Annotated in this window: 51 protein-coding genes and 2 pseudogenes (1 of these 53 running past the window's edge); 30 read left to right on the top strand and 23 right to left on the bottom strand. The window is 66.5% G+C overall.

All coding sequences use genetic code 11. From position 1 onward, the window contains the following. Positions 1–109 precede the first annotated feature (109 nt). Positions 110–1,567 (top strand): HNH endonuclease signature motif containing protein, encoded by a 1,458-nt coding sequence (locus BST47_RS16160; protein WP_083126792.1) that lies wholly within the window; start codon positions 110–112, stop codon positions 1,565–1,567. Between the two features lie 6 nt (positions 1,568–1,573). On the opposite strand, the gene BST47_RS16165 is transcribed toward BST47_RS16160, so the two are convergent. Beyond that, the gene (locus BST47_RS16165; protein WP_083126558.1) at positions 1,574–1,807 is read right to left on the bottom strand and encodes a hypothetical protein; all 234 of its coding nucleotides are present in this window, start codon (positions 1,805–1,807) and stop codon (positions 1,574–1,576) included. 31 nt (positions 1,808–1,838) lie between these two features. On the opposite strand from BST47_RS16165, the gene BST47_RS16170 reads away from it, so the two are divergent. After that, positions 1,839–4,133 (top strand): ATP-dependent DNA ligase, encoded by a 2,295-nt coding sequence (locus BST47_RS16170; RefSeq protein WP_083126559.1) that lies wholly within the window; start codon positions 1,839–1,841, stop codon positions 4,131–4,133. 89 nt (positions 4,134–4,222) lie between these two features. Next, positions 4,223–7,251, top strand: a pseudogene (locus BST47_RS16175) (Kelch repeat-containing protein). Here the strand turns inward: BST47_RS16175 and BST47_RS16180 are convergent. Then, the gene (locus tag BST47_RS16180) at positions 7,248–7,862 is read right to left on the bottom strand and encodes an FHA domain-containing protein (RefSeq protein ID WP_083126560.1); all 615 of its coding nucleotides are present in this window, start codon (positions 7,860–7,862) and stop codon (positions 7,248–7,250) included. The pseudogene BST47_RS16175 and the gene BST47_RS16180 overlap by 4 nt on opposite strands. Positions 7,863–7,979: 117 nt before the next feature. Next, complete coding sequence (locus tag BST47_RS16185) at positions 7,980–8,993, bottom strand: hypothetical protein (RefSeq protein ID WP_083126561.1); 1,014 nt, start codon at positions 8,991–8,993, stop codon at positions 7,980–7,982. Between the two features lie 223 nt (positions 8,994–9,216). On the opposite strand from BST47_RS16185, the gene BST47_RS16190 reads away from it, so the two are divergent. Both BST47_RS16190 and BST47_RS16195 read left to right on the top strand, forming a co-directional pair. Then, the gene (locus tag BST47_RS16190) at positions 9,217–10,182 is read left to right on the top strand and encodes a bile salt hydrolase (RefSeq protein ID WP_083126562.1); all 966 of its coding nucleotides are present in this window, start codon (positions 9,217–9,219) and stop codon (positions 10,180–10,182) included. 85 nt (positions 10,183–10,267) lie between these two features. Continuing rightward, a complete protein-coding gene (locus BST47_RS16195; protein WP_083126563.1) occupies positions 10,268–11,374 on the top strand; it encodes a glycosyltransferase in 1,107 nt (368 codons plus the stop codon). Positions 11,375–11,408: 34 nt separating this feature from the next. Here the strand turns inward: BST47_RS16195 and BST47_RS16200 are convergent, their stop codons facing one another. Further along, a complete protein-coding gene (locus BST47_RS16200) occupies positions 11,409–12,284 on the bottom strand; it encodes a TIGR03619 family F420-dependent LLM class oxidoreductase (RefSeq protein WP_083126564.1) in 876 nt (291 codons plus the stop codon). 66 nt (positions 12,285–12,350) lie between these two features. On the opposite strand from BST47_RS16200, the gene BST47_RS16205 reads away from it, so the two are divergent. Beyond that, entirely contained in the window at positions 12,351–12,617 is a 267-nt protein-coding gene (locus tag BST47_RS16205; protein ID WP_083126565.1) for a DUF4235 domain-containing protein, read from the top strand. A 27-nt stretch (positions 12,618–12,644) separates the two neighbouring features. Next, positions 12,645–13,859, top strand: a complete 1,215-nt coding sequence (locus tag BST47_RS16210; protein ID WP_083126566.1) for an MFS transporter — start codon at positions 12,645–12,647, stop codon at positions 13,857–13,859. Here BST47_RS16210 and BST47_RS16215 read toward each other — a convergent pair. Together BST47_RS16215 and BST47_RS16220 are read right to left on the bottom strand one after the other, a co-directional pair. After that, positions 13,799–14,086 (bottom strand): DUF4873 domain-containing protein, encoded by a 288-nt coding sequence (locus BST47_RS16215; protein ID WP_083126567.1) that lies wholly within the window; start codon positions 14,084–14,086, stop codon positions 13,799–13,801. The genes BST47_RS16210 and BST47_RS16215 overlap by 61 nt on opposite strands. After that, entirely contained in the window at positions 14,083–14,973 is an 891-nt protein-coding gene (locus BST47_RS16220) for an AurF N-oxygenase family protein (RefSeq protein ID WP_083126568.1), read from the bottom strand. The genes BST47_RS16215 and BST47_RS16220 overlap by 4 nt, the downstream gene beginning before the upstream one ends. A 121-nt stretch (positions 14,974–15,094) precedes the next feature. Between BST47_RS16220 and cobF the strand changes: the two genes are divergently transcribed. From cobF to BST47_RS16235, 3 genes are read left to right on the top strand one after another with little or no spacing between them, the layout of a single operon-like run. After that, positions 15,095–15,838 carry a precorrin-6A synthase (deacetylating) gene (cobF, locus tag BST47_RS16225; protein ID WP_083126793.1) on the top strand — a complete coding sequence of 248 codons (744 nt, stop codon included), beginning with the start codon at positions 15,095–15,097 and terminating at the stop codon, positions 15,836–15,838. A gap of 25 nt (positions 15,839–15,863) precedes the next feature. Then, positions 15,864–16,265: a phage holin family protein gene (locus tag BST47_RS16230; RefSeq protein WP_083126569.1), complete on the top strand. Its 402-nt coding sequence runs from the start codon at positions 15,864–15,866 to the stop codon at positions 16,263–16,265. Positions 16,266–16,280: 15 nt separating this feature from the next. Beyond that, positions 16,281–17,144 (top strand): Fpg/Nei family DNA glycosylase, encoded by an 864-nt coding sequence (locus BST47_RS16235; RefSeq protein ID WP_083126570.1) that lies wholly within the window; start codon positions 16,281–16,283, stop codon positions 17,142–17,144. Here BST47_RS16235 and BST47_RS16240 read toward each other — a convergent pair. Next, entirely contained in the window at positions 17,137–17,724 is a 588-nt protein-coding gene (locus BST47_RS16240; RefSeq protein ID WP_083126571.1) for a chorismate mutase, read from the bottom strand. The two genes, BST47_RS16235 and BST47_RS16240, sit on opposite strands and share 8 nt — an antisense overlap. Before the next feature lie 11 nt (positions 17,725–17,735). Here BST47_RS16240 and BST47_RS16245 point away from each other — a divergent pair, with 11 nt between their 5' ends. The 4 genes from BST47_RS16245 (at position 17,736) to BST47_RS16260 (ending at position 19,847) form a co-directional block, all read left to right on the top strand. Continuing rightward, entirely contained in the window at positions 17,736–18,485 is a 750-nt protein-coding gene (locus tag BST47_RS16245) for an SDR family oxidoreductase (RefSeq protein ID WP_083126572.1), read from the top strand. Between the two features lie 47 nt (positions 18,486–18,532). Further along, the gene (locus BST47_RS30295; RefSeq protein ID WP_107528989.1) at positions 18,533–18,910 is read left to right on the top strand and encodes a hypothetical protein; all 378 of its coding nucleotides are present in this window, start codon (positions 18,533–18,535) and stop codon (positions 18,908–18,910) included. Between the two features lie 108 nt (positions 18,911–19,018). Continuing rightward, a complete protein-coding gene (locus BST47_RS16255) occupies positions 19,019–19,327 on the top strand; it encodes a helix-turn-helix transcriptional regulator (RefSeq protein ID WP_083126574.1) in 309 nt (102 codons plus the stop codon). Beyond that, positions 19,302–19,847 (top strand): hypothetical protein, encoded by a 546-nt coding sequence (locus BST47_RS16260; protein WP_083126575.1) that lies wholly within the window; start codon positions 19,302–19,304, stop codon positions 19,845–19,847. The genes BST47_RS16255 and BST47_RS16260 overlap by 26 nt, the downstream gene beginning before the upstream one ends. An 83-nt stretch (positions 19,848–19,930) precedes the next feature. On the opposite strand, the gene pgi is transcribed toward BST47_RS16260, so the two are convergent. Then, complete coding sequence (pgi, locus tag BST47_RS16265) at positions 19,931–21,598, bottom strand: glucose-6-phosphate isomerase (RefSeq protein WP_083126576.1); 1,668 nt, start codon at positions 21,596–21,598, stop codon at positions 19,931–19,933. Between the two features lie 48 nt (positions 21,599–21,646). On the opposite strand from pgi, the gene BST47_RS16270 reads away from it, so the two are divergent. Both BST47_RS16270 and BST47_RS16275 read left to right on the top strand, forming a co-directional pair. Then, complete coding sequence (locus BST47_RS16270; protein WP_083126577.1) at positions 21,647–23,095, top strand: NAD-dependent succinate-semialdehyde dehydrogenase; 1,449 nt, start codon at positions 21,647–21,649, stop codon at positions 23,093–23,095. Positions 23,096–23,183: 88 nt separating this feature from the next. Then, positions 23,184–25,124: an SGNH/GDSL hydrolase family protein gene (locus BST47_RS16275; RefSeq protein WP_083126578.1), complete on the top strand. Its 1,941-nt coding sequence runs from the start codon at positions 23,184–23,186 to the stop codon at positions 25,122–25,124. A 49-nt stretch (positions 25,125–25,173) separates the two neighbouring features. Here BST47_RS16275 and BST47_RS16280 read toward each other — a convergent pair whose 3' ends face one another. After that, the gene (locus tag BST47_RS16280; RefSeq protein ID WP_264001313.1) at positions 25,174–25,509 is read right to left on the bottom strand and encodes a chorismate mutase; all 336 of its coding nucleotides are present in this window, start codon (positions 25,507–25,509) and stop codon (positions 25,174–25,176) included. A 179-nt stretch (positions 25,510–25,688) separates the two neighbouring features. Between BST47_RS16280 and pcrA the strand changes: the two genes are divergently transcribed. Continuing rightward, positions 25,689–28,010 (top strand): DNA helicase PcrA, encoded by a 2,322-nt coding sequence (pcrA, locus tag BST47_RS16285; RefSeq protein ID WP_083126794.1) that lies wholly within the window; start codon positions 25,689–25,691, stop codon positions 28,008–28,010. Here pcrA and BST47_RS16290 read toward each other — a convergent pair. Together BST47_RS16290 and BST47_RS16295 are read right to left on the bottom strand one after the other, a co-directional pair. After that, positions 28,007–28,576 carry a hypothetical protein gene (locus BST47_RS16290; RefSeq protein ID WP_083126580.1) on the bottom strand — a complete coding sequence of 190 codons (570 nt, stop codon included), beginning with the start codon at positions 28,574–28,576 and terminating at the stop codon, positions 28,007–28,009. The genes pcrA and BST47_RS16290 overlap by 4 nt on opposite strands. Further along, positions 28,577–29,650: a M23 family metallopeptidase gene (locus BST47_RS16295; RefSeq protein WP_083126581.1), complete on the bottom strand. Its 1,074-nt coding sequence runs from the start codon at positions 29,648–29,650 to the stop codon at positions 28,577–28,579. It lies immediately after the preceding gene. A 261-nt stretch (positions 29,651–29,911) separates the two neighbouring features. On the opposite strand from BST47_RS16295, the gene sucC reads away from it, so the two are divergent. The 3 genes from sucC to BST47_RS16310 all read left to right on the top strand — a co-directional run bounded on the left by sucC (position 29,912) and on the right by BST47_RS16310 (position 33,640). Beyond that, a complete protein-coding gene (gene sucC, locus BST47_RS16300) occupies positions 29,912–31,093 on the top strand; it encodes an ADP-forming succinate--CoA ligase subunit beta (RefSeq protein WP_083126582.1) in 1,182 nt (393 codons plus the stop codon). Between the two features lie 12 nt (positions 31,094–31,105). Then, a complete protein-coding gene (gene sucD, locus BST47_RS16305; RefSeq protein WP_083126583.1) occupies positions 31,106–32,008 on the top strand; it encodes a succinate--CoA ligase subunit alpha in 903 nt (300 codons plus the stop codon). A gap of 87 nt (positions 32,009–32,095) precedes the next feature. Beyond that, positions 32,096–33,640 carry an acetyl-CoA acetyltransferase gene (locus BST47_RS16310; protein ID WP_083126584.1) on the top strand — a complete coding sequence of 515 codons (1,545 nt, stop codon included), beginning with the start codon at positions 32,096–32,098 and terminating at the stop codon, positions 33,638–33,640. Positions 33,641–33,646: 6 nt separating this feature from the next. Here the strand turns inward: BST47_RS16310 and BST47_RS16315 are convergent, their stop codons facing one another. Next, positions 33,647–34,495, bottom strand: coding sequence for an LLM class F420-dependent oxidoreductase (locus tag BST47_RS16315; RefSeq protein ID WP_083126585.1), 849 nt, complete (start codon positions 34,493–34,495; stop codon positions 33,647–33,649). A gap of 58 nt (positions 34,496–34,553) precedes the next feature. Between BST47_RS16315 and BST47_RS31175 the strand changes: the two are divergent. From BST47_RS31175 to purH, 5 genes and pseudogenes are all read left to right on the top strand, one after another. Beyond that, positions 34,554–34,880, top strand: a pseudogene (locus BST47_RS31175) (dimethylsulfone monooxygenase SfnG); the annotation flags it as partial. 49 nt (positions 34,881–34,929) lie between these two features. Further along, positions 34,930–35,772, top strand: a complete 843-nt coding sequence (locus BST47_RS16325) for a DUF5336 domain-containing protein (RefSeq protein WP_083126586.1) — start codon at positions 34,930–34,932, stop codon at positions 35,770–35,772. A 59-nt stretch (positions 35,773–35,831) separates the two neighbouring features. After that, positions 35,832–37,325, top strand: coding sequence for a cell division protein PerM (locus BST47_RS16330; protein WP_083126587.1), 1,494 nt, complete (start codon positions 35,832–35,834; stop codon positions 37,323–37,325). Between the two features lie 10 nt (positions 37,326–37,335). Next, entirely contained in the window at positions 37,336–37,965 is a 630-nt protein-coding gene (gene purN / locus BST47_RS16335) for a phosphoribosylglycinamide formyltransferase (RefSeq protein ID WP_083126588.1), read from the top strand. Continuing rightward, the gene (gene purH / locus BST47_RS16340; RefSeq protein ID WP_083126589.1) at positions 37,962–39,530 is read left to right on the top strand and encodes a bifunctional phosphoribosylaminoimidazolecarboxamide formyltransferase/IMP cyclohydrolase; all 1,569 of its coding nucleotides are present in this window, start codon (positions 37,962–37,964) and stop codon (positions 39,528–39,530) included. Before purN ends, purH begins: the two co-directional genes overlap by 4 nt. A 74-nt stretch (positions 39,531–39,604) precedes the next feature. On the opposite strand, the gene BST47_RS16345 is transcribed toward purH, so the two are convergent. Next, on the bottom strand, positions 39,605–39,862 hold the full coding sequence (locus tag BST47_RS16345; RefSeq protein ID WP_083126590.1) for a DUF7218 family protein: 258 nt from the start codon (positions 39,860–39,862) through the stop codon (positions 39,605–39,607). A gap of 154 nt (positions 39,863–40,016) precedes the next feature. Here BST47_RS16345 and BST47_RS16350 point away from each other — a divergent pair, with 154 nt between their 5' ends. Both BST47_RS16350 and BST47_RS16355 read left to right on the top strand, forming a co-directional pair. Further along, on the top strand, positions 40,017–41,399 hold the full coding sequence (locus tag BST47_RS16350) for a sigma 54-interacting transcriptional regulator (protein WP_083126591.1): 1,383 nt from the start codon (positions 40,017–40,019) through the stop codon (positions 41,397–41,399). Next, on the top strand, positions 41,392–43,398 hold the full coding sequence (locus tag BST47_RS16355; protein ID WP_083126592.1) for a VWA domain-containing protein: 2,007 nt from the start codon (positions 41,392–41,394) through the stop codon (positions 43,396–43,398). Before BST47_RS16350 ends, BST47_RS16355 begins: the two co-directional genes overlap by 8 nt. 21 nt (positions 43,399–43,419) lie before the next feature. Here the strand turns inward: BST47_RS16355 and BST47_RS16360 are convergent, their stop codons facing one another. The 10 genes from BST47_RS16360 to BST47_RS16405 all read right to left on the bottom strand — a co-directional run bounded on the left by BST47_RS16360 (position 43,420) and on the right by BST47_RS16405 (position 55,517). Next, the gene (locus tag BST47_RS16360; protein ID WP_083126795.1) at positions 43,420–44,001 is read right to left on the bottom strand and encodes a DUF1707 SHOCT-like domain-containing protein; all 582 of its coding nucleotides are present in this window, start codon (positions 43,999–44,001) and stop codon (positions 43,420–43,422) included. Between the two features lie 190 nt (positions 44,002–44,191). Beyond that, the gene (locus tag BST47_RS16365; protein WP_083126593.1) at positions 44,192–44,953 is read right to left on the bottom strand and encodes an SDR family oxidoreductase; all 762 of its coding nucleotides are present in this window, start codon (positions 44,951–44,953) and stop codon (positions 44,192–44,194) included. A 21-nt stretch (positions 44,954–44,974) separates the two neighbouring features. Then, positions 44,975–46,480, bottom strand: coding sequence for an ArnT family glycosyltransferase (locus BST47_RS16370; protein WP_083126594.1), 1,506 nt, complete (start codon positions 46,478–46,480; stop codon positions 44,975–44,977). 77 nt (positions 46,481–46,557) lie between these two features. Then, a complete protein-coding gene (locus tag BST47_RS16375; protein ID WP_133056219.1) occupies positions 46,558–46,950 on the bottom strand; it encodes a hypothetical protein in 393 nt (130 codons plus the stop codon). A gap of 236 nt (positions 46,951–47,186) precedes the next feature. Beyond that, positions 47,187–47,954 (bottom strand): enoyl-CoA hydratase family protein, encoded by a 768-nt coding sequence (locus BST47_RS16380; RefSeq protein WP_083126596.1) that lies wholly within the window; start codon positions 47,952–47,954, stop codon positions 47,187–47,189. Further along, on the bottom strand, positions 47,954–49,114 hold the full coding sequence (locus BST47_RS16385) for an acyl-CoA dehydrogenase family protein (protein ID WP_083126597.1): 1,161 nt from the start codon (positions 49,112–49,114) through the stop codon (positions 47,954–47,956). The genes BST47_RS16380 and BST47_RS16385 overlap by 1 nt, the downstream gene beginning before the upstream one ends. Positions 49,115–49,122: 8 nt before the next feature. Continuing rightward, entirely contained in the window at positions 49,123–51,057 is a 1,935-nt protein-coding gene (locus BST47_RS16390) for an acetyl/propionyl/methylcrotonyl-CoA carboxylase subunit alpha (RefSeq protein ID WP_083126598.1), read from the bottom strand. Positions 51,058–51,067: 10 nt separating this feature from the next. Next, positions 51,068–52,663: an acyl-CoA carboxylase subunit beta gene (locus tag BST47_RS16395; protein WP_083126599.1), complete on the bottom strand. Its 1,596-nt coding sequence runs from the start codon at positions 52,661–52,663 to the stop codon at positions 51,068–51,070. After that, positions 52,660–53,808: an acyl-CoA dehydrogenase family protein gene (locus BST47_RS16400; RefSeq protein ID WP_083126600.1), complete on the bottom strand. Its 1,149-nt coding sequence runs from the start codon at positions 53,806–53,808 to the stop codon at positions 52,660–52,662. The genes BST47_RS16395 and BST47_RS16400 overlap by 4 nt, the downstream gene beginning before the upstream one ends. Beyond that, complete coding sequence (locus BST47_RS16405; RefSeq protein WP_083126601.1) at positions 53,805–55,517, bottom strand: acyclic terpene utilization AtuA family protein; 1,713 nt, start codon at positions 55,515–55,517, stop codon at positions 53,805–53,807. Before BST47_RS16405 ends, BST47_RS16400 begins: the two co-directional genes overlap by 4 nt. Before the next feature lie 187 nt (positions 55,518–55,704). Here BST47_RS16405 and rpmF point away from each other — a divergent pair, with 187 nt between their 5' ends. The 3 genes from rpmF to BST47_RS16420 all read left to right on the top strand — a co-directional run. Further along, positions 55,705–55,878, top strand: a complete 174-nt coding sequence (rpmF, locus tag BST47_RS16410) for a 50S ribosomal protein L32 (RefSeq protein ID WP_066978450.1) — start codon at positions 55,705–55,707, stop codon at positions 55,876–55,878. A 69-nt stretch (positions 55,879–55,947) separates the two neighbouring features. Beyond that, complete coding sequence (locus tag BST47_RS16415) at positions 55,948–56,634, top strand: response regulator transcription factor (RefSeq protein WP_083126796.1); 687 nt, start codon at positions 55,948–55,950, stop codon at positions 56,632–56,634. Beyond that, on the top strand, positions 56,634–57,671 hold the 5' portion of the coding sequence (locus BST47_RS16420; protein WP_083126602.1) for a HAMP domain-containing sensor histidine kinase. It continues 450 nt past the right edge of the window; only the first 1,038 of its 1,488 coding nucleotides appear in the window; it begins with the start codon at positions 56,634–56,636; its stop codon lies off the right edge, out of view. Before BST47_RS16415 ends, BST47_RS16420 begins: the two co-directional genes overlap by 1 nt.

The raw sequence follows: 57,671 nt of genomic DNA on the forward strand, positions 1-57,671 counted from the left end.
TCCAGGACCGCACCCCACAGCAGGCATACCTGAACCCAATTACCCAAGAAAACCTGCCAACTTCTTGACTCAAGACAGTGCGGAGGCGGTGCAGGCAGCGGTGGCGGCGATGCGCGCCGCGCACGACGAATTAGCCGGGCTGCCCATCGATTTGCTCACCAAGTCCGAGTTGCTCAATGCGCTCGATGAGCTGGAGACGCTGTCGTGTCAGTTGCCTGCCCAGAGTCATCGCCTGCTGGCACGTCTGCAGACCGAGACGACGGCCAAGGAAATGGGCACCAAGTCCTGGCGTCAGGTGTTGGCACTCAGGTGGCGAATCTCGACATCTGAGGCCGGTCGTCGCTTGGATGAGGCGGCGGCATTGGGGCCGCGCCGCTCGCTGATCGGGGAACCGCTCGATCCGGTGTTGCCGTGCTCTGCGCTGGCGCAGGCCGGCGGCATGATCAACGGTGAGCACGTCAAGGTGTTGCGCGACACGATGGACCGTATCCCGCCCGCGGTCGACACTCTGACTCGCGCGCAGATCGAACTTGATCTCGTCCGACACGCTATCGGGTTGGGCCCCAAGGAACTCAAGGACAAGGCCGAGCGGACGCTGTTTTTGCTGGATCAGGACGGCCCCGAACCCGACGACGCCGAACGTGAGCGCCGCCGCGGCGTGTCGAAGGGGCCGCAGGGCTCGGACAAGATGATCCCGTTCAAAGGGAATCTCACCCCGGAAGCGTGGGCGATCTATGAGGCGATCTTCGCCAAGTGGGCCGCACCGGGAATGTGCAACCCTGCCGACGAGAACCCCTGTGTCTCGGGAACTCCGACGCAGGCCCAGATCGACAATGATCACCGCAGTCTGGCGCAGCGCCAGCACGACGCAATGCTGGCGGTCGGTCGCAGTGTTTTGGAAAGCGGTGAGCTCGGTCAGCACAAGGGGTTACCGACCTCGATCATCGTCCGCACCACACTGCAGGACTTGGAGAGTCGCGCCGGGGTGGGCGTCAGCGGTGGCGGCTCGCTGATACCGATCAGCGATGTGATCCGAATGGCCGCCCACGCCAACCACTACTTGGCGGTTTTCGACAAGGCCACGGGTTCTGCTCTTGATCTGTTCCGCGCCCGCCGTGTCGCCTCACCGGCGCAGCGGATCATGCTCATCGCCCGCGATGGCGGCTGCACCAAACCCGGTTGCACCGTGCCGGCCTACGGCAGTCAGGTTCATCACGCGGCCCGCGATTGGGCTGATGACGGGTTGACCAATGTCGATGAGCTGGGGTTGGCGTGCGGTCCGGATAACCGGATGGTCGGCCCGGGCGGCTGGACCACTCAGATGAACGAGGACCACGAGGTGGAATGGATTCCCCCATCACACTTGGATACCGGCCAGGCCCGGGTCAACGACTACCACCGCCCCGAACGCCTGCGTCCACCCCACGACGAACCCATCACGCCCACCGACGAAGAACAACCAACCGATATCCCACCGTTCGACGACGAATGGCTCATCGGACCACCCGATTACCAACCAATCCTCAACCCACACGAACCCGGCGGACCAGAACCCAACGCCGCCTGACGTCGGTCAGCCGACGACGGCCGGGTTCCCCGGGTCGAGGCCGGTCGGCAGGTTCGGGCTCAGACCGCTTCCGCTTCCGTGGGTGGCTTCCTGGTGAGCCATCGGCCGGCAGTTGTTGTCCATCGGCGTCTGATCGCCGGAGCAATAGGGCAGCAGATCCTCAGGGTCGGCTCCCGCCTGCGGCGCCGAGAAGACGATGGCTGCGCCCGCGAGCAGGCACGCCGCGAAGATTCTCGTCATAGTCGCACGCTACCCGGGGTAATACCGTGGTGTGGTGGATCAGTTCGGTCGGGTGAAACTGACCAACCCGGACAAAGTGCTGTATCCCGCCACGGGCACTACTAAAGCCGAGGTCTTCGACTACTACGTCAACGTGGCCGAGGCGATGCTCCCGCATATCGCCGGCCGCGCCGTCACCCGTAAGCGCTGGCCCAACGGCGTCGACGAGCCGGCATTCTTCGAAAAGCAGCTCGCCTCCTCGGCGCCGGACTGGCTCGAACGGGGATCGATCACCCACAAGTCGGGCACCACGACGTACCCGATCATCAACAGCGCCGAGGGGCTGGCGTGGATCGCGCAGCAGGCGTCGCTGGAAGTGCACGTGCCGCAATGGCGATTCGTCAGCACCTGGACTCGAGAGGAGGGAGCCGAGCAGACGCCGGGTCTGGCCACCCGGGTGGTTTTCGACCTGGATCCGGGCGAAGGTGTCACGTTCCGGCAGCTGTGCGAGGTGGCGCACGAGGTGCGTGAGCTCATCACCGGCATCGGGCTCACAACGTTCCCGTTGACCAGCGGCAGCAAGGGGTTGCATCTGTACGTGCCGCTGGAAAAGCCGATCAGCTCACACGGCGCTTCGGTGCTGGCCCGTCGCATCGCGGTGCAGCTCGAGAAGACGATGCCCCAGCGCGTGACGGCCACCATGACCAAGAGTCAACGCAGCGGCAAGGTGTTCGTCGACTGGAGCCAGAACAACGGCAACAAGACGACCATCGCGCCGTATTCACTGCGCGGTCGCGACGAGCCGACCGTCGCCGCCCCGCGCACCTGGGATGAGATCGAGGATCCCGATCTGCGGCACCTCCGCTTCGACGAGGTGCTCGAGCGGTTGGAACGTGACGGTGACCTGTTGGCCGAGATGGACGCCGACGCACCGGTGGCCGACGCGCTCAGCACCTATCGCAGCATGCGCGACGCCGGCAAGACACCCGAGCCGGTACCCAACATCGCGCCCACGCCGGGCAACGACGACTTCTTCGTCATCCAGGAACACCACGCCCGCCGACTGCACTACGACTTCCGGCTGGAGCGCAACGGCGTCCTCGTCAGCTGGGCAGTGCCGAAGAACCTGCCGGACAGCCCCGCGGTCAACCACCTCGCCGTGCACACTGAGGATCATCCGTTCGAATACGGCAGCTTCGAGGGTGAAATCCCGAAGGGTGAATACGGCGGCGGCAAGGTGATCATCTGGGACACCGGTACTTACGAGACCGAGAAATTCCGCGACCACTCGCCGGACGGCCCTGAAACGGGCGGCGAAGTCATCATCACGTTGCACGGCAAAAAGATCGACGGCCGCTACGCGCTGATCCAGACAAACGGCAAGAACTGGCTGGCGCATCGCATGAAGGAGCAGGCCAACCCGCAGGCCAGCGATTTGGCCCCAATGCTCGCGACAGAAGGCTCGATCGCGAAGATGACGTCGGCGCAATGGGCTTTCGAGGGCAAATGGGACGGCTACCGCGTCCTGGTTGACGCCAACCACGGCAAGCTCAACGTGCGGTCGCGCCGAGGGCGTGACGTCACCGACGAGTATCCGCAATTCGCCGCGCTCGCAGCCGATCTCGCCGATCACCACGTGATCCTCGATGGTGAAGCCGTGGCTCTCGACGACTCGGGCGTGCCGAGTTTCGGCGAAATGCAGAACCGCGCGCGTTCGACGCGGGTCGAGTACTGGGCGTTCGACATCCTCTACCTCGACGGCCGCTCGCTGCTCAAGGCCAAGTACTCCGACCGCCGCCGCGTGCTGGAAGCGCTCGCCGAGGGCGGCGGTCTGATCGTGCCGGATCTGTTGCCCGGCGACGGCCCCGAGGCGCTGGAGTTCGCGCGCAAGAAGCGTTGGGAGGGTGTGGTCGCCAAGAAGCGCGACGCAACCTATCAACCGGGACGACGGTCGTCGTCGTGGATCAAGGACAAGATCTGGAACACGCAGGAAGTGGTGATCGGCGGCTGGCGCAAGGGCGAGGGCGGACGCTCCAGCGGCATCGGCGCGCTGATGCTGGGCATCCCGGCCGACGGTGGCCTGCAGTTCGTCGGCCGGGTCGGTACAGGGTTCACCGACAAGGCGCTGAAGAACCTCAAGGACCTGCTCACGCCGCTCGAGACCGACGAATCACCCTTCAACGCACGCCTTTCCAAGATCGACGCCCGCGGCGTCACCTTCGTTCGGCCGGAACTGGTCGGCGAGGTGCGCTACAGCGAGCGGACCTCCGACGACAGACTGCGTCAACCGAGCTGGCGGGGGCTGCGTACCGACAAGGAACCGTCTGAAGTCGTCTGGGAGTCGTAGCCGCAACGAAAGCGCGAATGCGGCGCTTGCGGGATCTTCGCTCGGTACCTTTAGCGAAGTATTCGCATTTCACGGAAGTCGAGAACACGATGAGCGGGATAGCGTCTGAACTGGCGGCCGCCGGGTTCGAAGACGCTGTCGAAGTGGGCCGGGGCGGCAGCGGTGTCGTCTTCCGCTGCTCCCAGAAGTCGCTCGGGCGAAGTGTTGCCGTCAAGGTGCTGGCGTCTGATCTCGACGAATCCGATCGCGAGCGTTTCCTGCGCGAGGGTTTCGCGATGGGCAGGCTCTCTGGGCACCCGAACATCGTGAACATCCTTCAGGTCGGCGTCACCGAGAGCGGCCGGCCGTTCATCGTAATGCCTTATCACTCAGTGGGTTCGCTCGCGGAGCGGCTGCGCCGCGAGGGCCGCATCGCCTGGCCCGAGGCACTGCGCATGGCGGTGAAATTGTGCGGCGCCCTCGAGACCGCCCACCGCGCGGGTACCTTGCATCGCGACATCAAACCCGCGAACGTCCTCTTCAACGACTACGGCGAACCGCAACTCAGTGACTTCGGGACCGCGCGAATCGCCGGTGGATACAAGACGGTGACCGGATTCTTCACCGGCACCCTGTCCTACACCGCCCCCGAGGTGCTCGCCGGCAATCCGCCGACGGTCGCGGCCGACGTGTACTCCCTGGGCGCCACGATTTACGCGCTGATCGCCGGTGGGCCGCCGCACGAGCGCAAGGCCGACGAGGATCTGATCGCGCACTACCTGCGCATCACCTCCACTCCCGTGCCGGACCTGCGACCGCACGGAATCCCCACCGATGTCTGTGCGGCGATCGAGAAGGCGATGTCCCGCGAGCCAAGCGATCGGCAGGTATCGGTCGCCGAGTTCGGCCACGAACTGCAATTGGCGCAGCGTCACAACGGCTTGACGGCGGATCCGATGGCGCTCAGTGAGCCCGGCGGTGAGCCCGAGCCGACGGGCGGCACCCAGGCGTTGCCGCTCACGGGAGCGCCTCGCGAGCCCGAGCCGTCTCAATCCAAAACCGAGGTTCCGGAATCCGCACCCAACCTGCCGGTGAGCCCGGAAAGCTCGGCACCGCAGCTGGACCCGAACATGTTCGCGCACACCGCGTCAGTCAGCCAGGGCAGTATGCCCTGGCAGGTTCCGCCGACCCCGCCCGGTCCGCCCGCCCCACCTGCCGAGACGGCGTCGCAGCCCGGTCCCGAGCCGACGCCGGAGAAGAAAGATCCGAAGCGTCTCCTGATCACTGTCGGCGCAGCCGCCGTCGCGCTGCTCCTCGTCATCAGCGGCATCGTGATGTTCACGTCGCGCGACAAGGGCGAGGAACAGCAGGCGGCCCCAACCCGGCCCACCGTCGAAGCGCAACCTGAATGGGCACCGATCGCGGACGCGCGCGTCGCCCGCGATGCGGTGGCCGCCACCGAAGCCGACGGCACGATCTGGGTGTTCGGCGGTCTGGGAGCAGGCAACCAGGTGAGCGGAGCGCACGAGGGCTTCGATCCTGCGCTCGACAGCTGGAAGGGTGGCGAGAATCTACCCGTTCCCGTCCAGCGCGCGATGGCGGTGACGTGGGAGGACACCCCGGTCGTGCTCGGCGGCTGGGTACCGACGGCACCAATCAGGAGGTGGCGACCGACAAGGTGTGGCGGGTCGTCAACAGTCGCTGGGTCGAGTTGCCGCCACTGCTGCAGCCCCGCGCGGCGGCAGCGGCCGGCGTCGTCGGAGACCTACTCGTCGTGACCGGCGGTGTGGACGCCGACGGGAAGCTGCTGAACACCACCGAGATCTACGACGGCACCGGCTGGCGGCTCGGCGCCCCCATTCCGACGCCACGCCAGATGTCCGGTGCGGCGTCGGACGGCAAGCTCGTCTACGTGGCCGGCGGCTCCAACGACACCACAGACCTGACCGCCGTCGAAGCCTATGACCCCGTCGCGGACAAGTGGGCAACCATGCCCGCACTTCCGCAGGGGCGCAGCGACTTTGGCGTGGCGATCGCCGACGCCCGGCTGGTGGCCGTCGGCGGAATGTCGGATGGTGAAGCCCTCAAGAGTGTGGCCGCGCTCGACCTCACCACGGCGACCTGGACCGCGCTGCCGGATCTGGGGACCGCGCGGCACGGGGCTGCGGTTGCCGCCGTGGGCAAGACCGTTTACGCGATCGGCGGGTCGACGGGTGCGGCCGACCAGATGGTCGCGTCGGCCGAGTCGCTGAGACTCGCACCACGCAAACCTCAACCGGCAGCGGAGTGGCGGTTGTTGCCGGATGCGCCGACTGCGCGACTGATGATGGCGTCAACCGTGCTCGACGGAAAGATCTTCGTTGCGGGCGGCATGTTGGGTCACGCCGAAACGCTTGACACGTTCGAGAGCTACGACCCCGAAACCGGCGATTGGGAGACGCTCCCTTCGTTGCCCGTTCCGCTGCACCACGCGACCGCGACCGCGTATCGCGGCGAGGTCGTCGTCATCGGAGGGGCCAGCGAAACCGTCACCGAGGCATCGAACAAGGTGTTCGCCTTCCGCAACGGAAAGTGGGAGGAGCTGGCGAGCCTGCAGCATGCGCGGGCCGCGCCGTCGGCGGCGGTGGTCGACGACACGATCGTGGTGGTCGGCGGACAGGACGACAAGAAGCTCGTCACGCAGACCGAGATCTTCGATGGCAACTCCTGGACGACGGCTGCCGATATGCCGACGCCGCGTGAGCATTTGGCCGCGGTATCGGACGGCGTCTACGTGTACGCCGTCGGTGGCCGGTCGCTGAGCGCCGACGAGAACTCCGCCGCCTTCGAGCGCTTCGATCCAGAATCCGGAAGCTGGGAGAAGCTCACGGACATGCCGACTCCGCGCGGCAGCTACGGCGCCGCGCTCATCGACGGCCGGATCATCTCCGTCGGTGGGGAAGAGCCGACACGGGTGCTCGCCACGGTCGAGATGTACGACATCTCCACCGGGAAGTGGACGACGCAGGCGCCGATCAACACGCCGGTGCACGGTCAGGTGGTGGCCGCCGTCGACACGACGCTGTTCTGCATCGGCGGCGCCGACCGGCCCAGCCACGAAGGTCCGGTGGCGGTCGTCGAGGCACTCGACTTCAACTAGCTCCCGCTGTCGCGCAGCTGCGCGATCGTGACGGCCCCGCGCCGGAGCGCCTCGTTGGCCAGCCGCACGCGGCGGTCGCCCTCGGTGGGGATGGCGAACTTGTCGTAGAGGTTCTGCAGGTGCTGTTTGACGGCGGCCTCGGTGACGTACAGCTCGCCTGCCATCCGCCGGACCGACGCCGGTTCGGGAAACGGGTCCTCGGACACCAGCGGACGGCACAACACCATGAGCACGTCGACCTCCCGCCGGGTCAGCCGTGGCGGGAGCTGTGCGGCGTCGGGCACGATCGTCGCCTCTTCGACCGGCTCGCCGGACTGCCGTGCCTGCAGGTACACCAACCTGGACTTGCCGATGCGCACCTCGTCCCCGGGTCGCAGCACCTGTTCGTAGGCGATCTTCTCGCCGTTGACGAACGTGCCGTTGCGACTGCCCACATCGCGGATCGACCACGCCGACCCGTGGTTCTCCAGGATCGCGTGCAGGCGAGAGACGGTGGGGTCGTGTTCGAGTGCCACCACATTGGTCGAAGCCTTGCCGAGCGTCACCCGGGTGCCGGTCAACGGGACCAGCTCGCGTCCCGTCGGCTTGAAGACTTCCAAGTGGGAAGACATGCAGACCTCCTATAGGGGGCAATTTTCACCCACAACACGGGTCCGTGGTCTGCGAACGGCCGTGCATGGGGCCGCGGGTCGCCGGAGAGCTCCCCCGACGACCCGCGGCGCGCACGCCTAGTGCGGCGAATTGGTGATCTTCTTCCTGAACCGGATGGCCCGCTTCGCCAGCGCCGATTCCGACAGCGGCGGCCACGGCCATCCGCTCTGGTCCCCGCGCGGCGCCTTCAAGAACGCCAGCCCGAGGAACAGCCCGAAGATGACATGCCCCAGGAGCGTGATGATCACCGTGGCCGTGTTCAGCGGGAACATCCGCTCCTCGCCGTTCGGTGACAGCGCGACGGTTGCCATCAGGCCGGCCCAGGTGGGAAACACCCCGAAGGCAATCGCAGCCAGCACCGCGTAGACGTTCTTCCACCTGTCGATGCCGATGGCATACGCGACGACGAAGAAGGCCACCCCCAGCCCGCCGGCATCGCCGAGGTACCGGTACACGTAACCGACCGCCGCACTACCCGCCGTGTCCGGCTCGCCGGTGACGAACGACCCCATCACGGGGATGAAGTCGCCCATCAATCCCAGCACGTGCACGGCGAACAGCCTGGCGGCGTCGTACACGATGCAGGCCACCATGCCCGCGATCAGGCCACGCCCGACGATCATGTCGATCCGGTGCGGCGCGAACGCGATGAGCGTTGCGAGCAACGCAACCAGCGAAATGGTCACCAGGGTGATGCCGCTCTGGGGCAGCAGACCGAACACCTCGACCGAGATCGCGAGGATCGGCATCGACGCCAGCAACAGCACCAGGGCGATGCGCGCGTACTCCCACCTGGTCGGCGGCGTGACCGCCGCCTTGCTCAGGTCGAGGTAGCGCTGCCGGATGGTGTTGGTGACCTTTCCGACGACGGGGATGTCGACGAGTGGACGCAGCCGGACGGTCTCGCTGTCGACTCCGCCGACGGCCTTCGGAAGTGCCTTCAGCCGCACGGTCATCGGCTCGCCGAGGACTGAGGCTCTGCGGGGAGTGGTGGCTTGCGGTGTCGGCCTGGTCGGCAGGTCGCCGGGACGCAGCCGCACAGTTTCTTCAGGAGCTCGTGCGGTCCGGCCGATCGGTGCTGTCGTGGACATCGGATTTTCCTATTTCGTGGTGGTTACGACCTTTGCGATCGTTTTCAGTCGTTCTGGACGACATTCATGATGGTTTTCCGAGGTGACTACGGGTAACCGCCGCGAAGTCAGTTTTTCGGCCGCAGCGGATAGGTTTTCCTATCCGCCAGGCAAGTCTCGCCACGAATCCGCGACCGAACATGGCAGGGTGAGCATCGATCCTCAGGGGGAGGTGACGCGGTAGATGTGCACGCGGGTGCTGTGGAACACCGACGGCAGATACGTCATGTCGGGGCGCACGATGGACTGGCCGGAGTCAACGCAGCCGACGATCGTCGCCTTTCCGCGGGGGCGGCAGCGCGACGGCGGCAAGGTCGGCGACATCGTCGCGGTGCCCGACAACCCCCTGCGGTGGACGAGTCGCCACGCGAACCTGGTCACCACGGTGTACGGGATCGGCACCGTCGACGGGTTCAACGAGGCGGGCCTCGGAATGCACGCCCTGTTCCTCAAGTCCACGAACGTCGGAGCACGTGATCCGGGCCGGCCGGGTCTGCAGATGGGGCTGTTCGGCCAGTACCTGCTCGACCAGGCAGGCAGCGTCGCCGAAGCCCTCGACATGATCGGCACGTTCCAGCCGGTGATGGTGGAGGCGCACGGCCGCCAGGCCACCATCCATTTCGCGCTGGAAGACGTCGGCGGGGACTCGGCGATCATCGAGTTCGCCGAAGGGGAACCCGTCATTCACCACGGTCGTCAGTTCACCATCATGACCAACGACCCCACCTATGACGAGCAGCTGGATTTGCTTGCACAGCAGGATTTTTCGAATCCGAGCAGTGACACCCCATTACCCGGAAACGTGAACCCGAGGGATCGGTTCCAGCGTGCGGCCTATTATTCGGCCCTGTTGACGCCGCCCGTCGATCGGCGGCAGGCGGTGGCGAGCGTGATGGCGATCATGCGCAACGTCTCGGTGCCGTTCGGTGCGCCCTACCACGACTTCGGCGTCTACAACACCGAATACCGGACTGTCATCGACCTGACGGAGAAGCTGTATTTCTTCGAACTGTCGACCAGTCCGAACGTGATCTGGATCGATTTCGACGCGCTGAAGCTCGACGGTCAGCCGTTGGAGATCAACCCGTACGACACCACTCTGGTCGGCGACGTCACATCCAGGTTCGAACCGCAGCCGGTGCCGTTCTAGACCTTTCGAGACGGATGAGAGTTCATTTTTCAAGCGTGCGGGGGCGCCAGGACACGTGACGCTACGGTGAGGGTGGGGACCTGAGATGAAGATTGCGATCGTTCACGAACGGCTGACCGAGATCGCGGGTTCGGAACACGTGGTCACTGAGCTGTCCCGAGAGTGGCCGGATGCGCCGGTCAGTGTTCCCATCGTCGACGCGCGGACTAACGCACCGTTTTCGTCACGCGTAACCACCGGTGGTCTGTCGACCGCCTACCGGTTGTCCGGTTACCGCAGCTACGCACCGTTGCTTCCGCTGGTGCCGAGCTGGCTGAAACGCCGAGATTTTGGTTCGGCAGAAGCCGTGGTGATCAGCCATCACGCGTTCGCGCTGGCCGCTGTCAGCGCCGCGGGCCCGATCCCGACCGTCGGCTACGTGCATTCGCCGGCGAGGTGGGCGTGGGACGAGAAGATGAGGGCCGAAGAGGCGACGTCGTGGCCCGGCCGCATAGCCCTCGACCTGCTGGCCAAGTTGGCGATCAGGACCGAATTGGCGGCGGCCCCGAACATTACGTCCGTCGTGGCCAACAGCACTGCCGTGGCGGCGCGCATCAAACGCCACTGGCGGCGCGAGGCGCAGGTCGTACATCCGCCGGTCAACGTTCACTTCTACACACCGGACGCGAGCGAGGCGCGTGGCGACTTTTTCCTCCTCGCGGGGCGACTGGTGTCCTACAAGCGACCCGATGTCGCTGTCAGGGCCGCAGCGGAGGCCGGGGTGAAGCTGGTCGTCGCCGGAGACGGCCGCGAAGCCGCCAGATGTCGAAAACTCGCCGCGAACAGTGAAATCGAATTCCTCGGCCGGGTCTCTGACGAAGAGTTGCGCAGCTTGTATCGCCGCGCGAAGGCGATGGTCATGCCCGGGGAGGAGGATTTCGGCATCACGCCCGTCGAGGCCATGGCATGTGGAACGCCGGTGATCGCCCTCGGAGTCGGCGGAGCGCTCGACAGCGTGGTCGAAGGGAACACCGGGACGTTGGTCACCGGGGCGAGCGATGCCGCGGTCGTCAGTGGCTTCGCGGAGAGGTTCGCGTCGTTCGACAGTCGCGCGTTCGACCCGGTGGCCATCCGCGCGCACGCAGAACAGTTCTCGCCCGAGGCATTCCGCAGCAAGATGGCCGGGGTGGTGACGCAGGCGATAGGCGGGTGACCACTGGCCGCGGCAGACCAGGACCGGTGTCGGTCTACACCTTCGAGATGACCTTCTCGCCGTATTTCTCGATGGCGCGCAGCTTGTTCTCCAGCGGTTCGGGGTCGGGCCCTACGGCGTAGGGCATCCGGAAGCCGACCATGATGTTCGTGACGCCGCGGTCCTCGAGCCGCTTGATGCCGTCGGGTTTGTAGGCATCGAGCGACTGGGCGTGAATCTCGAACGGTCCCGTGCGGCCCACTTCCTGGCGAAGTTCGTTGAGCCGCTGGATATATCGGTCGAGGGACTCGGGGTCGCCGAGGTCACCCCCGCCGTGCATCCAGCCGTCGTTGCGGGCCGCACGCCGCAGCGCGGCCTCGGCGTGCCCACCGATGAGAATCGGGATCGGCCGGGTGGGCGCCGGTGACATCTTGGTCTTCGGGATGTCGTAGAACTCGCCGTGGTATTCGAAGTAGTCACCGGTCGTCAGGCCCTTGACGATGTCGATGCACTCGTCCATCCGTTTGCCGCGCCGCGCGAACGGCACGCCCATCAATTCGTAGTCCTCGGGCCACGGGCTGGTTCCGACGCCGAGGGCGAGCCGGTTGTCGGACAGCGCGGCGAGCGAGCCGGCCTGCTTGGCCGTCAACGCAGGCGGGCGGATCGGGAGCTTGAGGACGTAGACGTCGAACCGCAGCGTCGTGGTGACGGCGGCGAGTGCGCTGGCGAGGACGAACGTCTCGACGATCTCCTTGCCATCGAGGAATTCGCGGTTCCCGTCGGGGGTGTACGGGTACTTCGAGTCCGACTCGTACGGGTAGGCGACGCTGTCGGCGATCGTCATCGCGTCGAAGCCCGCGGCCTCGGCCGCCTTGGCGAGCGGGATGTAGTACTTCGGATGAGTCAATGATTCCGCATAGGTGAAGCGCACGAACCGATATTAGAACGTGTTCTAGTCTCAGGTTTGAGGAACGGGACGGCGGGAACGTTGTTGGCCATGAGTGCGGCGAAGTCTTTATTCAAACCTCTATCGATCGTCAGCAGCGTGATGGGCGGCATAATCGCGGGCAAGATCTTCACCGAAATCTGGCAGCGCGTAAACCCCGACGACGAGGAACCGGATCCGAAGGACTTGAGTCGCTCGTTGCGGGAGGTCATGATTGCCGCCGCGGTCCAGGGGCTGATCGTCGGCGTGGTTCGCGCGGCGCTGGCCCGTGGGCAAGCCAAAGGATTCGCGGCGATCACCGACGAGGACCTGAGCTAGCCGGCCCGACACGGCATCATGGCGTAGGTGCGCAGCTGGCTGACCCGCAATGTGCGGGTGCTTTCGGCCGTGTCGTTCCTCCAGGACACCGCCAGCGAGCTGCTCTATCCGCTCCTACCGATCTACCTGACGTCGGTCCTCGGTGCGCCCGCCGCGGTGGTCGGCGCCGTTGAAGGGGCCGCCGAGGGTGCGGCGTCGCTGACGAAGCTGGCGGCCGGGCCGCTCGGTGACCGCTTCTCGCGCCGGCCGCTGATCGCCACCGGCTACGGGATGGCGGCCCTGGGCAAGGTGATGGTGGCCGCCGCCTCGGGGTGGACGGGCGTACTCGCGGGCCGGGTGGTGGACCGGCTGGGCAAGGGCATCCGTGGCGCGCCTCGCGACGCGCTTCTGGTCGTCGACATCGACGCGGCCGCGCGCGGCCGGGTGTTCGGATTCCACCGTGCGATGGACACCTTCGGCGCCGTGGTCGGGCCGCTGCTGGGTCTGGTGGGCTATCAGCTGCTGGACCAGCAGATCGCACCACTGTTGTGGGTCGCGGTCGTCCCCGCCGTGCTGAGCGTCGCGCTGGTGTTCCTGGTGCGCGAACGGGCGCCGCTGCCGAGTAAGGCGACTCGCCGCGCGGTGTTCTCCCGGGTGAAGGATCTGCCGCGCAGCTATTGGCGGGTGACCGCGGTCGTGGTCGCGTTCGGCTTGGTGAACTTTCCCGACGCGTTGCTGTTGTTGCGGCTCAACGAGATCGGGTTCTCGGTGCCCGAAGTGATTCTCGCCTACGTGACCTACAACGCGGTGTACGCGGCAGCGAGCTATCCGGCCGGGATGGTCGCCGATCGGGTGGGCAAACCGGTGGTGTTCGGCATCGGACTGGTGTTCTTCGCCGTCGGCTACACAGGGCTCGGCATGACGACCGACGCGCTGACGGCGTGGCTGTTGATCGGCGTCTACGGTCTGTTCACCGGATGCACCGACGGCGTCGGCAAGGCGTGGATCTCGTCGCTTGTCGCCGACGACGTACAGGGCAGCGCGCAGGGAGTCTTCCAGGGCCTCAGCGGTTTTGCGGTGCTGGCGGCCGGGATCTGGGCTGGATTGCTCTGGGGCGCCGACGGTCGTCTGCCGCTGTTGATTTCGGGTGTCGCGGGCGGGGTGGTCGCCGTTGTGGTGCTGGTGATCGCGATCTGCGGACGTCACCGAACCTCGACGGCCTCCAGCGCGAAGGGCGGGGCGCCGACACCGGCCACCGAATAGCCGCCCTGCGGCGGCCGCTCGACGATGCGTGCCTGCGCCTGGTGTCGGCCCACCGACATGGTGACCTGCCGCGGCAACCTGGTGTCGCCGAGCAGGTCGTCGAAAACCGTTCCCTGCCAGTGATATCGGCCGTCTATCGGCTCGACTCGGCCGGCCAGTCGCACGCGCACGGTGCGTTCGTCCTCGCCGATACGCACGGTGGCGGGGCCGTCGTAGATGTCGCTCACCGGGGTAGGAACCCGCTTCTCCGCCACATGCGGCGCGCGATCGGCCCCATCAGCCCGACCTCGTCCAGAAACGCCGCAAGCGGCGCGAACCCGAGGACGTGGGTTTCGTGCCGGTGCGCGCTGCTGCGCGCTGCGCGGCGGGCCTCGCGCGCGTCCAGGCCGACGCGGCGGTACTGCACCTTGTTGGTGAACAGGAAGCGGAAAAAGTACCCACCGACGCCGTTGATGTTGGCCACGAAGAACTTCGGCAGCCGCCGCATGGTCGGGGTGCGCTTACGCAGCCCGTCGCGGGCGAATTGGATGTGGCGGGCTTCCTCGGTGACGTGGATACGCATGAGGCGCTGGATGATCGGCTGCAGGTCGTCGTCGTCCATCATCTGCCGTTGAAGCGAGTCGAAGATCTCCTCGCCCACCAGCGCGGCGACCCACAGCATCGGTCCCTGAAAGGCGAAGGGCAGCAGGTTGATGATGAAACGCTGGTAGTACTTGGGCCGCACCGGGTTTGCGCCGACACGTTCGATCGCTTTGCCGAACATCACCATGTGGCGGGTCTCGTCACCGAGCTCGGTGAGTTCGTAGTGCGTGGCGCTGGCGGTGGGGTCCTGGTGCATCATCTTGCGCAGCAGCGCCTGGTTCAGGATGTTCTCGAACCAGATGCCGGCCGACAGGGTGTTGACGAGCTCCTGCCGTGAAAGTTCGATCTGCTGCTCGCGGGTCATCGCGTCCCACATCGGCGTGCCGTAGAGCGAGACGCATTTCGGCGGAAGGAAGAACTTGTCGGGGTCCAGCGGCGCATCCCAGTCGATATCGACGACCGGCGCGTAGGACTTCTTGACGGAGCCCTTCAGCAGACGTTCGGCGAACTCTTCACGAGTGGGTGCGGTCATCAACGACTCCCTCCGACTGCGCTGTCGATTGTTTGAAAGGTACGGAGCCGGGCGCCAGCATGTCAATACCCCGGGTATCGGGTACCCACGGTATCCCCAGCTCGTGCCGTATTCTCGGCGCGTGACTCGTCGGATCCACGTCATCGGCATCGGCGCGGGCGACCCCGACTATGTGACGGCGCAGGCAGTCACCGCGCTCAACGACACCCGGGTGTTCTTCGCGATGGACAAGGGCGACACCAAGGACGACCTGGTCGCGCTGCGCCGCCTGGTCTGCGAGCGATTCATCCGCGAACCCGGGTACCGGTTCCACGAGATGCCCGATCCGCCACGCGCCGAGGGCGGCGATTACCGACGGGCCGTCTCCGACTGGCACGCCGAACGCGCCCGCCTGTGGGCCGATGCGATCACCTCAGAACTCGGCCCCGGCGACGTGGGTGCGTTTCTCGCATGGGGTGATCCGTCGCTCTACGACAGCACGCTGCGGATCCTGGACCGCGTGGCCGAACACGTCGACATCGACTACGACGTCATCCCCGGGATCACCGCGATCCAGGCGCTGACGGCCCGACACCGCATACCGCTCAACGACGTTGGCGAGCCCGTGCTCATCACCACCGGGCGGCAGTTGCGCGCCACCGGTTTGGTGGGCAGCGCGGTCGTCATGCTCGACGCCGACTGCTCGTTCCAGGGGTGCCCGCCCGACACCCGGATCTGGTGGGGTGCCTACCTCGGCACGGCCGACGAACTGCTGTTCTCCGGAACGGTCGGCGACGTCGGTGCGCACATCGTGACGGCGCGCGCCGCAGCCCGCGCCGAACACGGCTGGATCATGGACACCTATCTGCTGCGCAGCCCGGAATGACCCGCATCGTGGGAAGATCAGCCGCATGGGATCTTTCCTGCTGCGTGCGGCACTGACCGGATTTGCGCTGTGGGTTGTCACACTGATCGTTCCCGGGATCAGCTTCATCGGCGGGGAATCGACGCTGCAGAGAGTCGGCATCGTCTTCGTCGTCGGCGTCATCTTCGGTCTGGTGAACGCGATCATCAAACCGATCGTGCAATTCATCTCGATCCCGCTCTACATTCTGACCCTCGGCCTGATTCACATCGTGATCAATGCGCTGATGCTGTGGATCACATCGTGGATCACCGAGCACACGACGCACTGGGGCCTGTTCATCGACGACTTCTGGTGGACGGCGATCTGGGCGGCGATCGTGCTGTCGATCGTGACCTGGTTGTTGTCGCTCGTTGTCGGCTCGAGTGAACGCGCAGCGGACCGCTAGCGGCACACTGGAGACATGCCCGAACTGCCCGAGGTCGAAGCGCTCGCCGATCATCTGCGCCGCAACGCCGTCGGGTTGACCATCGGACGCATCGACGTGTCGGCGTTCTCGGTGCTCAAGACGTTCGACCCCGCGATCGCGGTACTGCACGGCCAGGCCGTCAGCGGCGCCAATCGTTGGGGCAAGTACCTCGGACTTCAGTCCGGCGATCTGCACCTGATCACGCACCTGTCGCGGGCCGGCTGGCTGCGGTGGTCGGACAAGCTCGCGGCGGCGCCCCTGAAACCTGGCAAGGGTCCGATCGCGCTGCGCGTCCACCTCGGCACACCGGGGGAAGCGGCAGGTTTCGACCTCACCGAGGCCGGGACGCAGAAGCGGCTGGCGGTGTGGCTGGTCGACGATCCGGCCAAGGTGCCGGGCATCGCCGCGCTCGGACCCGACGCGCTGTCGCTGCGACCGGAAGATCTGGCCGCCGTTCTCGCCGGGAACAGCGGCCGGATAAAGACCGTGATCACCGACCAGAAGGTGATCGCCGGCATCGGCAACGCCTACAGCGACGAGATCCTGCACGTTGCGAAGATCTCACCGTTCGCGACGGCGGGCAAGCTCACCGAAGCGCAGCTCGCCGCATTGCACGACGCGATGATCTCCGTCCTCACCGATGCCGTGAGCCGATCCGTGGGTCAGGGGGCCGCAACGCTGAAGGGGGAGAAGCGATCCGGGCTGCGCGTGCACGCCCGTACCGGCCTGCCATGTCCGGTGTGCGGTGACACCGTGCGCGAGGTGTCCTTCGCCGACAAGTCGTTCCAATACTGCGCGACGTGTCAGACGGGTGGCAAGGTTCTGGCGGACCGGCGAATGTCGCGGCTGCTCAAATAGGTTGGCAGTACGAGCGGGTGGCCGACGTCAACGCCTGCTGGTAGAGGCCGTCGAGTCTTCGTGCGGCGACCACCGCGGCCGTCGCATCCGCCAGGTCTGTCCCGCAGCCCTGACTATGTAGCGAATTCCAGTGCAGCGCAATCTCGTCGACCAGGGTCTTGTTCAATCCGTTGATCTGCGTTCGTGATTCGGCGAGATCCGGCGCGGTTGTCGGTGCGATCCCGGGATCGAACTTCCACTGGCCGAATCGGGTGTATTGGACTCCTTCGTTCGCGGCTATCTGATCGGTGAAGACGCTACGCACGTAGGCCGGGTCGATACCGTGGGCCGTCGCATCGGCTGCCGCCGAGTCCAGTACCTGGTTCGCTCTCGCGGGGTCGGTGATGGGCCCGCCGTTGATCCACTTGGTGGCCGCTACCGGATCGGCGGTCGCCAAGCGCTGGGCTGCCGCGTCGACCAGTTGATAAAAGGGGTAGACGGGCTGGGCCGCGGCGACCGGCGTCAGGACCACCTGGCCCGCGAGCAGGGCAGAGGCCAACAGAAGTGAACTTCGATTCGGGATCACCCCATCATCATGCATAAGCTGACCGCGTGACTCGGCAGAAAATCTTGATCACCGGCGCCAGCTCGGGGCTCGGAGAAGGCATGGCCAGGGCGTTCGCCGCCAAGGGGCGCGACCTCGCCTTGTGCGCCCGCCGCGTCGAGCGGCTCGACGAACTGAAGGCAGAACTCCTGCAGCGGCATCCAGGCATCACGGTGGCCGTCGCCGCGCTCGACGTCAACGACCACGATCAGGTGCCCAAGGTGTTCGCCGAGCTCTCCGACGAGCTGGGCGGTATCGACCGCGTCATCGTCAACGCGGGTATCGGTAAGGGCGCACCGCTTGGGTCGGGCAAGCTGTGGGCGAACAAGGCCACCCTCGAGACGAATCTCATTGCCGCACTTGTCCAGATCGAGACTGCGCTCGAGATGTTCAAGGCCGCCGGGGGTGGACATCTGGTGCTGATCTCCTCGGTGCTCGGCAACAAGGGCGTCCCGGGCGTGAAGGCCGCGTATGCGGCGAGCAAGGCCGGTGTGACGTCGCTCGGAGAGTCGCTGCGCGCCGAATACGTGAGCGGTCCGATCAAGGTGACCACGCTCGAGCCCGGCTACATCGAATCCGAGATGACCGCTAAGTCCGCGTCGACGTTGTTGATGGTGGACAACGAGACCGGGGTCAAGGCGATGGTCGACGCGATGGAGCGTGAGACCGGCCGGGCAGCCGTTCCGTGGTGGCCGTGGGGACCGCTGGTACAGGTGATGCGAATGCTTCCGCCACGACTTACAAAATATTTTGCTTAGAAAAGCTTCATGTTTAATGGCCGCGCAGCCGCGGGTAGCCCAATTTCATGAACGCGAAGATGATGAAGTTGACGCCTTTCCTATTCGCGGGTGCGGCGGCCGCCGCGATCGCTGCTGCGCCCATCTCCGTTGCTCAGCCGGCGCCGCCGCCGTGCGTGAACGCTGACGGCACGCCCTGCGGGGCCATCGGCAACGTCACAGCCGGGCCGGGCGGTGGAGCGAACGTCGCCATTCCCAATGGTCCGGTCGGTACCGCCGATGGTGGCGGGGCCTCCGGCGTGATCCCCAACGGTCCGGGCGGTTCCGCGGACTTGGGCGGCGCCAGTGGCTCACTGTCGCCGGTCGGACCGGGTGGTTCGGCAGGTCCCGGCGGTGCCAGCGGATGTCTCCCGAACGTCGGGTGCATCAACATCCCCGCGCCCTGACCGGCATAAGTCGACCGCAGCGCGGCGCACGCCCCTCGTGGGCGGGCGTCGCGTTGCTTTTGTTGTAGGGACTTGACATTCTGTTGGGTTTTCACAACAGTGTGTTGTATGAGTCCGGTGAGGCGCGGCGCGGCCCTCCCCATCCACAACCGCATCGGCGTTCTACGCGCGGAACGGCGGATGTCCCGCGCACAGCTCGCGGCGTTGGTGGACGTCAATCCGCAGACCGTCGGCGCGCTGGAACGGCGCGACCACTTTCCCAGCCTCGATCTGGCTTTGCGGATCTGCGATGTCTTCGGGCTGCCCGTGGACGCGGTGTTCTCCCGTGAACCGTTCGCGCCGCTGTCCACCGAGCTCTACCGCAAGTCCACACGACAAGGAGGCGAGGCCGATGTCCAGCTCGATCAAGCAGACTGACCCGACGCTGATCGACAGGTATCAGAACTTCCGCATCCGGCGATTCCTCAAGCACGAGAGCACCTACGCGCATTCGCTTCCGCGGTGGCGTACGCAACAGCGCCGTCGCGCCTTGGTGATCGGATTGGCGGCCACGTTCACGTTCATGGCAGTGGTAAGTGTGATGTGCGCGTTCGGGATTCGATGGGCGCCGTTGCTATGGCTTCCGGCGTGCGTGATCTTCTTCCCGCTGTGGATCGTGTTGCAGATCGTGTCCGGCAGGCAGGGCGACGCCCCGGAGGGCGCGCTCGACGAATACGAGATGCAGCAGCGTAACAGTGCGCGCTCGATCGGGCTGACCGTCACACAGAACCTGATGTTGTTGCCGATCTTCTACCTGATCTTCGGATCGGTGATCACCGGCGGCGCCGACGTCGATATGGCCTACGCCGGGGGACTGATGGCGATGACGGTCTTGCTGATCGGCGGGTGCCTGCCCGCGATGATCCTGGGCTGGATCCGCCCAAACCCCGACGCGTAGGTGTGATTCGGTGCGCTGGCCATCGCTGCGCGAACGTTTGCGCACCGAAATCGCTCAGGCCGTTCTATTGCGCTCCGCGCGGCTCAGGCCGAGCGGCCGCGTTCGGCGCGGTAGTGGCGCACCAGCGCGTCGGTCGAGGAGTCCGACTGTTCGGCGGGCGAGTCGTCGGCGGTGATCACCGGCAGTAGCGCCTTGGCCTGCGTCTTGCCCAACTCCACACCCCACTGGTCGAACGAGTCGATACCCCAGACGACACCCTCGGTGAACACCTGATGCTCATAGAGGGCGATCAACTGGCCCAGTACCGACGGCGTGAGTTTGGTGGCCAGGATCGACGTGCTCGGCCGGTTACCCGGCATCACCTTGTGTGGGACGACGCCCGGGGGAGTCCCTTCCGCGGCAATCTCTTCGGCGGTTTTGCCGAACGCCAGCACCTGCGTCTGGGCGAAGAAGTTACTCATCAACAGGTCGTGCATGCTGCCCGTGCCGTCGGCGGTCGCCAGGTCGTCGGTCGGCTGTGAGAACCCGAGGAAATCGGCGGGCACCAACCGGGTGCCCTGATGCAGCAGTTGGTAGAAGGCGTGCTGGCCGTTGGTTCCCGGTTCGCCCCAGAAGATCTCGCCGGTGCTGGTCGTCACCGGTGAGCCGTCGGCGCGCACCGACTTGCCGTTCGATTCCATGGTGAGCTGCTGCAGGTAGGCGGCGAACCGCGATAGATCATTCGAATACGGCAGCACCGCACGGGTTTCCGCGCCGAAGAACTCGTTGTACCAGAGCCCGATCAGGCCCAGCAGCACCGGCGCGTTGGCCTCCAGCGGCGCCGTGCGGAAGTGCTCGTCGACGATGTGGAAGCCGGATAGGAACTCCGCGAACCTTTCTCGGCCGATGACCGCCATCACCGACAAACCGATCGCGCTGTCGACGGAGTAGCGTCCGCCGACCCAATCCCAGAAGCCGAACATGTTGTCGGTGTTGATACCGAAGTCGTCGACCAGCTTCTTGTTCGTCGACACCGCCACGAAGTGCTTGGCCACCGCGGCGTCGCCGAGCGCATCGGTGAGCCAGCGACGCGCGGCAGTCGCGTTGGTGAGCGTCTCCAGGGTCGAGAACGTCTTGGAGGCGACGATGAAAAGCGTTGTGGCCGGGTCGAGTCCGTCGAGCTTGGCCACCAGGTCGGCGGGGTCGACGTTGGATACGAACCGGGCCGAGATACCGGCGTCGGCGTAGTGGCGCAGGCCGAGGGTGACCATCGCGGGGCCGAGGTCCGAACCGCCGATGCCGATGTTGACTACCGTCGTGATGCGCTCGCCCGTCGCGCCGGTCCATTCTCCGCTGCGCAGCCGGTCGGTGAAGTCGCCCATCTTGTCGAGCACCTCATGGACGTCGGCGACGACGTTCTGACCGTCCACGGACAACTGGGCGCCGCGCGGCAACCGCAGCGCGGTGTGCAGCACCGCACGATCCTCCGAAGTATTGATATGCACGCCGGCGAACATCGCGTCGCGGCGCTGCTCCAGTCCCGCCGCGCGGGCCAGATCGACGAGCAGTTTGAGGGTCTCGCGGGTGACCCGGTGCTTGCTGTAGTCGATGTAGAGATCGCCGACCGTCAGCACCAGTTCGCTCCCGCGCGCCGGGTCGTCGTCGAAGAACGTGCGCAGGTGCTCCTTGCCGATCTCGTCGTGGTGCCGCTGCAGCGCCTGCCAGGCATCAGTCGTGGTGATGTCGGATATCTGCTGAGTGTTGGCGGTCATGTAACCGACATTAATGCGGCCAAATGTCCAAAGGTGTAAGAGAGAGTTATGGATACCGCGAAGCTCCTGTCGTCTGTGCCCACCGGCCTGTGGATCGGGGGCGAGGAACGCAAGGGTTCCTCGACGTTCGACGTGCTCGACCCGTCCGACGACAAAGTTCTGATCTCTGTTGCCAACGCGACGCCCGAGGACGCCGTCGCCGCCCTCGACGCCGCGTGCGCCGTACAGGCCGACTGGGCCGCCACCCCGCCCCGCGAGCGCGGTGAAATTCTGCGGTCGGTGTTCGAGAAGATCACCGAACGTGCCGAAGACCTGGCCACCTTGATGACGTTGGAGATGGGCAAGGTGCTGCCCGAGAGCATGGGCGAGGTCAAGTACGGCTCGGAGTTCTTCCGCTGGTTCGCCGAGGAGGCCGTGCGCATCGCGGGTCGCTTCACGCCGAGCCCGGCGGGCACTGGCCGCATCCTCGTCACCAAGCAGCCGGTCGGGCCCTGCTACGCCATCACGCCGTGGAACTTCCCGCTGGCCATGGGGACCCGCAAGATCGGCCCGGCGTTCGCGGCCGGCTGCACCATGATCGTCAAGCCCGCCCAGGAGACGCCGCTGACGATGCTGCTGCTGGCCAAGCTGATGGACGAGGCCGGCCTGCCGAAGGGCGTGCTGTCAGTGCTGCCGACGAGCAGCCCCGGGCCGGTCACCGAGGCTCTGATCAACGACGGCCGGCTTCGCAAGCTGACCTTCACCGGATCGACCGGCGTCGGGAAGGCGTTGGTGAAGCAGTCGGCCGACAAACTGCTGCGCACCTCGATGGAGCTCGGCGGCAACGCGCCGTTCATCGTGTTCGACGACGCCGATGTGGACGCCGCTGTCGACGGCGCGATCCTGGCCAAGATGCGCAACGGCGGTGAGGCGTGCACGGCGGCCAACCGTTTCCACGTCGCGAACTCGGTGCGGGAGGAGTTCACCGACAAGCTGGTCAAGCGGATGAGCGAGTTCACGCTCGGCAAGGGCACCGACGAGTCGTCGACGCTGGGCCCGCTGATCAACGCCAAGCAGGTCGCCACCGTCGAGGACCTGGTGTCCGACGCGGTGTCGCGCGGCGCGACGGTCGCGGTCGGCGGCGTCGCCCCCGGTGGCCCGGGCAACTTCTACCCGGCGACAGTGCTGGCCGATGTGCCCGCCGACGCGCGCATCCTCAAAGAGGAGGTGTTCGGACCCGTCGCGCCGATCACCGGCTTCGATACCGAGGAGGAGGGCATCGCCGCTGCCAACGACACCGAGTACGGGCTGGCCGCCTATGTCTACACGCAGTCACTGGACCGCGCGCTGCGCGTCGCCGAAGGCATCCAGGCCGGCATGGTGGGCATCAACCGCGGGGTGATTTCCGACCCGGCCGCACCGTTCGGCGGAGTGAAGGAATCCGGTTTCGGCCGTGAGGGCGGATCCGAGGGCATCGACGAATACCTCGACGTGAAGTACGTGGCGCTGACGAAGTAACACCCGTTTCGGGGGCGTGCGTAAAAGGTCCGTCCGGCACGGCGTGTCGGGCACTTTCGCGTCTGCTCGCGCGGGAAAGATTTCGGCAGTGCGCACCGCTGAGAGCCGTCGGGGAATTCCCGCGTTGGACGGCATCCGTGCGGTGGCGGTCGCGCTGGTCCTGGCCGATCACGGCGGTATCCCGGGCCTGTCGGGCGGATTCCTCGGCGTCGACGTGTTCTTCGTGCTCAGCGGATTCCTGATCACGTCCCTGCTGCTCGACGAGCACCGGCGGACTGCGCAGATTCGGCTCGGCGACTTCTGGATTCGGCGCGCCCGCCGACTGCTGCCCGCGCTGCTGGCGATGGTGCTCGCCGTGGTCGCGGCCCGCGATCTGTTCTCGCCCGAATCCACGGCGTCGCTGCGCGAGGACGCGGTCGCCTCGTTCTTCTGGATATCCAATTGGGCCTTCGTCGGCCAACGTGCCGACTACTTCTCCCAGGGCGCGCCGCCGTCGCCGCTGCAGCACACGTGGTCGCTCGGGGTGGAGGAGCAGTACTACCTGCTATGGCCGCTGCTGCTCATCGCCGTCGCGGCGCTGTTCTGGTCCCGGCTACGACTTGCCGTTTTCGTGCTGTCGACCGTCGGCGTCATCGCTTCGGCGACCGCGACGATCGTGCTCACCACGGACTCGACGCTGAACCGCGTCTACTTCGGCACCGACAGCCGAGCCCAGGCGTTGTTGGTCGGCGCTGCCGCGGCCGCACTGCTGGTGCGGGACTGGTCGGTGCTCAACGACGGCGGAACGCTGATCCGGACGCGGTCGGGCCACATCGTCGCGCGCATCCTGCCGTTCATCGGTCTGGCTGTGCTCGGTGCGGCGGCACACTATGCGACCGGCAGCGTCAGCGACTTCCGCAGCGGCCTGCTGATTGTGGTGGCGATCGCGGCCGTCCTCGTCGTCGCACCGGTGGCACTGGAGCAGGAGGGGCCCGTCGCCCGCGCCCTGGCGTGGCGGCCCCTGGTGTGGCTCGGCGCGATCTCCTACGGCGTGTACCTGTGGCATTGGCCCATCTTTCTGGCGCTCAACGGTGAACGAACGGGGCTGTCCGGCTGGCCGCTGTTCGTCGTGCGCTGCGTAATCACAGTGGGCCTGGCCGCGGCGTCGTGGTGGCTGCTGGAGCAGCCGATCCGTCGCTGGCGGCCGATGCATGTGCCGCTGCTGCCGTTGGCGGGTGCGACGGCCGCGACCGCCGCCGTGGTGACGATGATGGTGGTACCCGTCGACGTGAAAACCGAGCAGCCGCCGCTGGGTCCGGCGATCGACTCCGCCGCGCTGGCGCTCGTCGGGCCGGAAGTGCCCGTCGAGGTCCGCCAACCGACCGCGCACGATCCCGGCACCCGCACCGTTGCCGTGTTCGGCGACTCGATCGCGTGGACGATGATGCGGTATCTGCCGCCGACACCAGGGCTGGCGTTCACGAACTACACGACGATCGGGTGCGGTATCGCCCGCGGCGGCCCCTATCGGTACGTCGGGCAGACACTGAACCAGAAACCCGAATGCGACGCCTGGCCCAGCCGGTGGTCGCAGCGCATCAACCATGACCGCCCGGACGTGGTGCTGCTGATGGTCGGCCGCTGGGAGGTGGTCGACCGGATGAACGAAGGCGTCTGGACCAATATCGGCGAGGACGGTTACGAGGACTATCTGCGTGGCGAACTCAACCGCGCGCTCGACATTCTCGGCTCGACCGGCGCGCAGATCGTGGTCACCACCGAGCCCTACAACCGGCGCGCCGAAAAGCCGGACGGCAGCGTGTATCCCGAAGACGATCCCGATCGCGTCGACGACTGGAATGCATTGCTGCGCAGCGTCGTCAAGACGCGCAAAAACGTCGAATTGCTCGATCTGAATGACAAGCTCGGGCCCAACGGCGTCTACACCAACTGGGTCAACGGCATCCGAGTGCGCAGCGACGGAGTGCACCCGACACCGGAAGCGGTGGAGTGGTTGACGCCCTGGCTGACCGACGCGCTGCGCAAGTGAATCGGGCGCGCAAACCGACCGTCGCGGTGCCCGGGCGCGCCGAATTCGACTAGTGACCGAGGCGGCCGCGGCCCAGTCGCAGCAGCAGCATCGCCAGGTCCTTGCCGTCGGGTCCGAGTTCGCTGTAGCGCTCGATGACCTTCATCTCACGGCTGTGCACCAGACGGGTGCCACCGGACGCCATCCGGGCCTGGCCGATGAGCTTGGACACCTCGGTGCGGCGTTTCACGGCTTCCAGGATCGTCGCGTCCAACTTGTCGATTTCCTGGCGCAGGTCGTCTATGTCTGGCAACTGTTCGGCTTCGATCGGCTGAATTGTCATGGGAGTGTTCTCCGCTCTCTCGTTGTGTGGGGACTGATCCGTCCGGTTTCGGGCCTCACACAAGAGACGAGCCCCGGATCCGGAAGCGGACCGCGGGGCTCTGGGAAGCAGCTAGACCACGGGCACCTCTGGGCGGTACCCGTAGAAAAATCGTCCTTGCTGCATGAGCACGTATGGAGTGTGCCATCTAGGGCCGCGCCGATGCAAAGATGTCGCTGGACAGCGGTAAGTTCGGGGGTGATATGCCTCCATCCTCTAGCCCAGCTGCTTCACCTTCCATAGCCACCGAGACCGACGAACTCCTCGACGGCCTCAACCCGCAGCAGCGCCAGGCCGTGCTGCACGAGGGCTCGCCACTGCTGATCGTCGCGGGAGCGGGTTCGGGTAAGACCGCTGTGCTGACTCGCCGGATCGCCTACCTGCTCGCCGCCCGAGAGGTCGGTGTCGGCCAGGTGCTGGCCATCACGTTCACCAACAAGGCAGCCGCCGAGATGCGTGAGCGGGTGGTCAACCTGATTGGACCGCGTGCTCGGTCGATGTGGGTCTCGACATTCCACTCGACGTGTGTGCGAATCCTGCGTAACCAGGCATCGCTGCTGCCCGGGCTCAACTCGAACTTCTCGATCTACGACTCCGACGACTCTCGCCGGTTGCTGATGATGATCGGCAAGGACATGGGCCTGGACACCAAGCGGTACTCGCCGCGGCTGTTGGCCAACGGCATCTCGAATCACAAGAACGAGCTGATCGGCCCCGAGCAGGCGGCGGCGGAGGCGTCGGAGGCCGGCGAGGAGCTGCCCCGCATCATCGCCGAGGCCTACGGCGAGTACCAGCGGCGCCTGCGCGCGGCCAACGCACTGGACTTCGACGACCTCATCGGTGAGACAGTCGCTGTGCTGCAAGCCTTTCCGCAGATCGCGCAGTACTACCGGCGGCGTTTCCGGCACATCCTGGTCGACGAGTATCAGGACACCAATCACGCGCAGTACGTCCTGGTGCGTGAGCTCGTGGGCCGCGAAACCGAAGACGGGGTGGCGCCGGCCGAGCTGTGTGTCGTCGGCGACGCCGACCAGTCGATCTACGCCTTCCGCGGTGCGACCATCCGCAACATCGAGGACTTCGAGCGCGACTTCCCCAACGCCACAACGATTCTGCTGGAACAGAACTACCGCTCGACGCAGAACATCCTGTCCGCGGCCAACTCCGTCATCTCACGCAACGCCGGCCGCCGCGAGAAGCGGTTGTGGACCGACTCCGGCGAGGGTGAGCTGATCGTCGGCTACGTCGCCGACAACGAGCACGACGAGGCGCGGTTCGTCGCCGGGGAGATCGACGCGCTGGCGGACCGTGGCGACATCAACTACAACGACGTCGCGGTGTTCTACCGCACCAACAACTCCTCGCGTGCCCTGGAAGAGGTGTTCATCCGGGCCGGTATTCCGTACAAAGTCGTTGGCGGCGTTCGCTTTTACGAGCGCAGGGAGATCCGCGACATCGTCGCCTACCTGCGCGTGCTGGACAATCCCGGCGACTCGGTGAGCATGCGGCGCATCCTGAACACGCCCCGGCGCGGGATCGGCGATCGCGCCGAGGCGTGCGTGGCGGTGTACGCCGAGAACACCGGCGGCAGTTTCAACGACGCGTTGCAGGCCGCCGCCGAGGGCAGGGTGCCGATGTTGAACACCCGTTCGGAGAAGTGCATCGCCAGCTTCGTCGAGATGCTCGACGAACTGCGCGGGCGTCTCGACGGTGAACTCGGCGAACTGGTCGAGGCGGTCCTCGATCGCACCGGCTATCGCACCGAGCTCGAGAATTCGAGCGACCCGCAGGATCTCGCACGCCTCGACAACCTCAACGAATTGGTCAGCGTCGCACACGAATTCAGCACCGACCTGGCGAATGCGGAGGCCCTTGGCGAACCCGAGGACGAAGACATCCCCGACACCGGGGTGCTCGCCAAGTTCCTGGAACGGGTGTCGCTGGTCGCCGATGCCGACGAGCTGCCCGAGCACGGCGCGGGTGTGGTGACGATGATGACGTTGCACACCGCCAAGGGGCTCGAATTCCCGGTCGTGTTCGTGACGGGCTGGGAGGACGGCATGTTCCCGCACATGCGGGCGCTCGGCGATCCGACGGAGCTGTCCGAGGAGCGACGCCTGGCCTACGTCGGCATCACCCGTGCCCGACAGCGGCTCTACGTCAGCCGCGCCAAGATCCGCTCGTCGTGGGGCCAGCCGATGCTCAATCCGGAATCGCGCTTCCTCAAAGAGATCCCGCAGCATCTGATCGACTGGCGGCGTACCGACCCCGGCCCGTCAATGCCCGCCCCGGTGAGTGGGGCAGGCAGGTTCGGGACACCTCGCCCTTCGCCGACACGTTCCGGCGCAGGCAAACGGCCGCTGCTCGTGCTCGAGCCCGGCGATCGGGTCAACCACGACAAGTACGGCCTCGGTCGGGTGGAGGAAGTGTCCGGCGTCGGCGAATCGGCGATGTCGCTCATCGACTTCGGCAGCTCGGGGCGGGTCAAGCTGATGCACAACCACGCCCCGGTATCGAAGCTCTAACCGCTGCTGCGGCCCCACTGCGCCGTTGCGGGCAGCAGCGCGCACACGATCGTGGCCAGCGGAAGCACCGGGATCGCGTAGACGATCGTCGGCAGTCTGGCGCCGGCGACGAACAGGCTGGAGAAGATCAGCAGCGCGACGACGGCGCCGACGACGATCAGCAGGCGGCTCACCCGACGGCGCAGCAGTAGACCGATCAGCCCGGCGATGAGCGCCGCCGCGGAGATGGCCGTCAAAAACGCGACGGCCACGCAGAACAGCAGGTCGGTTTCCCACCAACCGGTGATCAGGTCGGTGGCGATGACCGCCGTCGCCCAGCCGCTCAGGATGCTGAGGATGGCCGTCGCGATCGCCGACCGCGGATCGGGCCACGGATTCTTGGGCGTCACCGGGGTCGGCCTGGCACGCGGGATGTACGAGGTCTGCGGATCTTCCGCGGCGGGAAACTCGCCGGTCGGGTGGCGGCGAATGATCGACGTCTGCGGATCCGCTCCGACGGGGATTTCGCCCGTGGGGTGTCGGCGGATTATGCGGGTGGAGCTGGGTTCGTCGTCGTCACTGGCCACTCAGCCAGAGTAATTGGACAACGCGAGTCCCCGTTTGGAGAGCCAGCCGACGGGGTCGACGCGGTCGGTGCCGTTGAGCAGCACCTCGAAGTGCAGATGCGGGCCCGTCGAGTTGCCGGTGTTGCCCATCTTGGCGATCTGGTCGCCCGCCCACACGCGCTGGCCGATATCGACGTTCCAGGCGCTGAGATGTCCGTAGAGCGTGACGGTGCCGTCGGCGTGCCGCAGCTTGACCCAGTTGCCGTAACCGCCCTGGGGCCCGGCGTCGATGACGATGCCGTCCGAAGCCGCCAGGATCGGGGTGCCGATCGCGTTGGCGATGTCGATGCCGCCGTGTAGTACGCCCCAGCGGTAGCCGAAGCCAGACGTCCACGCGCCCTTGGTGGGCATCACGAACATGGGGCGCTGCAGACGGGCCTCGCGTTCTGCGCGCTCACTGGCGAATGCGGCGGCCTTGGTGACCTCCTCGGCGTGCACAGCCGCATCGAACGTCGAGGAGACGGTCACCACCTGCATGCCGTCGGTCGAACCGGTGATCGCACCGCCGGCGAGGACGTCCTGGTCCGCTGCCAGGACGGTCGCGGGGACCTCCTTGGACGCGCTGGCCATCGTGTACGCGCCGGCAGCGGTGGCGCCGACCGCCATCGCGGCGACCATCAACCGGCCCTTGACGGGCACTTCCTGCTTACGGTGCGCGCCGCCGCGGGTGATCGCGAAGATGTCGGTCGCGGCCGCGCCGTCGCTGACGTCGGTGTGGCTGTCTCGGTAGGCGTGAGATGAACGCCGTTCGTCGCGCGGATCGCGGCGGAATTCGGACGGCACGGCCAGTCGCTGCGGTAGCTGATCGTCGGTGTCGTGCAGGTCGTCGAGCTCGGGAGCGTGGATGACCTGCGCTTCGCGATCGAAGGCACTGTTCTGATTGAAGTCCAGCTCAGCCCCGAGATCAGGCAGGTCGCCGAACTCATTGAACGGAATGATGTCGGTGATTTCCGCGGGTTGTTCAGCGGGGCGACGGATGGTTAGCCGAGTGGTCGACACTCCAGACGGAGATCGTGACGCACGGTGCTGAGCCAACCTGAAAGTCCCTTTGCTCGTGATCTATTCGTTACCAACGCGGACCAAAGGCACGTTAACCAAATCCCAATGTTGGTGGCAACCCGAGAGAGTATTCCGCCGGTGATTGTGACGTGTATCACTGATACCCGGCGGTGAGATCCACCACATGACAGGTAGGCGGTTCAGAGGTCTCAACCTCGTGTGGATAAAGTTCCCCCGAGCCTGTGAGGCCCAAACCTTCGACTTCGACGCTCGACAGACAGGGATGTTTCAGAGCCCATGGACCTTTTCGAATACCAAGCCAAAGAGCTGTTCGCGAAACACCACGTGCCGACCACACCTGGCCGCGTCACCGAATCCGCCGAGGACGCCAAGGCGATCGCCGAGGAGATCGGCAAGCCGGTCATGGTCAAGGCGCAGGTGAAGGTCGGCGGACGCGGTAAGGCGGGCGGCGTGAAGTACGCCGCGACTCCCGACGACGCGTTCACGCACGCGCAGAACATCCTCGGCCTCGACATCAAGGGCCACGTCGTCAAGAAGCTGCTGGTCGCCGAGGCCAGCGACATCGCCGAGGAGTACTACATCTCGTTCCTGCTCGATCGTGCCAACCGCACCTATCTCGCGATGTGCTCGGTCGAGGGCGGCATGGAGATCGAAGAGGTCGCGGCGACCAAGCCCGAGCGGCTCGCCAAGGTGCCGGTCAACGCCGTCAAGGGTGTCGACCTGGCCACCGCCCGTTCGATCGCCGAGCAGGGCCACCTGCCTGCCGAGGTGCTCGACGCGGCCGCGGTGACCATCCAGAAGCTCTGGGAGGTGTTCGTCGCCGAGGACGCCACGCTGGTCGAGGTCAACCCGCTGGTGCGCACTCCCTCCCGCGGGGAGAACGACCCAGGTCAGATCCTCGCCCTCGACGGCAAGGTCACCCTCGACGCGAACGCCGACTTCCGCCAGCCCGGTCATGCGGAGTTCGAGGACAAGGACGCGACCGACCCGCTGGAGCTCAAGGCCAAGGAGCACGACCTCAACTACGTCAAGCTCGACGGCCAGGTGGGCATCATCGGTAACGGCGCCGGGCTCGTCATGTCGACGCTGGACGTCACCGCCTACGCGGGGGAGAAGCACGGCGGAGTGAAGCCGGCCAACTTCCTCGACATCGGTGGCGGCGCGTCGGCCGAGGTCATGGCCGCGGGTTTGGACGTCATTCTCAACGACGCTCAGGTCAAGAGCGTCTTCGTGAACGTGTTCGGCGGCATCACCTCCTGCGACGCGGTCGCGACCGGCATCGTCAACGCGCTGAAGATTCTCGGTGACGAGGCCAACAAGCCGCTGGTCGTCCGTCTCGACGGAAACAACGTCGAAGAGGGCCGCCGGATCCTGGCCGAGGCCAACCACCCGCTCGTCATCCAGGCCGACACCATGGACGCCGGTGCCGACAAAGCCGCCGAGCTGGCGAACAAGTAAGGGACGCACGCTATGTCGATCTTTCTGAACGCGAATTCCAAGGTCATCGTCCAGGGCATCACCGGCGGCGAGGGCACCAAGCACACCGCGCTGATGCTCAAGGCGGGCACCCAGCTGGTCGGCGGCGTCAACGCCCGTAAAGCGGGAACGACGGTGTCGCACAAGGACAAAGACGGCAACGACGTCGAACTACCGGTGTTCGGCTCGGTCTCCGAGGCGATGAAGGAGACGGGCGCCGACGTGTCCGTCGTCTTCGTACCGCCGAAGTTCGCCAAGGACGCGATCATCGAGGCCATCGACGCCGAGATCCCGCTGCTGGTCGTCATCACCGAGGGAATCCCGGTGCAGGACAGTGCTTATGCGTGGGCGTATAACGTCGACAAGGGGCAGAAGACCCGCATCATCGGACCCAACTGCCCGGGCATCATCACGCCGGGTGAGGCGTTGGCGGGCATCACGCCCGCCAACATCACCGACTCGGGCCCGGTCGGCCTGGTGTCGAAGTCGGGCACGCTGACCTACCAGATGATGTTCGAGCTGCGTGACTTCGGCTTTTCGACCGCCATCGGCATCGGTGGTGACCCCGTCATCGGCACCACCCACATCGACGCCATCGAGGCGTTCGAGAAGGATCCGGCGACCAAGGTCATCGTGATGATCGGTGAGATCGGTGGCGACGCCGAGGAGCGGGCTGCCGACTACATCAAGGCCAACGTCAGCAAGCCGGTCGTCGGCTACGTCGCGGGCTTCACCGCGCCCGAAGGCAAGACCATGGGCCACGCCGGCGCCATCGTGTCGGGCTCGTCGGGCACCGCACAGGCCAAGAAGGAAGCCCTCGAGGCCGCCGGTGTGAAGGTGGGCAAAACCCCGTCGGAGACGGCACGCCTGGCGCGGGAGATCCTGCAGAGCCTCTGACTCGGTGCGTGAGATGCGCCGCAGAATTAGGAACACGTTCTAGTTATCGATTAGCCTGACGAAGTAACACACGTCGGGAGGTCTGTAATGGCGGTCGATCCGCGCACGCCGGTGTTGGTCGGTGTCGGCCAATTCACCGAGCGCATCGACGATCCCTCCTATCGGGGCATGTCATCGGTGGACCTGGCGACGGCTGCGGTACAAGCCGCCCTGACCGACACCGGTGTCGACGCCGGCACCGTGGCGAAGGCCATCGAGGTATTCGTCGGACTGCGGCAGTTCGAGATCTGCACGCCGTTCGAGAAGCCGCCGCTGGGTTGCTCGGACAACTACCTGCGGTCAGTGGCCAGGCGCGTCGGCGCGGATCCGGCCCGCGCCGTGCTGGAGCCCATCGGCGGCAACGGACCGCAGAAGCTGGTGACCGAGTTCGCCGCAGCGATCGCGGCAGGCGATATCGAGGTCGCGCTCATCCTGGGCTCCGAGAACGGCTCCACGTTGCGGTTCTGGAGCGCGCCCGTACAAGAAGGGCGGGACAAGCCAGATCACGGTGAGCGCGTCGGCGGCCAGCTCGAGGACCGGGGCTACGGCTTCGAGCAGTACATGAGCGAGTACACCGCGACGCATGGGCTGACCGGTGCGCCGGTGCAGTACGGCCTGCTGGACAACGCGCGCCGTGGTCGACTAGGTCTCAGTGTCGCCGACTACCGCGTACAGATGGCCGAACTCTTCGCGCCGTTCTCCAAAGTGGCTGCCAAGAACCCGTTTTCGTCATCCCCGGTCGAACGTTCGGTGGATGAGCTGATCACGGTCACCGACGACAACCGGATGATCTGCGATCCGTATCCGCGTTTGATGGTGGCCCGCGATCAGGTGAACCAAGGTGCGGCCGCACTGCTGATGTCGGTCGCCGCCGCGCAACGGCTCGGCGTGTCCGAGGACAACTGGGTGTACCTGCGTGGTCATGCCGACCAGACCGAACAGGATCTGCTGGACCGCGTCGATGTCAGCATCAGCGTATCGGCCAGACAGTCTGTCGCAGAAGCACTTCGGGTCGCGGGAATCGGCATTGACGACGTGGCGACGTTCGACCTCTACAGTTGCTTCCCGTTCCCGGTCTTCACCGTGTGCGACGAGTTCGGGCTGGCGGCCGACGATCCGCGGGGCCTCACGCTCACCGGCGGTCTGCCGTACTTCGGCGGCCCGGGTAACAGCTACTCGCTGCACGGTATCGCCGAGACGGTGAGCCAAATGCGAGACCACCCAGGCACATTCGGTCTCGTCGGCGCGAATGGCGGCGTCATGAGCAAGTACTCGGTGGGCGTCTACTCGACGGAGCCCGCCGACTGGGCAGCCGACCGTAGTGAGGCGCTGCAGGCGGACATCGCCGCGCTGCCCAAGGTGGCGGTCACCCGGAATGCCGAGGGTCGGGGCAGGATCGAGACCTATTCGGTGCGCTACGACTGGCCCGTCACCACGGGTGTCATCATCGGCCGACTCGACGCCGACGACAGCCGGTTCATGGCGCTTACCGACGACGAAGATCTGGTGAAGCTGATGACCACGGGTGACCCGCTGGGCGCGGCGATCGCGGTGACCTCGGACGGTAAGAAGAACACCGCCACGCTGGCCTAGCCTCCCCTACACGAGTGCGGCGAGCTTTCCGGCTAGCCGTTCGACATAGGACGCCACCTCGGCCCCGGACTTGTCGGGCAGGCCGAACAGCACCTCGGTGACCCCGAGGTCGGCCCACTTCGCGAGCTTGTCGGGGTCGGGCTTGAAGTCCAGGGCGACGATCTGCGGCGCTCCGTCACGACCGGCCGCGGCCCAGGTGTCCTGCAGCAGCTTGACCGGTGCGTCGATGTCGAAGTCACGCGGCGTCGTGATCCAGCCGTCGGCCGAACGTGCGATCCACTTGAAGTTCTTCTCGGTGCCCGCCGCGCCGACCAGCACGGGGATGTGCGCCTGAACCGGCTTGGGCCAGGCCCAGCTGGGGCCGAAGTTGACGAACTCGCCCTCGTAGGACGCTTCCTGCTCGGTCCACAGCGCGCGCATGGCCTCCAGGTACTCGCGCAACATCGTGCGCCGCCGGCCCGGAGGCACCTTGTGGTCGGCCAATTCGTCTGTGTTCCAGCCGAATCCGACACCGAGGGAGACGCGGCCGCCGGACAGGTGGTCCAGGGTCGCGATCGACTTCGCCAGCGTGATCGGGTCGTGTTCGACCGGCAGCGCCACGGCCGTGGACAACCGCACCCGCGAGGTCACCGCACAGGCGGCGCCCAACGAAACCCAGGGGTCCAGGGTGCGCATGTAGCGGTCGTCGGGCAGTGACTCGTCGCCGGTGGTGGGGTGGGCAGCCTCGCGCTTGATGGGGATGTGCGTGTGTTCGGGCACGTAGAACGTGGTGAAGCCGTGTTCGTCGGCGAGTTTGGCGGCCGATGCGGGGTCGATGCCCCGGTCGCTGGTGAAAAGTACGAGCCCGTAGTCCATATCAGGATTAGAACGTGTTCTAGTCCGAAGGGCAACGTCGGGGGCCCAAAACGTGCCCGCGCGGGACACCGAAAGGGAAGCCAAGAAGTCCTGCGACAGATCATGTAAAAGCGAATCGGCCCGCCGTGGTATGTGGGCGGACTCGACGTTCGAGGACCTGGTTCAGTACAACGACGGCTCCCGCACGCAGTCGATCGGCACGCGCGAACAGATCGCGGAACGCATTGCGGCATAACGCAAACGCGGCGTCGCTCTTATTCTCGGCGGCTTCCTGCACTTCCAGGAGGAGATCGAACACGTCGGTTCGCCCGTGCTGCCGTTGGTTCGCGAAATCGAGGAATCCGAGCAACATTCGACAGTGGAACCCTTGCTGGCGTCGCGGTAACCGGGAGTGCGCTAGCGTGGGTTCGAAGCCGTCCAGCACAGGAGAGGTCATGTCGTACCCCCAAGGTCCGCCCGGCAATCCCGGATACCCGCCCGCCCAGCAGCCGACCACGCAGTTCGCGGCGCCGACGCAACAGTTCGGTAGGGCGCCCGAGCCCGGTCCAGCCGCGGGTCCGAGCCAACTGCCGAAGTACCTGACCATCGCGGTCGTGGTCCTTGGCCTCGGCGTGTACCTGTCCAGCTTCGGGCCGCTGTTCACCGCAGGCGCGGACTACTTCACTCCGACGCTGCTGGATCTCGGCGTCGTCGCGGCCCTCGCCGCCGCGCTGATCGCCGGCGTATCGCTGCTGCCGAAGCAGAAGCTCCTGCCTGCGGCTGTCGCGGTGCTGTCGGTGCTGGCGTTCCTCCTGGTGATTGCCATCGTGCTGACGGCGCCAGAGGGGGTGTCCATCGACTGGGGCCTCTACCTGATCATCGCGTTCACCATGTTCCAGGCGATCGTCGCCGTGGCGGTGCTGCTGTTCGATGCGGGCGTCATCACCCCGCCCGCGCCGCAGCAGCCCCGGTACGACCAGCAGTACGGCCAATACGGCGGGCCCAGCGCGTCGTACTACGGTCAGCAGCCCCAGCACGGCGGCCCGCCGCAGCACCAGCAGGGGCTGTCGCAACGTCCCGGTTATCCGTCCCAGTACGGCGGTTACCAGGGTGGCGGCCAGTCGGCCGGCGGATATTCCGGCAGCCAACCCAGCGGTCAGCAGAGCGGGCCCCCGACCCCTCCGACCGGTTTCCCGACCTTCGGACAGCCGCCGTCGGGCTCCGCCCAGACGGCCCAGGCGCAGATGCCGTCGCAATCGGGAGCGTCTTCCACGCAGTCGGGCCCCCCACCGTCGTAGTCTGAGCCGCGCGTGCGTCAACTTCGCGCGCGTGTGAGCTTGTGCGAGGAGCGGCCTTAGTGGAAAACCGGCCAGTCGGCACACGCCAGGCGCGTGAGCTGCTTCGGGTCGCGTTCGGGCCGTCCATCGTGGCGCTGGGCGTCATCGCGGCCGTGGTGTTGCTGCAGCTGCTGATCGCCAACAGCGACATGACCGGCGCGCTCGGCGCGATCACCAGCATGTGGCTCGGCGTACACATGGTGCCGATCTCGATCGGCGGTAGCGAGCTGGGCGTGATGCCGTTGCTACCCATGCTCGCGATGGTGTGGGGCACCGCACGCGCGACCGCCGGTGCGACATCGCCGCAGGGTTCCTGGTTCGTGACGCGGTGGGTCGTCGCATCGGCCGTCGGCGGCCCGCTGCTGATCGCGGCGATCTCCCTGGCGATCGTCCACGACGCGGCGTCGGTGTTCACCCAGCTTCAGACGCCGGACGCGCTGCGCGCATTCGGCAGCGTCTTGGCCGTGCACGTGGCCGGCGCGGTGATCGGGGTCGGGTCGCGCGTCGGACGGCGCGTCCTGTCGGAATCGCGGCTTCCCGAGTGGCTGCCCGACGCGATTCGGGCTGCCAATGCAGGCGTCCTGGCGCTGCTGGGACTGTCCGGCGTCGTGATGACCGGCTCGATGATCGTGCACTGGGCGACGATGCATGATCTCTACGGGATCACCGACTCGGCGTTCGGGCAGTTCAGCCTGACGCTGTTGTCGATTCTGTACATCCCCAACGTGCTCGTCGGAACGGCTGCGGTCGCTGTCGGGTCCAGCGCGCACATCGGGTTGGCGACGTTCAGCTCGTTCACGGTCTTCGGTGGCGACATCCCCGCGCTGCCGGTGCTGGCCGCCGTGCCGACTCCACCGCTCGGCCCGGTCTGGGTGGCGCTGTTGATCGTCGGCGCGGTCTCGGGTGTCGCGTTGGGGCAGCAGGCGGCGCGACGACCGCTGCCCCTGCTGCCCGCGATCGGCAAGCTGCTCGTCGCGGCCGCGCTCGCGGCACTGATCATGGCCGTGCTCGGTTACGCAGGCGGCGGGCGGCTGGGCAATTTCGGCGATGTCGGCGTCGATCAGGCCACGTTCGGGCCGGCGGTCTTCCTGTGGTTCGCCGGTATCGGGGCGCTGACCGTGGCGATGACGGGCGGCATCGCGCGGCGGGTCAGGGTCCCCAAGCCGGAAACCGAACCCGAGCCCGAAGCTGAAGCCGAGCTGGAATCCGAAGCTGAGCTCGAATCCGAGACCGAGCTCGAGGCCGACTCGGACTTCGAGCCTGCGTTCGATGACGAGTCAGAGGCCGACTTCGAGCCCGCGTTCGAGCCCGAGGCGGAAACAGCCATCGACGACCTCGCAACGCAGGCCGCCGACGAACCGTTCGACGAGCCACCGGCCGCCGCTGCGCGGCCTCGAAGCGAACACCGGGACGCCTTCGGAGATCCCGAGGACCACTTCGTCGTCGACGACGTCCCCGACGACCAAGCCACGCCAGGCGCGACCACGGACCGAGCGCCCGATCGCGACGATTAGGCTGCCAGGCGTGCAGCAACCGCTTCGAGTGCCCCCGAAGGTGCCCGCACGTGTTGTGGTGCTCGCATCTGGTACCGGTTCGCTGCTGCGATCCCTCCTCGACGCCACCGGCGGCGATTACCCAGCCGACATCATCGCCGTCGGCGTGGATCGCGACTGCCCGGCCGTCGACATCGCCGCGTCGGCATCGGTACCCAGCTATACGGTGCGGCTGCGCGACCACCCTGACCGCGGGGCCTGGGATGCTGCGATCACCGACGCGACCGCAGCGCAGGAACCTGATTTGATCGTGGCTGCCGGATTCATGAAAATACTTGGGCCCCATTTCCTTTCCCGCTTCATGGGCCGGATCATCAACACCCACCCGGCGCTGCTGCCCTCGTTTCCCGGGGCACACGCGGTACCCGAAGCGCTGGAGTACGGAGTCAAGGTGACGGGGTGCAGCGTGCACCTCGTCGATGCCGGCACCGACACCGGACCGTTGCTGGCCCAAGAAGCCGTGCCGGTGCTCGACGACGATGACGAAGCCTCCCTGCACGAGCGGATCAAAGTCGTCGAACGGCGACTGCTGGTGGACGTGCTGGCCGCGGTGGCTACCCGCGGCGTGACCTGGACCGGACGAAAGGCGACATTGGGATGACTGACCGCAGGGCTATCCGGCGTGCGTTGATAAGCGTGTACGACAAGACCGGGCTCACCGACCTCGCGCGTGGTCTCCACGAGGCGGGTGTCGAACTCGTGTCCACCGGGTCGACCGCGAAAACCATTGCTGACGCCGGTATTCCGGTCACTTCCGTCGAGCAGGTCACCGGGTTCCCCGAGGTGCTCGACGGCAGGGTCAAAACCCTGCACCCGCATGTCCACGCGGGACTGCTCGCCGATCAGCGCAAGCCCGAACATGTTTCGGCACTCGCCGAACTCGGCGTCGCGCCGTTCGAGCTGGTGGTCGTCAACCTCTACCCGTTCACCCAGACCGTCGACTCCGGCGCGGGCGAAGACGAATGCGTCGAGCAGATCGACATCGGTGGCCCCTCGATGGTGCGTGCCGCCGCGAAGAACCATCCGAGCGTCGCGGTGGTGGTCGATCCGCTGGGCTACGACGGTGTGCTCGCCGCGGTACGCTCCGGTGGCTTCACGCTGGAGGAGCGGAAGAAGCTGGCCTCCTTGGCATTCCGGCACACCGCCGAATACGACGTCGCGGTCGCGGCGTGGATGTCGTCGGTGCTCGCGTCCGAAGGCGATGCGGCGCCGCCGTCGCTGCCGCTGTGGACGGGCGCGACGTGGCGACGCGAGGCGGTGTTGCGCTACGGCGAGAACCCGCACCAGCAGGCCGCGCTGTATCGCTATGACTCGGGCTGGCCGGGCCTGGCGCAGGCGCAGCAGTTGCATGGCAAAGAGATGTCGTACAACAACTACACCGACGCCGATGCCGCCTGGCGCGCGGCGTTCGACCACGAGGAGATCTGCGTGGCGATCATCAAGCACGCCAACCCATGCGGGATCGCGATCTCGTCGGTGTCGGTGGCCGATGCGCATCGCAAGGCCCACGAATGCGATCCGCTGTCGGCGTTCGGTGGGGTGATCGCGGCCAACACCGAAGTGACGGTCGAGATGGCGGAGACGGTCGCCGACATCTTCACCGAGGTGATCATCGCGCCCGCCTACGAGTCGGGTGCCGTGGACGTGCTTGCGCGCAAGAAGAACATCCGCGTGCTGCTGGCGTCCGAACCGCAGCAGGGCGGCACCGAGTTCCGTCAGATCAGCGGCGGCCTGCTGATCCAGCAACGCGACGAGTTCACCGCTCCCGGGGACGATTCGGCCAACTGGGAACTGGCCACCGGCTCACCCGCCGACCCGGCGACGCTGGCCGACCTGAAGTTCGCGTGGTTGGCGTGCCGCGCGGTGAAGTCGAACGCGATCGTGGTCGCCGCCGACGGCGCCACCGTCGGGGTCGGCATGGGTCAGGTCAATCGGGTCGACGCGGCCAAGCTGGCGGTGCAGCGGGCAGGCGATCGGGTGCGGGGTGCCGTCGCGGCGTCCGACGCGTTCTTCCCGTTCCCCGACGGGCTCGAGGTGCTCACCGAGGCCGGCGTGAAGGCGATCGTGCACCCTGGCGGTTCCGTGCGCGACGACGAGGTCACCGCGGCGGCCGCCGAGGCGGGGATCACGCTGTACCTCACCGGGGCGCGTCACTTCGCGCACTGACTTTCCCGACGAACGTGGGTTACCCGCACGCCTTAGGGCTCGCAAGCGTGCGAAAGCCCCACACTCGCGGGGGTTCAGGAGTTGCGGATCTTGTCGATCAGCTTCGACTTGGTCAGCGATGAGTAACCGGAGATACCGATCTCCTTGGCGCGCTTCTTCAGGTCCGAGACCGTCCAGTCGTCGTACGACCCGGATTTCCCACCCTTGCGCCCGACGGCCGACTTTCCGCGCGCCGCGGCGGCGTTGGCGATCCTGGCGGACTTCTGCTTCGAGTTGCCCTGTTCGCGCAGGTCCTCGTACAGCTTCTCGTTCTTGATGGACGGGTTCGGCATGGTGGACGCTCCTTGATCGACTACTCCCCGAAGGGTGCCCATTGGCGACCCTTTTATGCAGAGCAACGGTGCTGAGCGTGCGCAGAATGTGACGGATTGGCGGCGTGTCCACCGGGGACACGCACGTTCGGGACACAAGTCGTAGCGTGGAGTTGTGACATCACCTAACGATTTGCCCCGGACCGTTGCCGAGCTGAGGGCCTCCGGTCACGTCGAGCGGGGCGTCAAGGCCGAAATTCGCGAGAACCTGCTGGCCGCGCTTGGCGAGGGTCGCGACGCGTGGCCGGGCATCCTGGGCTTCGAGGACACTGTGCTCCCGCAGCTGGAACGGGCCCTGATCGCCGAGCACGACGTGGTGCTGCTCGGCGAACGCGGGCAGGGTAAGACGCGCCTGCTGCGCGCACTGACCGGCCTGCTCGACGAGTGGACCCCCGTCATCGCCGGTTCGGAACTGAACGAGCATCCGTACTCGCCGATCACCCCCGAGTCCATCCGTCGGGCCGCCGACTCCGGTGACGACCTGCCCGTCGAATGGCGACATCGCAACGAGCGCTACACCGAGAAGCTGGCGACTCCGGATACCAGCGTGGCCGACCTGGTCGGCGACATCGATCCGATCAAGGTGGCCGAGGGCCGCAGCCTCGGTGACCCCGAGACCATCGCATACGGCCTCATCCCGCGGGCGCACCGAGGCATCGTCGCGATCAACGAGTTGCCCGACCTCGCGGAGCGCATCCAGGTGTCGATGCTCAACGTGATGGAGGAACGCGACATCCAGGTGCGCGGCTACACGCTGCGGCTGCCGCTCGACGTCCTCGTCGTCGCCAGCGCCAACCCCGAGGACTACACCAACCGCGGCCGCATCATCACGCCGCTGAAGGATCGCTTCGGCGCCGAGATCCGCACCCACTACCCGTACGAACTCGAGGCCGAGGTCGGCGTCATCAAGCAGGAGGCCAACCTCGCCTCCGAGGTGCCCGAGTACCTGGTGCACGTGCTCGCCCGGTTTGCGCGCTACCTGCGCGAGTCGCGGTCCATCGACCAGCGGTCCGGTGTGTCGGCGCGCTTCGCGATCGCGGCCGCGGAGACGGTCGCCGCCTCGGCGCGGCACCGTGCGGCCATCCTCGGCGAACAGGATCCGGTGGCGCGCGTCGTCGATCTCTCGACGGTGATCGATGTGCTGCGCGGCAAGCTGGAGTTCGAGTCCGGCGAGGAAGGCCGCGAACAGGCCGTGCTCGAACATCTGCTGCGCCGTGCCACCGCGGACACCGCGCAGCGGCTGCTCGGCGGCATCGATGTCGGGCCGCTGGTGATGGCGATCGAGAACGGTTCCGCGGTGACCACCGGTGAGCGCGTGTCCTCCCGTGACGTGCTGGCAGCGGTCCCCGAGGTCCCGGCGATCGCCGAGATCCAGCAGCGGCTCGAGGCGACGACGGACGGACAGCGCGCGGCGGCCGTCGAGATGGCGCTCGAGGCGCTGTATCTGGCCAAACGGATCGACAAGGTGTCTTCAGAAGGTGAAACCGTCTATGGCTGATTCCGGGGCCAGGCGCCTCACGCGGTATTCGCGATACACCGGCGGGCCTGATCCGCTGGCGCCGCCGATCGACCTGAGCGAGGCGCTCGAGCAGATCGGCCAGGACGTCATGGAGGGCAGCTCACCTCGGCGCGCGCTGTCGGAGCTCATGCGGCGCGGCACGCAGAACATGCGCGGAGCCGACAAGCTCGCCGCCGAGGCCAACCGTCGGCGCCGGGAACTGTTGCAGCGCAACAACCTCGACGGCACCCTGCAGGAGGTCAAGAAGCTGCTGGACGAGGCGGTGCTCGCCGAGCGCAAGGAGCTGGCGCGCGCGCTGGACGACGACGCGCGGTTCAACGAGATGCGCATCGAGTCGTTGCCGCCCTCGCCGGCAAAGGCCGTGCAGGAGCTCTCCGACTATGACTGGCGCAGTGCAGAGGCGCGCGAAAAGTACGACCAGATAAAGGATCTCCTCGGCCGCGAAATGCTCGACCAGCGCTTCGCGGGCATGAAGCAGGCGATGGAGAACGCCACCGACGAAGACCGCCAACGTGTCAACGAGATGCTCGACGATCTCAACGACCTGCTGGACAAGCATGCGCAGGGCAATGACACGCAGGAGGATTTTCAAAACTTCATGGACAAGCACGGCGAGTTCTTCCCGGAGAACCCGCGCAACGTCGAGGAGCTGCTGGACTCTTTGGCCAAGCGTGCCGCCGCCGCACAGCGCTTCCGTAACAGCCTGTCGGCTGATCAACGCGCCGAGCTTGATGCGTTGGCGCAGCAGGCATTTGGATCACCGTCGCTGATGAATGCGCTCAACCGGCTCGACAGCCACCTACAGGCGGCCCGGCCGGGCGAAGACTGGGATGGTTCGTCGCGGTTCTCCGGTGACAACCCGATGGGCATGGGTGAGGGCACCCAGGCAATGGCCGACATCGCCGAACTGGAGGAGCTCGCAGAGTCGCTTTCGCAGAGTTACGCGGGCGCCACGATGGAGGACGTCGACCTCGATATGCTCGCTCGCCAACTGGGCGACGAAGCCGCGGTCGACGCCAAGACGCTGGCCGAACTCGAGCGGGCGCTGATGGACCAGGGATTTCTGGACCGCGGCTCGGACGGGCAGTGGCGGCTGTCTCCCAAGGCGATGCGACAGCTCGGACAGGCCGCGCTTCGCGATGTGGCACAGCAACTTTCAGGGCGACACGGCGAGCGCGAGACCCGTCGCGCGGGTGCGGCCGGAGAGCTCACCGGCGCGACGCGACCGTGGGCATTCGGTGACACCGAACCCTGGAACGTCACCCGCACATTGACGAACACGGTGCTACGCCAGGCCGGCACCGGCGGCGTCCACATGCCGTTGAGGTTCGCCGTCGACGATGTGGAGATCTCCGAGACCGAGACTCGCACCCAGGCCGCGGTAGCACTGCTGGTCGACACGTCATTCTCGATGGTGATGGAGAACCGGTGGCTGCCGATGAAGCGCACGGCGCTGGCGCTGAGCCACCTCGTCAGCACGCGGTTTCGCTCGGATGCGTTGCAGATCATCGCTTTCGGCCGATATGCGCGCACCGTTTCCACCGCGGAACTGACCGGGCTGGAAGGCGTGTACGAGCAGGGCACCAACCTGCACCATGCGCTCGCGCTGGCGGGTCGGCACCTGCGCCGCCATCCCAACGCGCAGCCGGTGCTGCTCGTCGTGACCGACGGTGAACCCACCGCACACCTGGAGGCATACGGAAACGGGGCTGGAGCTGAATCGGCGGCTCAGCCGCCCTCGGTGTTCTTCGACTATCCGCCACATCCCCGCACCATCGCCCACACGGTCAAGGGTTTCGACGATATGGCGGGGCTGGGTGCGCAGGTGACGATCTTCCGGTTGGGCAGTGATCCGGGGCTGGCCAAATTCATCGATCAGGTGGCGCGTCGTGTCGAGGGACGCGTCGTGGTGCCCGATCTCGACGGGCTGGGTGCCGCCGTCGTCGGCGACTACCTGCGGTCGCGCCGTCGGCGTTGAGCACTCGCGGCCCGCGTGCCGCTAGACCGGCTTGCGCTTCCTGCGCTTGACGCCGACGCTGCCCCACAGCGAGAAGCCGCGGATGCGCACGCACGGCGCTCCCGGCGAACCTTCCCCGCTCACGCTTTGGTCGAAGGATCCCATCACCCCGACACCGCGCAGGTCCACGTTCACCTCGGGCGGCACCAAGATGGTTTGGCCGCCGAAGATCGAGTAGGAGTGGATCTCGACTTCTGGTGAGGTGAAGTCGGCGTACCGCAAATCCACCACGCCTCCGCCGAAGAGAGCAAAGGTGGTCATCCGCTTCGGCACGTTCCAGCGGCCGCGACGCTCGAACCCACTCATGATTGCCAGCAGCATCGTCGACGGTGCAGGCCGCACCGGCCCGCCGCTGGGACCGGCCGAGACAGAACCGGGCAGGTCCGCGGAAAGCCGATCGAGTTCGTCATATGTCTGCGCGGCGTACGCCCTGGTCAGGCGTTCTTCGTATTCGTTCAGTGGCAGTCGGCCCTGAGCAGCGGCATCGGTGAGGAGCTGCGCCATGTGGATACGATCGGTGTCTGCAGCGCGCCTTGAGCCGTTCCGCGACGCTGGAGTGCTCATCCCGGCCATCTGTTCTTTGCGCAGGCGCTCATCACAACCATCTGTTCTTCGCGGAACCGCTCATCACTACCATCTGTTCTTTGCGCAGGCGCTCATCACCGACGAGCCTACGACGAACGCTGGCACATGCAAGGCCGATGTCCAAACTGTGCATCCTTCGATGCCGGCGAATCAGATAGACAAGCAAACTTTATTCCGCGCCGGCCAAGTAGTCGGCAAACTCGATGGTGCCGACGGGGTTCTGGGGTGCGAGGTGCGCGCCCGATCGGTACGCGGCAACGATGCGTCCCGGGATGGGGACGGCCACCACTTTGCGGCGGCCCCCACCCGCGGTCAGGTACATCCGCCCCAACTCGGCGTGCGTGTGCACCGTCGGTCCGCCGATGTCGGGCACCCGGCCCGACGGGTCGGAATCGATCAGCTCGACGAGCCGACGCGCGACGTCGCGGCTGTCGATCGGCTGGAAGCTGACGCCGCGCAGCGCCCACAGCACGGGTGAGTACCGCTGGACCGCGAAGCTGGTGGCGATCAGGTCGTGGAACTGGGTGGCGCGCAGTACCGTATGGGCGACGCCGGAGGCGTCCAGTGCTTGCTCGACTCTGACCTTGGTCCGGTAGTAGGGCAACGGGATTCGGTCGATACCGACGATCGATACGTGCACGAGGTGGCCGACGCCGGCGCGTCGCATCGCCGACGTCAGGTGCCGCATCGAGGTGACATCCTTGTCGCCGGTCGCCTGCGTGGCGCAGTTGACGATCACGTCCACCCCGTCGACCGCCGCGTCGATTCCCTCACCTGCCAGCAGATCGGCTCGCCGCCAATGTAATTCGCCGCTGTCAGGTTGGTTGCGCCGACTCAGCGCGTAGACGTCGTAGCCGGCCGCGATGGCCGCGGGCAACACTTGGTGACCGAGCGTGCCGGTCGCCCCGGTGACCAAGACCCGTTTCGCCATGTCGGTGATCCTATGCCGCGGTCACTGCCGGGTAAGGATGCACACGTAGCGTCGCGGAGTGTTGTAGAAACACGAGCCCTCCTTCGCCGGGAAACCGACCAGTGCCGCCTCTGCGATTTCGGCCGGTCCGCCACAGGCGAGCCCGATCGAGCGCTCGAACAGCGGGTCGCATGTCATTACGAGAAACGTCGCCTCCGACGGCTCAACGATCGGAACGCCACTGCGACGCAACGGGAATTCGATCGCTCCTCCGGACTTGTTGACCCCGGTGACCGCGATCGGCACGTCCCCTAGTGTCGCCCTCACCTTCTCGGCTGCGTGCACCGCATGCGGCCAGCCCTTTGCCGAGGGTGTGAACGACGGCATCACCACGATCGCCGAAACGATGCACACGATGACCGCAGCGGCGGCGGCGCATCGCACTAGGACCGGTCGCGCCGACCACATCCAGGAGACACCTATTCCGATGGCGGTGAACACAATCGGATGAAGCCAGGAGTAGTACTGATCCGTCGGCAGCCCTGGATAACTGACAGCCAGCGTCGGTGCGATGAGGGCCAGCGCGACGATCGCCCATGCCGTGGTGAGGATCGCCCAGCCGCCGAACCGCCGTGCGATGCCTGTCGTCGCGACCGCGGCGATGATGAGTGCCGCCACGGTGGTGACGGACGCCGGCCATGCCGACAGCGGGGCAGATGCGGAATCACCGGCGACCGGCCCGGCCAGGATTCGCCATCCGATGACGGGGATGGCTGCGAGGCGTTGGCCTACCGACTCATCTATGCCCAGGTTCGCCGCGAAGACATGATCCGAGATTCCGCGTGTCTCGGCGAAATCGGTGTGCAGTTCGTAGACGAGAACCGGGACGAGCCCAGCGACCATGATCAATGCGGTCGCCGCCAATACGCCACGCACCGACCGTCGCGGCCGCCGAAACACGTCGGCGATGAACAAGGCGATGAACGGTGGCACCGCCAGCACCGCCAGCAGGTGAGCGTGGACCAAGAGAACCGTTGCCGCAGAAGCCAGCACCCACCAGCCGAGCTCGCGTGTGCGCCATGCCTGCCAGGCCGCGGCCACTGCCAGCGCGGCCACGGGGCCGACGATGTTCGCGTTCCACAGAAATGTCGACGCTCCGATCGCCGACGGGCTCACCGCCATCAACAGCGCCGCGACGTGTCCGGCCAGCGGGCCGCCTACCGTGCGGCCCAGCCACCACGTCGCTGCAACGCCGGCGATGCCGATGAGCGCCACGGTCGTCAACACCACCGCCGGATCGACATCACTCAGGAACGCACTGGGCGCAAGGAGCCAGTAATAGGCAACGCCGTGATGTCCGGTGGCGAACGAGGCCTGCGGACCCACCAAGGGCATCTGTCCGTCGCGCACCCAATGCAGCAGCGTGAGCATTTCGGTGCCCTGATCGTCGTCCCACTCGCCGCGCCCCGCCAGCCCGATCAGTCGGACGGCTGCGGCGATCAGAAGTATGACCGCCAGCACCAGTCCGTCGCGTCGGGCCGAGGTCACGCCCTCACCCTAAGATGCGCCCGTCGATCCTCCCCGCCCGCATCATGGCGGGAGCCGAAGTCAGTTCTTCACTCGTATTAGTCGGGCGCAGGGACTGGGCCAAAAGGTTTGGCCAGGCTTGCGGCCGCATCAGAAGGCAGACTTGCGATCTTGCCGACGAAATTGCCCGGCAAGTTCGCGATGCTCGTCGCGAAATCGCTTGGCAGGCTGGCGATCTTTCCCGGAGCGTCCCCCAGCCTCGCGAAGCTGTTGGCGGCATCTTCGGGCAACGAGGTGACGCCGCCCACGAATTGTCCAGGGAGAGCAACGAGACTATTCACCGTCTGCTGCGGAACCGCCGCGATCTTGCAGGTAACCGCGGGTGCGCAGCCCACCAACCAGTCGGGGTCGATGGGCTCTGCTGACGCCGGGGCGGCGGTAGCCAGGGCGGCCCCGCCGATGAATCCAGCAACGACAATGACTCTTTTCATGACCACTCCGTTCAAGATGGACAGTTCGCCTGTTACGTAGTGCAAAGCGGGTACACAACCATCAAAATCCGGACTCGCTGATTAGCCGAAATGATAGGCGCTGTTGCTCGTCGTGTCGCGACGAGCGTGCTTTGCCAAGGGTTCCCGCACGTTTGCCGTACTCAAAATTCATCAGAGGGAAACCGGCTGGACCCCAACCTGTCTCGTCGCGCTGGGGTCCCGCAGCTTCGCGGTCCCTAGGTCGCCCAGTTCGGCGGGCGCTTCTGCAGAAACGCCATCATGCCCTCTCTGGCCTCTTCGGAGACAAACAATTCGGCGGACTGCCGCGTCAACGCCTCGGCGTCCCGGTCGAACGCCGCCAGCAGCGGCGCGGTCGTCAGGGCCTTGGAGGCGGCCAACCCCTGCGGCGAGGCTTTGCCGATCTCCGCGCCCAGGGCCGCCACCGTCGCCTCGACGTCGTCGGTGGCGACGGTGATCAGGCCGATGTCGGCGGCCTCGGCGGCGCCGAACTTCTCGCCGGTCAGGAAGTAGCGGCCCGCGGCGCGGGCCGTCATCTTCGGCAGCAGGGCGAGCGAGATGATCGACGGCGCAACGCCAATGCGCGCTTCGGTCAACGCGAACGTACTCGCCTGGCCCGCCACCGCGATGTCGCATGCGCCCACCAGTCCCAGCCCACCGGCGCGGACGTGTCCGTCGATCGCGCCGATCACCGGGATCGGCAGTTCGAGGATCCTGCGCAGCAGCCGGGTCAGTTCGCGGGCCCGTTCGACGTCGATATCGGCGGGGTCACCACCTGAGGCTTGGGCGAGATCGGCTCCTGCGCAGAAGGTTCCGCCGGTGTGGCCGAGCACCACCGCACGGACTCCACCGTCCGTGGTGGCGTCGGTCAGACCCTGGTGTAGCTGGTCGACCAGCGCGGTCGACAACGCGTTGCGGTTCTCCGGCGAGTCCAGCGTCAGGCGCGCGACGCTGCCCTCGACGGAGTAGCCGACAAGCGCGCTCATCAGTACGACCTGGGCAGACCCAGTGACGTCTGCGCGACGAAGTTGAGGATCATCTCTCGGCTCACGGGTGCGATGCGGGCCAACCGCGACGCCACCAGCACCGAGGCGATACCGTACTCCTTCGTCAGGCCGTTGCCGCCGAGGCACTGCACCGCCTGATCGACCGCGCGCACCGACGCTTCACCCGCCGCATACTTGGCCATGTTGGCGGCCTCGGCCGCGCCGACGTCGTCGCCGAGGTCGTACAGCGATGCGGCCTTCTGCATCATCAGCTTCGCCAGCTCGATCTCGATGTGGTTCTGCGCCAACGGGTGTGACAGTCCCTGATGCGCGCCGATCGGCGTCTTCCACACCTGGCGCGTCTTGACGTACTCGGTGGCCTTGTTGATCGCGAACCGGCCCATTCCGACCGCGCTGGCGGCGCCCATGATGCGCTCCGGGTTGAGTCCGGCGAACAGCTGCGCGATGGCCGCGTCTTCGGACCCGACGAGCGCGTCGGCGGGAAGTCGCACCTCGTCCAAGAACAGCTGGAACTGGTTCTCGGGGCTGACGATCTCCATGTCGATCTTGGTCCACGTCATGCCAGGGGTGTCGGTGGGCACGACGAACAGTGCCGGCTTGAGGTTGCCGGTCTTGTGATCTTCGGTCCGGCCGACGACGAGAATCGCCTGGGCCTGGTCGACGCCCGAGATGTACACCTTCTGACCCGACAGAATCCAGTCGCTGCCGTCACGGCGGGCGGTGGTGGTGATCTTGTGACTGTTCGACCCCGCGTCGGGTTCGGTGATCGCGAACGCCATGGTGATCGATCCGTCGGCGATTCCCGGGATCCAGCGCTTCTTCTGCTCCTCGGTGCCGAACTTGGCGATGATGGTGCCGTTGATGGCGGGGGAGACCACCATCAAGAGCAGGGCGCAGCCGGCGGCGGACATCTCCTCCATGACCAGCGACAGCTCGTACATCCCGGCCCCGCCGCCGCCGTACTCTTCGGGCAGGTTCACCCCGATGAAGCCGAGTTTGCCTGCCTCGCTCCACAACTCGGTGGTGTGTTCACCAGCGCGGGCCTTCTCCAGGTAGTACTTCTCGCCATAGTTGGCGGCCATCGCGGCGACAGCCTTGCGCAGCGCCTGCTGTTCTTCGGTCTCGACGAAGCTGCTCATGTGTTTCCTTAAGGGTTGTCCACTCGGGCGAGTACGGCCCCGACGTCGACCTGCTGGCCGACCTCGACGTTGAGTTCGGCGAGCACTCCGTCGCCGGGCGAGGTCACGGTGTGCTCCATCTTCATCGCCTCCAGCCACACCAGTGGCTGCCCGGCGGCCACCGAGTCGCCCACGGCGGCGCCGATGCGCAACACCGATCCGGGCATGGGCGCCAAGAGCGACCCCTGCGCAACAGCGGTATCGGGGTCGCCGAAGCGAGGTAGCGCCACGAGATGCACGGGCCCCAGGGATGAGTCGACGTACACGTCGGCGCCGTATCGCGCGACATCGAAGGCACGCTCCACACCGGCGATGGACAGCACGACGCGATCGGCGGCGGAGGACACGAGACCGACGCCGTCAAGGTCGGGAAGGTGCACGCTGTCGCGGGTACAGCGGTAGCGCACCACGTGCTCTCCGCCGGAAGCGTCGCCGTAGGACTTGGTCTGGAATCCGGACGCCAGGTTGCGCCAGCCGCTCGGTGCGGCGGCGAACACCGTTGCACTGTCGCGGTTCTGCGCGGCGTCGGCGAGTGCCGCGGCGACCGCGGAGAGTGCGGCGGCCCGGTCGTCGCCCAGCGGGGTGGACAACCGGTCGAGGCCGTGGGTGTCGAAGAAGGCCGTATCGGTGGCGCCGTCGAGGAACGCCGGGTGCCGCAGCACGTTGACCAACAAATCGCGGTTGGTCCTGATGCCGTGCAGCCGGGTGCGGGTCAGCGCATCGGCGAGGACGGCCGCGGCTTGACGTCGCGTCGGTGCGTAGGAGATGACCTTGGCGAGCATCGGGTCGTAGAAGATCGACACCTCCGAGCCGTCCTGGATGCCGGTGTCGACTCGCACCGTCTGCGGTACCTCGAACCGGTGAACGGTGCCCGCCTGCGGCTGCCAGTTCTTCGCCGGGTCTTCGGCGTACAGCCGTGCCTCGATGGACGATCCACGCGACGGTGGCGGTTCGGGATCGAGTTGTCCGCCATCGGCGACGTGCAGCTGCAACTCGACGAGGTCCAGCCCGGTGGTCGCCTCGGTGACGGGATGTTCGACCTGCAGTCGGGTGTTCATCTCGAGGAAGTAGAAATCGCCCGCCCCTGGACCATCTGGGCCCGCCATGAACTCGACGGTGCCCGCACCGGCGTAGCCGATCGCCTCCGCCGCCAGCCGCGCGGCGTCGAACAGCTTGGCGCGCATGCCTTCCGTCCGCTCGACGAGCGGCGAGGGCGCCTCTTCGATGATCTTCTGATGGCGCCGCTGGATCGAACATTCGCGTTCGCCGACCGCCCACACGGTGCCGTGCTGGTCCGCCATCACCTGGACCTCGACGTGATGACCGGTGGCGAGGTAGCGCTCGCAGAACACGGTCGGATCGCCGAAGGCCGACTGCGCTTCGCGGCGTGCGGCCTCCACCTGGTCCGGCAGCGACGACAACTCGTCGACGATCCGCATACCGCGGCCGCCGCCACCGGCAGAGGCCTTGATCAGCACCGGCAACTGGTCGGCGGTGACGGTGTCGGGATCGAGTTCCTCGAGCACCGGCACACCCGCGGCCGCCAGCATCTTCTTCGCCTCGATCTTGGAGCCCATTGCGGCAACCGCGGCCACCGGTGGACCTATCCACGTAAGCCCGGCATCGATTACCGCGGCGGCGAACTCAGCGTTCTCCGAGAGGAATCCGTATCCGGGGTGGATCGCGTCGGCCCCGGCCGCCTGTGCGGCGGCGATCAGCTGCGCCGCGTCGAGGTAGCCCTTGGTACCTTCCAGCCGCACCCGGGCGTCCGCCTCGGCGACGTGGGGAGACGCCGCGTCGGGATCGGTGTAGACGGCGACGGTGCCGATGCCGAGCTTGCGGCAGGTGTCGAACACCCGGCGAGCGATCTCGCCGCGATTGGCAACCAGTACTCGAGTGATCATCGCGCGGCGCTCACATCCTGAAAACGCCGAAGTTCGACGTCCCCTTGATCGGGCCATTCGCGATGGCGGACAGGCACATTCCCAGCACGGTGCGGGTGTCTCGCGGGTCGATCACCCCGTCGTCATAGAGCCGGCCGGACAGGAACATCGGCAGCGACTCGGCCTCGATCTGCGCTTCCACAGCGGCGCGCAGGGCGGCGTCGGCGTCCTCGTCGACCTGCTGGCCGCGGGCCTCGGCGGCGGCGCGGCTGACGATCGACAGGACGCCCGCCAGCTGCGTGCCACCCATGACAGCGGACTTGGAGCTGGGCCACGCGAACAGAAACCGGGGATCGTAGGCGCGGCCGCACATCCCGTAGTGGCCCGCGCCGTACGAGGCGCCGATCAGCAGGGAGATGTGCGGCACGGTGGAATTGGAGACGGCGTTGATCATCATCGAGCCGTGCTTGATCATCCCGCCCTCCTCGTACTTGCGGCCGACCATGTAGCCGGTCGTGTTGTGCAGGAACAACAGTGGCGTGTCGGCGCGGTTGGCCAGCTGGATGAACTGGGTGGCCTTCTGCGACTCCTCGGAGAACAACACCCCGCGGTGGTTGGCCAGGATGCCGATCGGATAGCCGTAGAGGGTGGCCCAGCCGGTCACCAGGGAGCAACCGTAGAGGGGTTTGAACTCGTCGAAGTCGGAGCCGTCGACGATGCGGGCGATGACGTCGCGTGGATCGAACGGGATGCGCAGATCGGCGGGGACGATGCCGACCAGCTCCTCCGGATCGAACAGCGGCTCGGTGACCGGGCTCGGCGCTGGGCCCTGCTTGCGCCAGTTCAACCTGGCCACGATGCGACGACCGATGCGGATCGCGTCGAGCTCGTCGACTGCGAAGTAGTCGCCGAGTCCCGAAGTGCGGGCGTGCATCTCGGCGCCGCCAAGCGATTCGTCGTCGGATTCCTCGCCGGTCGCCATCTTCACCAGCGGCGGCCCGGCCAGGAAGACCTTGGAACGCTCCTTGATCATCACCACGTGGTCGGACATTCCGGGGATATAGGCGCCGCCGGCCGTCGAGTTGCCGAACACCAGCGCGATGGTCGGGATCCCCGCTGCCGAGAGCCGGGTGAGGTCGCGGAACATCTGACCGCCGGGTATGAAGATCTCCTTCTGCGTCGGCAGATCGGCGCCGCCGGATTCCACCAGTGACACCACCGGCAGCCGGTTCTGCAGCGCGATCTGGTTGGCGCGCAGGATCTTCTTCAGTGTCCACGGATTGCTGGTGCCGCCCTTGACCGTTGGGTCGTTGGACACGATGAGGCACTCCACGCCCTCGATCGCGCCGATTCCCGTCACGACGCTGGCCCCGACGGCGAAGTCGCTACCCCATGCGGCCAGCGGACTGAGTTCCAGGAACGGCGAATCGGGGTCGAGCAGCATCTCGATGCGCTCGCGCGCGGTCATCTTTCCGCGGTCGTGATGGCGTTTGACGTACTTTTCACCGCCGCCGGCCAACGCCTTGGCGTGTTCGATCTCGAGTTCGGCGAGTTTGGCGGTCATCACGTCCGCGGCCTCGGAGAACGCCGAGGACCTCTTGTCGATGGTCGACTTCAGCGCGGTCATGACTGGAACCCAAGGGTTTTCGCCGCGAGGCCGGTGAGGATCTCCGTCGTGCCGCCGCCGATGCCGAGGATGCGCATATCCCGGTACTGCCGCTCCACTTCGGATTCGCTCATGTATCCCATCCCGCCGAACAACTGCACGGCCTGATTGGCCACCCACTCGCCGGCCTCGACGGCGGTGTTCTTCGCGAAGCACACCTCCGTGATCAGGTTGGTCTCACCCGCGAGCTGTCGTTCCACCACGTTGCGGGTGTAGACGCGGGCCACATCGATGCGCCGCGCCATTTCGGCCAGCGTGTTCTGCACGGATTGCCGTGTGATCAACGGCCTGCCGAACGTTTCACGGTTGCGGCACCATTCGACGGTCAGGTCGAGGCACCGTTGCGCACTCGCGTATGCCTGCGCGGCCAGCCCGACGCGTTCGGAGACGAATGCGCCTGCGATTTGGATGAATCCGGTGTTCTCTCCGCCGATGAGGTTGGCGGCGGGCACCCGCGCATCCGTGTAGGAGAGCTCAGCGGTGTCACTGGACCGCCACCCCATTTTGTCCAGTTTGCGGCTGACCTCGAATCCGGGTGTGTTCTTGTCGACGACGATCAGCGAGACACCCGCAGCGCCGTCGCCTCCCGTGCGGGCCGCGGTCACCACATAGTCCGCCCGCACGCCGGAGGTGATGTAGGTCTTCGCGCCGTTGATGACGTAATCGTCGCCATCGCGGACGGCGCGCGTGGTCAGGTGCCCGACGTCCGAACCGCCGCCCGGTTCGGTGATGGCCAGGCTGCCGATCAGGTCGCCGCGCAGTGTCGGCCGCACATAGGTGTCGATCAACCGCTCGTCGCCGGAGGCGATCATGTGCGGCACCGAGATCCCGCAGGTGAACAGCGAGGCGAAGACGCCGCCGGGTGCGCCGGAGTAGTGCATCTCCTCGCAGATGACCACCGCGTCCGCACCGTCGCCACCACCCCCGCCGACGGCTTCGGGCATGCCTGCCCCCAGCAGGCCCGCATCGCCCGCCTTGCGGTGCAGATCGCGGGGCAGGTCGCCGCTGCGCTCCCACTCGTCGACGTTGGGCAGGATCTCGCGTTCTGCGAACGCCCGCACCGTCTTTCGAAGTTGTTCCCGTTCCGGGGTGTGCCAGATGCTCAAGACAAGAACTCCTCAGGGATGTCGACATGGCGGCTGCGTAGCCATTCACCAAGACCTTTGGCCTGCGGATCGAAGCGGGCCTGATAGGCCACCCCTTGACCGAGGATGCCCTCGATCAAGAAGTTGACCGCCCGCAGCCGAGGCAGCAGGTGGCGGGTGACTTCCAGATCCGCTGTCTCAGGCAGTAACTCGCGAAGCTTGTCGACGGTCAGGGTGTGCGCCAGCCACTGCCAGTGGTCGTCGCGGCGGACCCACAACCCGACGTTGGCACTACCGCCCTTGTCGCCGCTGCGCGCGCCCGCAATCCGTCCCAGCGGCACGCGTCGGGTGGCGCCGTCGGGGAGTGGTTCGGGCAATGCCGGCGGCGGGGCATCCGCCAGGTCCAGTGTCTCGGAGGCCGGGGCGATGTCGGTGCGGCTGCCGTCGGCGTGCACGGCGACATGGGCGACCTCGGTGGCGGGCACGAATGCGGGGTGGAATACGCCGTAGATCTGACCGTCACCCGGCGGCGCGGTGCTGGTGAAACCGGGATAGCTGGCCAACGCGAGTTCGACAGCCGCCGAGGAGAATTGACGTCCGACGTTGGCCGGATCGGGGTCGCGCACCACGCATCGCAGCAGCGCGCTGGCGGCTTCCTCGGTGTCGGCGTCGGCGTGATCGGTGCGCGCCAGTGTCCACTGCATCTCGGCGGGCTTGTCCGCCAGGGCGCTCTCGAGCTGTCTGCGTACCAGCGAGGCCTTGGCCTCGATGTCCAATCCGGTGAGTACCAAGGTCATCTCGTTGCGGTATCCACCGATGCTGTTGAGCGAGACCTTCAACGTCGGAGGCGGTGCTTCGCCCGTCACCCCGCTGATGCGAACGCGGTCCGGCCCGTCGTCGCTGAGTTCGATGGTGTCGACGCGCAGTGTCGCATCGGGATTGGCGTATCGCGCACCGGTGATCTCGTAGAGCAGTTGTGCGGTGACGGTGTCGATGGTGACCGCTCCGCCGGTACCCGGGTGTTTGGTGATGACCGACGATCCGTCGGAGTGGATTTCGGCGAGTGGAAAGCCCGGATGGGTGAGGTCGGCTATCTCGGTGAAGAACGAGTAGTTGCCGCCGGTGGCCTGCGCGCCACACTCGATGACGTGGCCGGCGGCGATCGCGCCCGCGAGCCGGTCGTGGTCGGTGCGACCCCATCCGTGGTGCGCGGCGGCCGGCCCGACGATGACCGACGCGTCGGTGACGCGACCGGTGACGACGACGTCCGCGCCGGAGTTCAGGCAGTCGACGATGCCCCACGCCCCGAGGTACGCGTTGGCCGCCAGCGCCGTAGCGGCTCCGAAGCCCAACTCTTCGGCTCGCGGCAGCAGATCGTCGCCCTCGACGTGGGCCACCCGCACGCTCAGCCCGAGGCGGTCCGCCAGATCGCGCACCGCCTGCGCCAACCCGGCGGGGTTGAGGCCGCCGGCGTTCGCGACGATCCGCACGCCGCGATCCAGCGCGGTGCCGAGGCACTCCTCGAGCTGGATCAGAAAGGTCTTCGCGTAGCCGCGGTCGGGCGACTTGACGCGGTCGCGGGCCAGGATCAGCATCGTGAGTTCGGCGAGGTAGTCACCGGTGAGATAGTCCAGCTCACCGCCGGTGAGCATCTCCCGCATGGCCGCGAGACGGTCACCATAGAAGCCCGAGTAGTTGCCGATGCGGACCGCTGCAGAACTAGTAGCCACGCGCCTCCTTGCGACGTATCAACCAACCGGTAGGTTAGCGGGTACCGGTGGTATCGCGCCAAGCCACTCCGCTGTTTTGGAGGCTACGCAGGTCACCGGCTATCCTGAAGAGCAATTGCCGATGCCTGAGTCGTTGCGCGGCACATACTTCATCAGAGATAGACCCTCGACTAGGAGATTTTCAATCATGGCTGTTCCCAAGCGGAGGATGTCGCGCGCGAATACCCGTAGCCGGCGTTCGCAGTGGAAGGCCAAGCGCACCGAGCTCGTCGGCGTGACGGTTGCTGGTCAGCAGCACAAGGTGCCGCGCCGTCTGCTCAAGGCGGCCCGGCTCGGCCTGATCGATCTCGACCGCCGCTGATACTTTCGCGCAAGCCCAGATCGGCGCGCCTCTCAGGCCGCTCTCAGACAGCGGGTTGACACTGTGGCTGTGCGAATACTTGTCGTCGACGATGACCGCGCTGTGCGCGAATCGCTGCGTCGATCGCTCTCCTTCAATGGTTACTCCGTCGAGCTGGCGCAGGACGGACTCGAAGCTCTCGATCTGATCGCCAGCGATCGGCCGGATGCCGTCGTGCTGGACGTCATGATGCCGCGGCTGGACGGCCTCGAGGTGTGCCGTCAGCTCCGCAGCACCGGTGACGACCTGCCGATACTCGTGCTGACCGCGCGCGACTCGGTCTCCGAACGCGTCGCCGGCCTGGACGCAGGCGCCGACGACTATCTCCCGAAGCCGTTCGCGCTGGAGGAACTGCTCGCCCGCATGCGCGCCCTGCTGCGGCGCACGTCGCCCGATGAGGGCACGGATACACCGGCGATGACGTTCTCCGACTTGTCGCTGGACCCGGTCACTCGCGAGGTCACCCGCGGTCAACGTTCGATCAGCCTGACGCGCACCGAGTTCGCGCTGCTCGAGATGCTCATCGCGAACCCGCGGCGGGTGCTCACCCGCAGCCGCATCCTCGAAGAGGTGTGGGGTTTCGACTTCCCGACCTCGGGCAACGCCCTCGAGGTGTACGTCGGCTACCTCCGCCGTAAGACCGAGGCCGAAGGAGAGCCGAGACTGATCCACACCGTGCGCGGGGTGGGTTATGTGCTGCGCGAGACACCTCCCTGATGTCAGCTCGGAAATCCTCGCCTCGGCCCGGGCCATATCCACAGGCGGCGCAGTCGACGGCCAGTTCGTTGTCGCTGCGCTGGCGGGTGATGCTGCTCGCGATGTCGATGGTGGCGATGGTGGTGGTCTTGATGGCCGTCGCCGTGTACGCCGTCGTCTCGCGCGCGCTCTACGACGATATGGACAACCAGCTGCACAGCCGTGCCAGCCTGCTGATCGAAAGTGGCTCGCTGACCACCGATCCCGGTAAGGCGATCGAGGGCACCGCGTACTCCGACGTGAACGCGATGCTGGTCAATCCCGGCCGCTCGATTTTCACCGCGAACCAGCAGGGGCAGACGCTGCCACTGGGTGATCCCGAGAAAGCCGTCATCCGTGGCGACCTGTGGATGTCGAAGCGATCTGTCGACCAACAGCGGGTGCTGGCCCTGCATCTGTCCAACGGCAGTACGTTGCTGATCTCCAAGAGCCTGGTGCCGACCGACAAGCTGCTCAAGCGGTTGGGCACCGTGCTGCTCATCGTCGGTGGGGTCGGCGTGGTGGTGGCCGCGATGGCAGGCGGTGCCGTCGCCCGCGCGGGGCTGAGGCCGGTGGCGCGGCTCACATCGGCGGCGGAGCGCGTTGCGCGCACCGACGATCTGAGGCCGATTCCGGTATACGGCAGCGACGAACTCGCCCGTCTCACCGAGGCTTTCAACATGATGCTGCGTGCCTTGGCCGAATCGCGTGAGCGGCAAGCACGGCTGGTCACCGACGCCGGCCACGAACTGCGCACCCCGCTGACGTCGTTGCGCACCAACGTCGAACTGCTGATGGCATCGATGGCCCCTGGCGCACCGCGGCTGCCCGAGGAGGAGATGGCGGGCCTGCGCGAAGACGTCATCGCTCAGATCGAAGAGCTGTCCACCCTCGTCGGCGATCTGGTCGACCTGACCCGCGACGAAGCCGGCGTCGTCATTCACGAGCCCGTCGACATGACCGAGATCGTCGACCGCTCGCTGGAGCGAGTTCGCCGTCGCCGCAACGACATTGAGTTC

It is taken from the genome of Mycolicibacterium tusciae (genome assembly GCF_002086795.1).
GTDB lineage: Bacteria > Actinomycetota > Actinomycetes > Mycobacteriales > Mycobacteriaceae > Mycobacterium > Mycobacterium tusciae.

What these genes read in the sequence shown, in the direction of transcription:
- BST47_RS16375 (WP_133056219.1), bottom strand. Translation starts at nt 46,950, where the DNA reads ATGAAAAGAGTCATTGTCGTTGCTGGATTCATCGGCGGGGCCGCCCTG.
- BST47_RS16310 (WP_083126584.1), top strand. Translation starts at nt 32,096, where the DNA reads ATGGCGGTCGATCCGCGCACGCCGGTGTTGGTCGGTGTCGGCCAATTC.
- BST47_RS16165 (WP_083126558.1), bottom strand. Translation starts at nt 1,807, where the DNA reads ATGACGAGAATCTTCGCGGCGTGCCTGCTCGCGGGCGCAGCCATCGTC.
- BST47_RS16385 (WP_083126597.1), bottom strand. Translation starts at nt 49,114, where the DNA reads ATGAGCAGCTTCGTCGAGACCGAAGAACAGCAGGCGCTGCGCAAGGCT.
- BST47_RS16360 (WP_083126795.1), bottom strand. Translation starts at nt 44,001, where the DNA reads ATGAGCACTCCAGCGTCGCGGAACGGCTCAAGGCGCGCTGCAGACACC.
- BST47_RS16195 (WP_083126563.1), top strand. Translation starts at nt 10,268, where the DNA reads ATGAAGATTGCGATCGTTCACGAACGGCTGACCGAGATCGCGGGTTCG.
- sucD (WP_083126583.1), top strand. Translation starts at nt 31,106, where the DNA reads ATGTCGATCTTTCTGAACGCGAATTCCAAGGTCATCGTCCAGGGCATC.
- BST47_RS16185 (WP_083126561.1), bottom strand. Translation starts at nt 8,993, where the DNA reads ATGTCCACGACAGCACCGATCGGCCGGACCGCACGAGCTCCTGAAGAA.
- BST47_RS16160 (WP_083126792.1), top strand. Translation starts at nt 110, where the DNA reads ATGCGCGCCGCGCACGACGAATTAGCCGGGCTGCCCATCGATTTGCTC.
- BST47_RS16270 (WP_083126577.1), top strand. Translation starts at nt 21,647, where the DNA reads ATGGATACCGCGAAGCTCCTGTCGTCTGTGCCCACCGGCCTGTGGATC.
- BST47_RS16345 (WP_083126590.1), bottom strand. Translation starts at nt 39,862, where the DNA reads ATGCCGAACCCGTCCATCAAGAACGAGAAGCTGTACGAGGACCTGCGC.
- rpmF (WP_066978450.1), top strand. Translation starts at nt 55,705, where the DNA reads ATGGCTGTTCCCAAGCGGAGGATGTCGCGCGCGAATACCCGTAGCCGG.
- BST47_RS16255 (WP_083126574.1), top strand. Translation starts at nt 19,019, where the DNA reads ATGAGTCCGGTGAGGCGCGGCGCGGCCCTCCCCATCCACAACCGCATC.
- sucC (WP_083126582.1), top strand. Translation starts at nt 29,912, where the DNA reads ATGGACCTTTTCGAATACCAAGCCAAAGAGCTGTTCGCGAAACACCAC.
- BST47_RS16190 (WP_083126562.1), top strand. Translation starts at nt 9,217, where the DNA reads ATGTGCACGCGGGTGCTGTGGAACACCGACGGCAGATACGTCATGTCG.
- BST47_RS16240 (WP_083126571.1), bottom strand. Translation starts at nt 17,724, where the DNA reads ATGCATGATGATGGGGTGATCCCGAATCGAAGTTCACTTCTGTTGGCC.
- BST47_RS16390 (WP_083126598.1), bottom strand. Translation starts at nt 51,057, where the DNA reads ATGATCACTCGAGTACTGGTTGCCAATCGCGGCGAGATCGCTCGCCGG.
- pgi (WP_083126576.1), bottom strand. Translation starts at nt 21,598, where the DNA reads ATGACCGCCAACACTCAGCAGATATCCGACATCACCACGACTGATGCC.
- BST47_RS16315 (WP_083126585.1), bottom strand. Translation starts at nt 34,495, where the DNA reads ATGGACTACGGGCTCGTACTTTTCACCAGCGACCGGGGCATCGACCCC.
- BST47_RS16220 (WP_083126568.1), bottom strand. Translation starts at nt 14,973, where the DNA reads ATGACCGCACCCACTCGTGAAGAGTTCGCCGAACGTCTGCTGAAGGGC.
- BST47_RS16235 (WP_083126570.1), top strand. Translation starts at nt 16,281, where the DNA reads ATGCCCGAACTGCCCGAGGTCGAAGCGCTCGCCGATCATCTGCGCCGC.
- pcrA (WP_083126794.1), top strand. Translation starts at nt 25,689, where the DNA reads ATGCCTCCATCCTCTAGCCCAGCTGCTTCACCTTCCATAGCCACCGAG.
- BST47_RS16395 (WP_083126599.1), bottom strand. Translation starts at nt 52,663, where the DNA reads ATGACCGCGCTGAAGTCGACCATCGACAAGAGGTCCTCGGCGTTCTCC.
- BST47_RS16205 (WP_083126565.1), top strand. Translation starts at nt 12,351, where the DNA reads ATGAGTGCGGCGAAGTCTTTATTCAAACCTCTATCGATCGTCAGCAGC.
- BST47_RS16260 (WP_083126575.1), top strand. Translation starts at nt 19,302, where the DNA reads ATGTCCAGCTCGATCAAGCAGACTGACCCGACGCTGATCGACAGGTAT.
- BST47_RS16355 (WP_083126592.1), top strand. Translation starts at nt 41,392, where the DNA reads ATGGCTGATTCCGGGGCCAGGCGCCTCACGCGGTATTCGCGATACACC.
- BST47_RS16365 (WP_083126593.1), bottom strand. Translation starts at nt 44,953, where the DNA reads ATGGCGAAACGGGTCTTGGTCACCGGGGCGACCGGCACGCTCGGTCAC.
- BST47_RS16380 (WP_083126596.1), bottom strand. Translation starts at nt 47,954, where the DNA reads ATGAGCGCGCTTGTCGGCTACTCCGTCGAGGGCAGCGTCGCGCGCCTG.
- BST47_RS16180 (WP_083126560.1), bottom strand. Translation starts at nt 7,862, where the DNA reads ATGTCTTCCCACTTGGAAGTCTTCAAGCCGACGGGACGCGAGCTGGTC.
- BST47_RS16230 (WP_083126569.1), top strand. Translation starts at nt 15,864, where the DNA reads ATGGGATCTTTCCTGCTGCGTGCGGCACTGACCGGATTTGCGCTGTGG.
- BST47_RS30295 (WP_107528989.1), top strand. Translation starts at nt 18,533, where the DNA reads ATGAACGCGAAGATGATGAAGTTGACGCCTTTCCTATTCGCGGGTGCG.
- BST47_RS16325 (WP_083126586.1), top strand. Translation starts at nt 34,930, where the DNA reads ATGTCGTACCCCCAAGGTCCGCCCGGCAATCCCGGATACCCGCCCGCC.
- purH (WP_083126589.1), top strand. Translation starts at nt 37,962, where the DNA reads ATGACTGACCGCAGGGCTATCCGGCGTGCGTTGATAAGCGTGTACGAC.